Below are 43,712 nucleotides of genomic sequence, written 5' to 3' on the forward strand. Positions count from 1 at the left end.
CAATCCGCTGGGGTCGGTGATCACCCCGAACCTGTTCCCGGGTGTCTCGATCAGTTCGGATCTGGGTAACGGCCCCGGTATTCAGGAGGTTGCGACGTTCTCGGTGGATGTCGAGGGTGCGGCGGGGTCGGTGGCGGTGTCCAATGCCCACGGCACCGTGACCGGTGCCGCCGGTGGTGTGCTGTTGCGGCCCTTCGCCCGGCTGATCTCCAAGTCCGGTGACAGCGTCACCACCTACGGCGAACCATGGGACATGAAGTAGCCCGAGCTACTTCGCGGACATGAAGTAGCCGAGCTACTTCGTCAAGTATCCCTGCACGAACACGCTGCCCGGCACCGCGTCGCCGGCGTCTTCCGGTACCGGTCGCCGGTAGTGCGCAAGCAACTCCGGTGAACGGATCGCGGCGACGTCCCACCCATGCCGCCCCAGCCATTCCACGACGTCCGTCCGTGGTTCGAGGTACCAGAGCTTCTCGGTCTCTGGCACGTCCCGGCCTGCTGCTGCGGTGGCCTGCAATAGCCGGTCCCGGCGACTTTTGAGATTCACCGGGTCGAAGAACTCCGGCGTGAAGGCCTCAACCGCGATCCGGCTGCCGGCCGCACTGAGCTCGCTGATCCGCGCGAACAGCAGGTCTTGGTCGGCCGCGGACAGATAGGGCAGCAGGCCTTCGGCCAGCCAAGCGGTGGGCCTCCCAGGATCGAAGCCCTTGTCTCGTAGGGCCTTCGGCCAGTCATGACGCAGATCAATCGGAATCGGGACATGGCGGGCCATCGGCTCCGCACCATGCCGCCGCAGGACATCGTCCTTGAATTCCAGCACCTTCGGCTGATCGAGTTCGTAGACCACGGTTCCGCTGATCCAGGACAGCCGCCAGGCCCGGGTGTCCAGACCCGCCGCGAGGATCACCACCTGGTCCACACCGTGCGCGCCGGCAGTGCCGAAGAACTCGTCGAAATACTTTGTGCGGGCGGCGATATAGGCCGCCATCACCTGCATGTAGCGAACCTCAGCCAAGGTCTCCGCCGCAAACGATGACTGCCAGCCCGCCGCAAGAGCTGCCTCCACGAAAAAACCGGCGTACGGGTCGGTGAAGAGCGGGGTGCGCTGACCGGACTCAGCGGCGCGGGCTCGGGCCACGCTCAGCGCGGTCGCTCCGACGCCCTCGGTGATATCCCAGCTGTCGTCGTCGGTTCTGCTCACGGTGCCGGCCGTTTCCTCAGTGGCCGTCGGCGAACTTGCGCAGCGACTCCACCTGCGCCGGATCCAGCGACGGCCGGACCGTCTCGCGGGCTTTGGCCACATCGTCCGCGGTGACGTCGGCAGCGTCGATCGAGCGGCGCATCGCGGTCAGCGCGGCCTCCCGCAGCAGCGCCACGCAATCGGCCGCGCTGTAGCCGTCCAGGCCGGCGGCGAGTTCGTCGAGCTTCACCTCGTTGCTCAGCGGCACCGACTTCGCGGCCGTCTTGAGGATCTCGAAGCGGGCATCGGCGTCCGGGGGCTCGACGAAGACCAGCCGCTCCAATCTGCCTGGCCGTAGCAGCGCAGGGTCTATCAGATCGGGGCGGTTGGTGGCGCCGAGCACGACGACGTCGCGCAGCGGCTCGATACCGTCAAGTTCGGTCAACAGGGCGGCTACCACCCGGTCCGTCACCCCGGAGTCAGTGCTCTGACCACGTCGTGGTGCCAGTGCGTCCACCTCGTCGAGGAAGACCATCGACGGCGCGGAATCCCTTGCCCGCCGGAATAATTCGCGCACCGCCTTCTCAGAGGCGCCTACCCACTTGTCCATCAGTTCGGCGCCCTTGACGGCGTGCACGCTGAGTCGGCCGGAACTGGCCAGTGCCCGAACTACGAAGGTCTTGCCGCACCCGGGTGGTCCGTAGAGCAGAACACCGCGCGGTGGGTCGACGCCGAGACGGGCGAAGGTATCCGGATGCTGAAGCGGCCACAGCACCGCCTCGGTGAGCGCCTGTTTGGTCGCCACCATGTCGCCTACGTCCTCGAGGGTGATCGATCCGACGGCTACCTCTTCGGTGCTGGATCGGGACAGCGGACGGATCACGGTCAGCGCGCCCTTGAAGTCCTCCTGGGTGAGCTCTGGGGCCTTGCCGTCATCGCTGGCGCGGGCCGCTGCCCGCAGGGCCGCCTCTCGAACCAGGGCGGCCAGGTCGGCGCGGACGAATCCCGGTGTGCGGTCTGCGATTTCACTGAGCTCAAGGTCCTTGGCGGGCACATCTCGCAGCAGTACCTCCAGCAGTGCCTTGCGGGTGGCGCCGTCGGGAAGGCTCAACCCGAGCTCGCGGTCGCAGATATCGGGCGCGCGCAGGCGGGTATCCACCACGTCGGGTGCCTGGGAGGTTGCGATCAGCGCGACGCCGGGGGTGGCGACCGCCTTGCGCAACTCGCCGAGGATCATCGTTGCCACCGGCTCGGCCGGGGTGGGCAGCAGGGCGTCGATATCGGTGACCAGCAGCACTCCGCCGCCGTTCATGACGTCGGCCACCGCGCGGGTCACCGCCTGCTGGCGTTCATTGGCCGCCAGCGCTCCGGTGTCCGGGCCGTCGAGGTCGACCAGCCGTCGTCCGGCGCAGACGGCCCGCACCAACCGGGCCTTACCGACACCGGCCGGCCCGGTGATCAGTACCCCGAGATTGGGTTTGGCGCCCAGCTTCTCCAGAAGCTGCGGCTCGTCGAGGGCGAGCTTGAGCCATTCGGTCAGGCGCCCGGCCTGGACGTGCTGTCCTTTGAGATCCTCGATGCTGACGGGGGGTTCCTCGGGCCACTGGGTCGGCGGGCTGACCGCAGCGGTCGATCCTGTCGTCACCGCGGTGCCCGCACCGATTCCCGCGCCCCAGGTAACCGACGAGTTGGGCTGCACCGACACCGGACCCACCGGGTCGGTGCCGGTGACGGTCAGTAGTTCCGACGTCCAGGTGATCCCCACCGAGGCGGCCAGCGCCGAACTGGCCTCCGATGTCGAGGTTCCCGGACCCAGATCGCGCGGCAGCAGCGACACGGTGTCGCCCACGGTGAGCACTTTGCCCAGCAGCGCCTGCCGCAATGTCGTCGAGGTCACCGACTGGGTGGCCAGTGCCGACCCGCTCAACGTCACCGATCGGGCGCCGTAGACCGTCACCGGCGACACCAGTACGGTCGCGTCCTCCCGCAGTCCCGCATTGGACAGCGTGACGTCGTCCAGCAAGGCGGTCCCCGTCGGTGTTCCCGGCGGCGCCACCCCGGCGACGGCAGCGGTGGTTCGGGAACCCATGAGCGACACCGCATCCCATTCGCGGATGCCTAGTGCGGCGATGGCTTCCGGATGTAACCGGACCACACCGCGGCGCGAGTCGAGCGCGGCGGTGTTGAGCCGTGCGGTCAGCGTAAGGCTCGAGGCCGGCCCCGGAGGGTCGGTCATCAGGTCGGTCATGCATCAGCCTCCTGGTTTGCGCAGGCCCAGCCTGGCCGTCGATCGTCGCGGGTGCTGGGCACGGCGGATCTCCCGGCGCGCGGCCCGCCGTTGGCGCGGTTTGTTGTCCCACATCTCCGGACGGGCCGCGACCCAGCGTTGGCTGTAGACCGTGAACGGGATGATCAGCACGTAACCCGCGACGATCAGTAGGAACAGGATGTACGGGAAGAGCAGCAGTCCGGCCGCGGCCGCGGCGACCAGAATCAGCAGCAGTGGCGCCGCGTTGGCCGGTACCGAGATCCCCTTCAGCGCAAGGGTGGGAACACGACTCACCAGCAGTGCGGCGTTGGCCGCCAGCCAGACACAGACGAACCACGGTGAGGTCCACCAGCCGTGGCCGAACTGCAGCATGGCCGCCAGTGGGGCGAGTGCGCCAACCGCGCCGCACGGCGCAGGCATACCGGTGAAGTACTGCCGGGTGTAGGCCGGTTGGGTGTCGTCGTCGAGCAGTGCATTGAACCGGGCCAGTCGCAGCACGATGCACACCGCGTAGAGCAGCACGAAGATCCAGCCGATCGGCGAGGTCGGCAACAGGGTCACATAGACGACCAGGGCCGGCGCCACGCCGAAGTTGACCGCATCGGCCAGCGAGTCGATCTCGGCGCCCATCCGGGACTGGGCGTCCAGTGCCCGGGCGATACCGCCGTCAATACCGTCGAGCACTGCGGCTGCACCGATCAGGGCCAGCGCGATATGGGGGCGGCTGTCCAACGCGAACTTGATCGACGTGAGGCCGGCACAGATCGCCAGCACCGTCGTCGCGCTGGGCAGGATGCGCAGCCCGCGGCGGGACCGAAGGCGGGGGCCCGTCATGACAGGCGTGCCATAACGGTCTCTCCGGCCAGTGTCCGCTGACCCAATTCGATGAGGATCTCCGAACCCGCCGGCAGGTAGGTGTCCAACCTGGAGCCGAACCGGATCAAGCCGTAGGTGTCGCCGATGTTCACCGTGTCGCCCGCCCGTGCATCGCAGACGATGCGCCGCGCGAGAAGACCTGCGATCTGTACCACCACAACGTTGCGCCCTTCCGGTGTGCGGATCAGCACACTGTTGCGCTCATTGTCCTCACTGGCTGCCGCCAGGTCGGCGGAATGGAAACTGCCCGGCCGATGCTCGACGGCGAGCACCTCGCCTCCGACCGGCGTGCGCTGCACGTGGGCGTCGAGCAGGGACAGGAAGATGCTGATGCGCGGCACCGGATCGGGGCCCAGACCCAACTCCGCAGGCGGCGCCGCAGATTCAATCAGACACACCAGTCCGTCGGCGGGTGCGACCACCACACCCGCCCTGGTGGGTGGGGTGCGCGGCGGATGCCGGAAGAACCCGGCATTGGCGGCCGCGGCCACCAGTCCGGCCCGGCGCAGCCAGCGATGCCGGCGGCCCGCGGCGGCCACCGCGAGGGCGGCCGTGATGAAGGGGAACCCGGCGCGGTGTACCGGTGGAACGGAGGATCGCACCAGTGCCGCCAACCGCTGCGGGCCGGACTGCGCGGGAAGATCGGGGCGTCTGGCCATCCCGACGATTCTACGGTTTCCCCGAGGACCCGATCAGGACAAGTCCCACACTGTGACCTCTTGACCCGTCGACATAGCGGTGACGTCCTCGGGAATCTCCAGCAGGCAGTTCGCCGATGCCAGCCAGCGCAGGTGGTGGGAGGCCGGCGGGCCGTAGCTGGTGACGGTACCCGAGGTGGGGTCGAGCACACCCCGGCGGAATTGCCGCTTGCCCCGTGGCGATGTCAGATCCTCGGCGAGTTCTGCGGTGCGTCGGGGTCGATGCGGATCGGGCAGTCCCATCGCCGCGCGCAGCGCGGGTCGGATGAAGACCTCGAAGGACACCAGTGCGCTGACCGGGTTTCCGGGAAGCGTGATGATCGGGATGGGACTGACCGTGCCGGCCCCGCCGGCCATGCTGACCGTGCCGGCGCCCTGTGGCATACCGGGTTGCATCGCGACCTTCGCGAACTCGACGGCTCCGTCACCGAAGGCGTCCTTGACCACCTCGTAGGCGCCGGCGCTGACGCCACCGGAGGTGATGATGAGGTCTGCCCGGTTGACGTAGGTCCCGATCGCCGCCCTGAACTGGTGCACGTCGTCGCTGGTGGTGACCGTCGCCACCACGTCGGCGCCGGCCGCGCGAGCTGCAGCGGCCAGCATGATCGCGTTGGACTCGTAGATCTGTCCGGGTGCCAGAGCCGTGCCGGCTGCGATCAGTTCCGAACCCGTGGACACCACCAGCACCCGCTGCCGAGGCACCACGGTCAGCCGGGCGAGTCCGAGGGCGGCCGCAAGGCCCAGAGCCGCCGGGGTCACGACCTGACCGGCGAGCAGGACGGTGTCCCCGGTTGCCACGTCCTCGCCGGCTTTGCGGATGTGCTGCCCGGACCGCGGCGCCATCCGGATCTCGACGACCTCGCCTGGCTTGCCGGCATCGGTCTGCTCCACCGGCACGATCGAGTCCGCTCCGGACGGAACCGGCGCGCCGGTCATGATCCGGTGCGAGGTTTCAGGAGCCAGGATCAGGGGATCGGTGCGTCCAGCCGGAATGTCCTCTGCGACAAACAATTTCACGGGGTGATCGGCGTTCGCGGCAGCGACGTCCCGGGCCCGCACCGCGTAGCCGTCCATCCCCGAGTTGTCGAAAACCGGCAGCGACAGCGGGGCGGTCACGTCGGCGGCCAGGGCCAGGCCCAGGGATTCACTGAGCCCCACGGGCACGGCGGCCGCCGCGTGGATCAGGTCGGCGACGACGCGCTGATGCTCTTCGACCGTGCGCATCACACCGGATATGTGACGCCGGTGAGCTCCTCCGACACCGTCCACAGCCGGTCCTGGATCGCGGCGTCACGCGACTGTGCGCTTGACGCCGCGAGTTCGGGATAGCCGCGCATTTCGCGGAACCCGTCCGGACCCCAGTACTGACCACCCTGGACCGACGGGTCGGTGGCCGCCCGCAGCGTTGCGAGCGCGCCCACCTCGGAGGTGTTCAGGAGCCTGCCGAACAGCCAGGCCACCCCGGGCAGCTGGTAGCCCGGAATGTGGCGGCTGAGCTCGGTGGCCGCGACACCGGGGTGCGCGGCGACCGCGATCGTCTTGGCCTTGGCCACCGCCAGCCTGCGCTGCAGGCCGTAGGTGAACATCAGGTTCGCCAGTTTGGACTGGCCGTAGGAAGCCACCCGGTCGTAGCTGCGCTTCTCCCATTGCAGATCGTCGAAGTCGATCATGGCCTTGATCTTGTGGGCGATGCTCGCGACCACCACCACCCGCGAACCATCAACCGGCAGAAGGTTTTTCAGCAGCAGACCGGTCAATGCGAAGTGGCCTAGATGGTTGGTGCCGAACTGCAATTCGAACCCGTCGGCCGTATTGGATTTCGGCGGGTACATCACACCGGCATTGTTGATCAGCAGATCGATCCGCGGGTAGGCACCGGCCATCTCGGCAGCTGCCTCCTTGACCGATGTCAGTGATCCCAGGTCCAGTTTCTGCACCGTCACCTGTGCCCCCGGGGTGAGTTCGCGGATGCGGGCCGCAGCGGCCTCACCCTTGGCGGTGTCGCGCACCGCCATCACCACCTTCGCGCCGCGGGCCGCAAGCGCCCGGGCGTTGTCGAAGCCGAGGCCGGTGTTGGAACCGGTGACTATCGCCAGTCGGCCGCTTTGATCCGGAACGTCTCTCTCAGTCCATGCCATGCCTAGAAGATACGTCGGCCCTACTGTGTCAACACATGGCGGTCGGTGGAGTCCTGTTCGACATCGACGGTGTGCTGGTGACGTCCTGGCGACCCATCCCGGGAGCGGCCGAGGCGCTGCGCGTTCTGGCCGACCACAGGATCGCGTGCTCGTATCTGACCAACACCACCACCCTGACCCGCAGGCAGATCGCCGCGGCGCTGGCCGACGCCGGGATCGACGTTCGTCCGGATGAGGTCGTCACGGCCGCGGTGCTGACCGCCGACCATGTGCGCAGCCACTACCCCGGTGCGCGGTGCTACCTGATCAACAGCGGCGACGTGACCGACGATATGCCCGGCCTGGACATCGTCGAGGAGACCGGTCCGGACAACGGTGAGGCCCCCGATGTGGTGCTGCTCGGCGGCGCCGGTCCGGAGTTCACCCATCTGACACTGAGCCGGGTGTACGAGTGGATGGCTCAGGGGGTGCCGGTGGTGGCCATGCATCGCAGTACCGCGTGGCGGGCCGTCGAGGGCCTGCGCATCGACACCGGCATGTATCTGATCGGTATGGAGGAGACCTGCGGCCGAAAGGCCGTCGCTGTGGGTAAGCCCGCGCCGGCCGGTTTTCTGGCCGCCGCCGCACGCCTGGGTGTGGATCCCGACGAGATGTACATGGTCGGCGACGACCTCAACAACGACGTGCTGGCCGCTCAGGTGGTCGGGATGAACGGGGTGCTGGTGCGCACCGGGAAGTTCCGGCAGGAGACCCTGGACCGCTGGGCCGAAGACGAATTCGCGATGCAGCCCGGTCATGTCATCGATTCGGTTGCCGAACTGCCGGGACTGCTCGGGCTCTGATGCGGTGTCAGGGCCGCCAGGTTCGCAGGTTGTCGATCCGCTCCTGCAACTGCCCGCCGTTGGCGGCGGCCACCGCCGGTCCGCCACAGACCCGGCGCAACTCGTTGTGGATCCAGCCGTGAGGCTTGCCGGTGCTGTGGTGCATCGCCTAGACCAGGGTGTTGAGCTCGCGGCGTAGCTCGCGCATCTGACCGTGGGTGGTGCGCAGCGGGGCCGCATCACCGGCCGCTGAACGCAGCGCGATTTGTTCGTCCTGGCGGCGGCGCAGCAGATCACGCATCTGGTCGGGGTGCAGCAGACCGGGTATGCCGAGGTAGTCCTCTTCCTCTGCGCTGCCCGCCGGGGTGGCGGTCCCGAACGAGGCACCGTCAAAGATCACCTGGTCCAACTCCGCGTCGGACCCCAGCGATTCGAATCCGTTGTCGCCGTCGGTCGGTTCGGTGCTGCGGCGCTCTTCGGCCATGTCGTCGCCAAGTGATTCCCGGTGCGGCCTGCCCAGCACGTGATTGCGCTGCGCCTCGAGCTCGGCGGCCAGTTGGAGCAATTGCGGCACCGACGGCAGGAAGATGCTCGCCATCTCGCCGGCCTGTCGGGAGCGGACGAACCTGCCGACCGCTTGGGCGAAGAACAGCGGCGTGGACGCGCTGGTCGCGTAGACACCGACCGCCAGCCGCGGCACGTCCACCCCTTCCGAGACCATCCGCACCGCGACCAACCAGCGGCTGGTACCCGCCGAGAATTCACTGATGCGGTCCGACGATCCCGGGTCGTCGGAGAGCACCAGGGTCGGCTTCTCGCCGGTGACCGCGGTCAGCAGTCTGGCGTAGGCGCGGGCGGCTTTCTGGTCGGAGGCGATCACCATGCCGCCTGCGTCCGGGACGCCTCCTTCTCGCAGCTGGCTCAGCCGGCGGTCGGCGGCCCGCACCACCGCGGGCATCCACTCTCCGTTCGGGTCCAGGGCGGTACGCCAGGCCCGGGCGGTGTGCTCGGCCGTCAGCGGCTCACCGAGCCGCGCGGCGAACTCCTCGCCGGCGCTGTCGCGCCATCGGGCCTCCCCGGAATAGGCCAGGAACACCACCGGGCGCACCACGCCGTCGGCCAAGGCATCGGAATACCCGTAGGTGTGGTCGGCGACCGACCGCTGCAGGCCCCCGGATCCGGGGGACGTGTCGGGTTCGTAGCTGACGAACGGGATGGCGCAATCGTCGCTGCGGAACGGCGTCCCGGTCAGCGCCAGCCGGCGGGTCGCGTCGCCGAAGGCCTCCTTGATCCCGTCGCCCCAGCTCTTCGCGTCGCCGCCGTGGTGGATCTCGTCGAAGATGACCAGCGTGCGCCGGTTCTCGGTGCGCACCCGGTGCCGCATCGGGTGGCTGGCCACCTGGGCATAGGTCACCACCACCCCGTGGAAGTCGTCGGACGTCTGCGCGCGGGAGTTGGAGAACCGAGGATCCAGCGCGATCCCGGCCGTGTCGGCGGCGGCCGCCCACTGAATTTTGAGGTGTTCGGTGGGCACCACGACGGTGACTTTCTCGACGGTCCCGTCGGCCAGCAACTCGCCGGCGATCTTCAATGCGAATGCCGTCTTGCCTGCTCCAGGGGTGGCCACCAGGAGAAAATCGCGCGGCCGGGCGCTCAGATAGCGGACCAACGCCCGCCGCTGCCAGCCCCGCAAAGCCCGGGTGCTGGGCGCCTCGACTGCCCGCACCCTGGGACTCCCTCCTGATCGGATTGGACTCTAGCCCGAGCGGTTCTGACCCGGCCGCCTCGACACTCGCGGCGGCGCGTGTCGTCGGACGGCAGGACTGTTCAGCGCTTTCGCGGAGGGTGAACGGCGCCGAGGGCGTCTTGCACTCGGCATGGGAGAGTGCTAAAACTGAGGTTGGCACTCGCGATCGGTGAGTGCTAGGTCGGGACCGGTGAGACCGGAGGCCGCGCTCGCGCGGAGCACTCTCCAGTCGTCCGTCGCGGGCACTGCGCCCGGCCGAAGACGTGCAACCCCCAACCGGAGGAATCACTTCGCAATGTCCAAGATTATTGCGTACGACGAAGAGGCACGCCGCGGCCTCGAGCGGGGCCTGAACGCCCTTGCCGACGCGGTCAAGGTCACCCTCGGCCCCAAGGGCCGCAATGTTGTCCTCGAGAAGAAGTGGGGCGCACCCACGATCACCAATGACGGTGTTTCCATCGCCAAGGAGATCGAGCTCGAGGACCCGTACGAGAAGATCGGCGCTGAGCTGGTCAAGGAAGTCGCCAAGAAGACTGACGACGTCGCAGGCGACGGCACCACCACGGCCACCGTGCTGGCTCAGGCTCTGGTTCGCGAAGGTCTGCGCAACGTCGCGGCCGGCGCCAACCCGCTGGGCCTCAAGCGCGGTATCGAGAAGGCCGTTGAGAAGATCACCGAGACCCTGCTCAAGTCTGCCAAGGAGGTCGAGACCAAGGAGCAGATCGCTGCCACCGCGGGTATCTCCGCCGGCGACCAGACGATCGGCGACCTGATCGCCGAGGCCATGGACAAGGTCGGCAACGAGGGTGTCATCACTGTCGAGGAGTCCAACACCTTCGGACTGCAGCTCGAGCTCACCGAGGGCATGCGCTTCGACAAGGGTTACATCTCGGGTTACTTCGTCACCGACCCGGAGCGCCAGGAAGCCGTCCTGGAGGATCCCTACATCCTGCTGGTGTCGTCGAAGATCTCGACCGTGAAGGATCTGCTTCCGTTGCTGGAGAAGGTCATCCAGTCCGGCAAGCCGCTGCTGATCATCGCCGAGGACGTCGAGGGCGAGGCCCTGTCGACCCTGGTGGTCAACAAGATCCGCGGCACCTTCAAGTCCGTCGCCGTCAAAGCCCCGGGCTTCGGTGACCGCCGCAAGGCGATGCTGCAGGACATGGCCATCCTCACCGGTGGTCAGGTTGTCAGCGAAGAGGTCGGCCTCTCCCTGGAGACCGCCGACACCTCTCTGCTCGGCCAGGCCCGCAGGGTCGTCGTGACCAAGGATGAGACCACCATCGTCGAGGGCGCCGGAGATTCCGAGGCCATCGCCGGTCGGGTGGCCCAGATCCGTGCCGAGATCGAGAACAGCGATTCCGATTACGACCGCGAGAAGCTGCAGGAGCGCCTGGCCAAGCTGGCCGGCGGTGTTGCGGTGATCAAGGCCGGAGCTGCCACCGAGGTGGAGCTCAAGGAGCGCAAGCATCGCATCGAGGATGCGGTGCGTAACGCCAAGGCCGCCGTCGAGGAGGGCATCGTCGCCGGTGGCGGCGTGGCCCTGCTGCAGTCGGCTCCGGCGCTCGATGAGCTCACGCTCACCGGCGACGAGGCCACCGGTGCCAACATCGTGCGCGTCGCGCTCGAGGCTCCGCTGAAGCAGATCGCCTTCAACGCCGGCCTGGAGCCGGGCGTTGTCGCCGAGAAGGTTCGCAACTCCCCGGGTGGCACCGGCCTCAACGCCGCCACCAATGAGTACGAGGACCTGCTCAAGGCCGGCGTCGCCGACCCGGTCAAGGTCACCCGCTCGGCGCTGCAGAACGCGGCGTCCATCGCGGCGCTGTTCCTGACGACCGAGGCCGTTGTCGCCGACAAGCCGGAGAAGGCGTCCGCTCCCGCGGGCGACCCGACCGGCGGCATGGGCGGTATGGACTTCTAGTTTCACGACGATGCGGGCCACGTGTGGCACGCGGAGGAGTGGAACTGTCAAACACAGTCCCCTGCAAAAGAGCCCGGCCCCCTTTGGGGGTCGGGCTCTTTTGTGTCTGCGCCCCGCCGCTCGCGGGTGGTTCGCGTTAGGGGACTAGGGCTTTTTGAGGGGTACGCAGTCGTGCGGGCGCCCCGTCGGCCCAGCCGGCATATCCGCGGCGCGCCGGTGCAGCACGGCCCGCCCGGGCGTGACCTTCAACGAGCCGTCGATCAGACCGGTGCCGTCCACGATCAGCGAGTAGCCGCCGGGCGCAGCCGGTGGCCAGACGAGCGTGACGTTCGGCTGGCCTTCGATATTGCGCGACGTGGTCGTCCCAGCGACACCGACATCGAACACCCCGTCGGCGAGTACCGGCTGGACCGCGATGGTGTGTGCCCGACGGTCATCGCTGACGGTGATCAGATAGGCGAAGCTGAAATCCTTGAGGGCGCCGGCCAGTTCGTCGAGATCGACCTTGACGCTCACAGCGCCACCGGTTCCGGTTGCCGGCCGCGGATCAGCCGTCCGGGTCTGGCCGCAGTGGGCACACCGTTCTCGGCGATGACCTCCCCGGAGACGATCGTTGCGACATACCCGTCGGCGGTCTGGTCCAGCCGGCGGCCGTCGCCCGGTAGGTCGTGAACGATCACCGGCCGGTGCAGCACCAGTCCGGCGTGATCGATCACATTCAGATCGGCCTTGTAGCCCAGCGCGATCCGTCCTCGATCGGCCAGACCGGCGAGGGTGGCCGGCAACGAGCTCATCTGGCGCACCGCCTCAGCAACGCTGAGCCGCCCCGTTGCCCGGTCCCGCGCCCAGTGCGCGAGTACGAAGGTGGGATAGCTTGCATCGCAGATCATTCCGTAGTGCGCACCACCATCGCCGAGGCCCAGCACCACATCATCGCGGCGGATCAGTTCGCCGACGGTGTCCAGCGAATTGTTCTCGAAGTTGGCCAGCGCCACCAGCATCATCGCGTGGCCGTCATCATCGAGTAACCGGTCATAGGCCTCCTCGATGGGACTCACGCCCCGGGCGCGGGCCCGGGCCAGGATGCTGTCGTCGGGGGACGGCTCGTAGTTGGCCGGCTCGGTGAATGGGAAGATCCACTCCCATGCCTGCGCGAAGTACATGAACGGATGTCCCTCGCCGGGCGTATCGGCCAGGATCTTCTCCCGCACTTCGGGTTTGCGCATCTCGGCCACCCGCTCGGCCAGCGGAAGATCGGCGATCCCCTGGTAGCTCGGGTACAGCACGAACGGATTCGCAGTCAACTCCAAGCCGATCACGAGGCCGATCGGCCGGGCGAACACCTGCGCGGTGATCTGGCCTCCGGCGGCGTTGAACTTCTCGATCAGGTTCACAGCTCCGGGCCAGATCGGATCGCCGGAGTTGCCGGTCGTCAGGGTGAATGTGACCGGCAGGCCCGCATCGGTGGCCACTTCGAACACCTGCTGTAGCACCCGCTCGTAACCTCCGGCCGGGAGATCCGGGATGAATTGCAGCAGCCCACCCCCGGCGTCGGCCACACCGCCGGCGATCGCCGAGATCTCCTCGTAGGCAGCGTCATACGACGGGATCAGGTCACCGCTTCCGGTCTTGTGGAAGGCGAATCGCGACGATGACACACCGAGAGCGCCGACCTCGATCGCCTCGGCGGCCAGCTTGCGCATCAGCGCCAGATCCTCCGGTGTCGCCGGCTCCCGGTCCGCGCCGCGCCGGCCCATCACGTACACCCGCAGCGGCGAATGCGGCAGGTAGGCAGCGACGTCGATATCGCGGCGCCGCGACTCCAGCGCGTCGAGATACTCCGGAAAGGTCTCCCAGTCCCAGGGCAGCCCGTCGGTCATCACGACACCCGGAATATCCTCCACTCCGGCCATCACGTCGACCAGCACCTCGTGGTCCTCGGCGCGGCACGGGGCGAAGCCGACGCCGCAGTTGCCCATCAGTGCGGTGGTGACGCCGTGCGCCGAGGACGGTGTCAGCCGTTCCGACCAGATCGCCTGCCCGTCGTAGTGGGTGTGCAGATCGACGAACCCGGGCGTGACGAGCAGTCCTGTGGCGTCGATCTCTCGTGCGCCGGCGCCGTCGATGGATCCCAGCGCAACGATCACGCCATCGGAGACGGCGACGTCACCTCGGTACGGATCACCACCCAGACCGTCGACGATGGTGCCGTTGCGGATCACGAGGTCGAACGAGTCACGACTGCCCATGAGTGTCAGATTACGTGGCGCCGGACCTACCGCGTAGCGTCAAAATCATGGCCGATGCCGCGCGGGAGATACTGCGTGACTCGTTCACCAGGCTCATCGAGCACGTGGACGGGATCACCGAGGGTTTGACCGACGATGTGTCGTCCTACCGACCGACTGCGGGCGCCAACAGCATCGCCTGGTTGGTCTGGCACAGCGCCCGCATCCAGGATGCGCAGGTTGCCCATATCGCCGGGATCGATCAGGTGTGGTTCAGCGTCGGCTGGGTGGACCGATTCGCCCTCGATCTGCCCCGGGACGCGCATGGCTACGGCCACACCGCCGAGGAGGTCGGAAAGGTCCACGCACCCGCCGAACTCCTGGCCGGCTACTACCACGCCGTCCACAAGATGACGCTGGAGTACATCGCGGGTGTCACCGACGCTGAACTCGCCCGCATCGTCGACGAGAACTGGGAGCCGCCCGTGACAGCGAGCGTGCGACTTGTCAGCATCGTCGACGACTGCGCACAACACCTGGGGCAGGCGGCCTATATCAAGGGGATCGCACCCTGAAAGGTCGGACTCTGATGCGCTCGGCGGCGACGGTGTTGATGTGGGTGATCACCACAGTGCTGCTGGCTGTGGCATTACCGGCGGCGTGGGTGCAGTTGCATATCGTCGACCGCGCCGGTTACAGCGGCCTTGCGCGTCAGGCCGCCGCAAACCCGGAGCTACAATCGGCGATGGCGGGCGAGCTCACGGCGCAGGTGGGCCGGCTGAGTGCTTCCGCCGACTCAACGGTGGTCAGCCCGATCTCCCGGGCCTACACCGCCAGCTCCAGCTTTCCAGTCCAGTTCGGCCAGGCCAACGCGTTTGCGCATCGCTGGCTGTTCACCGATACCGTCGGTTCTGACCTCGACGCACAGGGGCGTTGGGTGATCGACTTCGCCCCGATGCTTTCGGACGCAGCGTTCACTCAGACACTGAGTGATTACTCCATCACTGTGCCGTCTGCTGTACCGATCCCGGTGACCGATGCAGCGCCGGCAGCGCTGCGACCGGGTGCGCTGCGCGATGTCGGCATGTGGTGGCCGTGGGCCACCATAGGAATCGGGGTGCTCGCCGCGTGCAGCGCGGTGCTGATGCTCTACGCCGCGCCCGGGCGCGGCAAGGCATTGGCCGCGCTGGGGGTTTCGGCCCTATTGGTGGGTGGTACTGGTTGGGGTGCAATCGAATTCGGGCAGCGCTACCTGAACCGCGCTCTTAATGGAACCTCCGGCACACTCCGAACTGTCGCTGATGTCTTGGTAGCAACCGCGCAGGCCAGCATGCACCAATGGCTGACCGTGACGCTGATCGTCGGCGGCGGACTGGTGGTTGTCGGGGTGATCGTCTCGCTGCTGAGTGGTCTGAGCCGACCGGTCAACGATCGCTGAGTACCCGATGCAGGAATGAGAACGCCAGCGCGGACTTGAACGCAGTTTGAGCGTTGTCGGCGGCACCGGCATGGCCGCACTCGATGTTCTCGTAGTACCAGATCTTGTGGCCGGCCTGCTCCAGTGCCGCGGTCATCTTGCGGGCGTGCCCGGGATGCACGCGGTCATCGCGGGTGGACGTCGTCATCAGCACCGGGGGGTAGGCCTTGTCGGCGCTGATGTTCTGATACGGCGAATACTCCGAGATGAACGCCCACTCCTGGGGGTCATCGGGGTCGCCGTACTCGGCCACCCAGGAGGCGCCGGCCAGCAGCAGATGAAACCGCCGCATGTCCAGTAGCGGAACTTGACAGACCAGCCCGCCGAACAATTCCGGGTACTTGGTCAACATGATTCCCATCAACAGCCCGCCGTTGCTGCCGCCCTGGGCGCCCAACTGCGCCGCCGTGGTGATGTCCCGGGCGACGAGGTCGCGGGCGACCGCGGCGAAGTCCTCGGCCACCTTGTGCCGACCGCCGCGCACCGCCTGGGTGTGCCAGCCCGGCCCGTACTCACCGCCGCCGCGGATATTGGCCAGTACATAGGTACCGCCGCGGGCCAGCCAGAGCCGGCCCAGCACGCCGCCGTAGCCGGGAGTCTGGGCCACTTCGAACCCGCCGTAGCCGCCGAGCAGCGTCGGCCCAGGCCCCGCATCGCGGCGACCCACCACGAAATACGGGACTCGAGTGCCGTCGTCGGAGTGGACGAAGTGCTGCTCGACGTCCAGTCCGGCCGCATCAAAGAACGACGGGGCCGACTTGATCGGCGTCAGCGGCCCGCCCGCGGTTCCGTGCAGCAATGTGGAGGGTGTCAGGAACCCGCTGGAGTCCAGGAAGATCTCGTCGCCGGTGTCGTCGGTTGCGACGATCACCGTGTTCCGGAGGGCAGGAGCGTATTGACCCGGGTTCTCAGCGGAGCCGGCCGCGCGGCCGGCCACCGGCTCACGGGTCCAGCTGCCGGGGGTGACGATCTCCACGCGGCTGGCGACATCGGCCAGCGTGATCATCACCAGACGGTCCCGCGTCCAGGCGTACTGGTGCAGGCAGGTCCGTGCGTCCGGGGCGAACACCACGCTCAATTCGGCCGTGCCGTCAAGGAACTGTTCGTAGTTCGCGGCCAGTAGCGAGCCTGCCGGATAGACCTCGTTGGCACCGGAAACCGTCGAGCGGTGCCAGTCGGTGCGCAATTCGATCAGCAGCCAGTCGCGGTGCACCGAGATGCTGGCGTCGGTCGGGGCGTCGACGTGCACCAGTTCGCCGGCCCGCAACTGGAAGACCTGATCGTTGTAGAAATCCACTGCCCGGTAGATCAGGGTGCGTTCGTAACCGGGGGTGCGGTCCACCCCGGCGGTCACGGCCACGTCGGTTACTGAACCGGCGAACAGCATGGTGGCCTGCTCCAGTGGCTCACCGCGCCGCCAACGCTTGACGATCCGGGGGTAGCCCGACTCGGTGAGCGAGTCCGGACCGAAGTCGGTGCCCACCAGGACGGTGTCGTGGTCCTCCCAACTGACCCGCGACTTCGCCTCGGCAAGCTCGAATCCATTTTTGACGAAAGACCTTGTCCGCATATCGAATTCGCGCACCACGGTGGCATCCGAGCCACCCGGGGAAAGCGCGATCAGAGCCAGCGTGTGGTCGGGTTCGATCACGTCGGCGCCGCCCCACACCCAGCTCTCCCCGTCAGCCCTGGCCAACTCGTCGACGTCGATCACGACGTCCCAGTCCGGGGTGTCGGTCCGGTAGCTCTCCAGCGTGGTGCGACGCCACAGCCCCCGGGGGTTGGTCGCGTCCCGCCAGAAGTTGTAGAGGTATTCGCCGCGGCGGCGGACATAGGGGATCCGGGTATCGGTGTCGAGCACCTCGAGCGCCTCGGTCCGCATCCGTTCGAAGTGCTCGTCACTGAACTCGGCGGTGGTGGCGTCATTGCGCTTTCGGACCCAGTCCAGAGCGTTGTCGTCATCGATGTTCTCAAGCCACAGATACGGGTCTTCGACCATGCCCGCCATTGTCGTCCTAGAGGTAGTGTGAGCTGCGTCTCAATCGTTGCACGCCAGGAGTCGCACATGACCGTTTACGCACGCCCCGGGACCTCGGGCTCCTTGATGGCCTTCCAGAGCCGCTATGACAATTTCATCGGTGGGCAGTGGGTGCCGCCGGTGGAGGGTCAGTATTTCGAGGCGTTGTCGCCGGTGAATGGGCTGCCGTTCTGTGAGGTGGCGCGTTCGACGGCTGCTGATGTCGAGTTGGCTCTCGACGCCGCCCATGCTGCGGCTCCGGCCTGGGGGAAGACCTCGGTTGCGGAGCGGTCGGTGATCTTGAACAAGATCGCTGATCGGATCGCGGAGAATCTGGAGCAGATCGCGCTCGCCGAGTCCTGGGATAACGGCAAGCCGATCCGCGAGACCCTGAATGCCGATATTCCGCTGGCCGTGGATCATTTTCGGTATTTCGCGGGTGCGATCCGCGCTCAGGAGGGGTCGCTGTCGGAGATCGATGACGACACCGTGGCGTATCACTTCCATGAACCCCTGGGTGTGGTGGGACAGATCATTCCGTGGAACTTCCCGATCCTGATGGCGGTCTGGAAGCTCGCGCCCGCGTTGGCCGCCGGCAACGCGGTGGTGCTCAAGCCGGCTGAGCAGACCCCGGCCTCGATCATGTATCTGGTCTCATTGATCGCCGATCTGTTGCCCGATGGTGTGGTCAACGTGGTCAACGGTTTCGGGGTCGAGGCGGGCAAGCCGTTGGCGTCGAGCAATCGGATCGCCAAGATCGCGTTCACCGGGGAGACCACCACCGGCAGGCTGATCATGCAGTACGCCTCCCAGAATCTGATTCCGGTGACCTTGGAGTTGGGTGGTAAGAGCCCGAACATCTTCTTCTCCGATGTGCTGGCGGCCAACGACGACTTCCAGGACAAGGCACTGGAGGGCTTCACGATGTTCGCCCTCAATCAGGGCGAGGTCTGCACGTGTCCGTCGCGGTCGTTGGTGCAGTCCGATATCTACGACGAGTTCCTGGCGATGGCGGCGATCCGCACCAAGGCGGTTCGTCAGGGCGATCCGTTGGATACCGAGACGATGGTCGGAGCGCAGGCCTCCAACGATCAGTTCGAGAAGATCCTGTCCTATATCGAGATCGGCAAGAGTGAGGGCGCCACGGTGATCACCGGTGGTGAGCGCGCCGATCTGGGTGGGGACCTCTCCGGCGGGTATTACGTGCAGCCGACAATCTTCGCCGGCGACAACAGCATGCGGATCTTCCAGGAGGAGATCTTCGGGCCCGTGGTCTCGGTGACATCGTTCACCGACTACGACGACGCCATCCGGATCGCAAACGACACCCTCTACGGTCTCGGTGCGGGTGTGTGGAGCCGCAACGGCAATGTGGCGTACCGGGCCGGGCGCGATATCAAGGCCGGCCGGGTGTGGACCAACTGCTATCACATGTATCCGGCGCATGCGGCCTTCGGCGGGTACAAGCAATCCGGTATCGGCCGGGAGAATCACAAAATGATGCTCGACCACTACCAGCAGACCAAGAACCTGTTGGTGTCCTACAGCAACAAGGCCCAGGGGTTTTTCTGATGAGCGCTTGCGCGAAGAGCAATGGTTTCTGATGAGCGCTTGCGCGAAGAGCAATGGTTTCTGATGAGCGCTTGCGCGAAGAAGGTCAGGTCCTGATAGCGCCGCCACGGGTCATGATCACCGAGGCTGCCGCCGAACTGCTGCACCGTCTGCAGGATCGGAACGGCCCGGTGATGTTCCACCAGTCCGGCGGCTGCTGTGACGGCTCTTCACCGATGTGCTATCCGGATGGTGAGTTCATCGTCGGGGACCGCGACGTCCTGCTCGGTGTGCTCGACGGCGCCCCGGTGTGGATCTCCGGCCCGCAGTTCGAGGTCTGGAAGCACACCCAGGTGACCATTGACGTGGTGCCGGGCCGGGGCGGCGGCTTCAGCCTCGAAGCTCCCGAGGGGGTCCGTTTCCTGATCCGCGGCCGGGCCTTCACCGCCGCGGAATTGGACGCGCTGAACGCCGCGCCACCGCCGACCGGGGCTGAAATAGCAGCTCGGCGCGCCGAAGTGGGTCCGCCTAAGTAGCGCAGCCACCGGATATCGTCACAATCGTGATTCCCCTTCCCCGGGGCTGGCTGCTTACTAGCGCGTTGCTCCTCGGCGTCGTCGCCGGCCAGATCGCGGCCATCGTCGCCAAACTCGCCGTCGACGCGACCGTCCGTCCGGACGTCGTCGTCGCCTCGGTGATCGGTGTGCCGAGTGTGCTGGGGCTGCTGCTCATAGCGTGCTCAGGCCGTCGTTGGGTCACCACGGCGGGTGCATTCATCCTCGCGATGGCCCCGGGCTGGCTGTCGGTGCTGCTACTCGTCCAGGTGGTGTCGGAGTGACTGATACGCATGCCCCGGCGACCGGACCGTTGACGCCGATGTTCGACACCGGCGTGCAACCCACCGCCTCGCCGGGCACCGAACCGCACGCGGCGCCGATCTTCGACACCGGCCCGCATCCGGAGCCGTTGCGAGCCCTGGGTTCGGAATCTGCTGCTGAACCTGAACTCGAGCCGCATCCCTCGGCGCCACAGGCCTTCAGCGAGCTCGGCACCGACGACACCGACGCGTTTCTACGTGCGTTCGCCGGGCACGCGGTACCCGTCGCGGTGCCGGCGCAACCGGTCGAGGTGCCCGGGTCCTACCAGTTCGTCGGGCGCTGGAGATTCGCTCTGATCCTCGCCGGGGTGTGGGTGGTCTCGACGGCCGCGGGCCTGGGCTTCTACTACTGGTGGTACACCGCACCGAACAAGACCCTGCCGGTGCTGGGCATCCTGCTGTACCTGGGCGCGTGCATGGTGGCCGCCATCCTGGTCTCGTTGGTGCCCGACCGGCCCCAGGTGAGTGCCCTGGCAATGGCCCTGATGGCGGCCCCGCTGGCCTCGACGGCGGCTGCCGCCGTTCTGCATGGCGCGTATTACTTCGAATGGATCGCCCGCCCAGTAATAGGGTAGGCGGCGTGACTCACTTTGATGTCGTCGTCCTCGGCGCCGGCCCCGGCGGTTACGTCGCTGCCATCCGCTGCGCACAACTGGGCCTGAATACCGCCATCGTCGAACCGCAGTACTGGGGTGGTGTCTGTCTCAACGTCGGTTGCATCCCGTCCAAGGCGCTGCTGCGTAACGCCGAGCTGGCGCACATCGTCACCCAGGAGGCGGCGACGTTCGGCATCAGTGGGCAGGCGACCTTCGACTACGGGGTCGCCTTCGACCGCAGTCGCACGGTCGCCGACGGCCGGGTCGCCGGCATTCACTACCTGATGAAGAAGAACAAGATCACCGAGATCAGCGGCTACGGCCGGTTCACCGACGCCAGCACGATCGTGGTGGATCTCAACGACGGCGGCACTGAGACCGTTACGTTCACCAACGCCATCATCGCCACCGGCAGCAGCACCCGGTTGATCCCAGGCACCGCGTTGTCGACGAACGTGGTGACCTACGAGGAGCAGATTTTGACCCGGGACCTACCGGGGTCGATCATCATCGCCGGCGCGGGTGCGATCGGTATGGAATTCGCCTACGTCATGAAGAACTACGGCACCGACGTCACCATCGTCGAGTTCCTGCCGCGCGCACTGCCCAACGAGGATGCCGAGGTCTCCAAAGAGATCGAGAAGCAGTACAAGAAGCTGGGCGTGAAGATCCTCACCGGCACCAAGGTGGAGTCGATCACCGATGACGGCTCCCAAGTCACCGTGGTCATCAGCAAGGACGGCAAGACAGAGGAACTCAGGGCCGACAAGGTCATGCAGGCCATCGGCTTCGCTCCGAACGTCACCGGTTTCGGGCTGGAGGCCGCCGGTGTTGCACTGACCGACCGTGGCGCGATCGCCATCGATGACTACATGCGCACCAACGTGGCGCACATCTACGCCATCGGTGATGTCACCGCGAAACTGCAGCTTGCCCACGTCGCCGAGGCGATGGGCGTGGTGGCGGCCGAAACCATCGGCGGCGCAGAGACTTTGACTCTGGGCGATTACCGGATGATGCCTCGTGCCACCTTCTGCCAGCCGCAGGTGGCCAGTTTCGGACTAACCGAGGAGCAGGCCAAAGCGGAGGGTTACGACGTCAAGGTGGCCAAGTTCCCGTTCAGTGCCAACGGCAAGGCGCACGGATTGGCGGACCCCACTGGCTTCGTCAAGGTGATCGCCGACGCCAAGTACGGCGAGCTGCTCGGTGCGCATTTGATCGGACCCGACGTATCCGAGCTACTGCCTGAGCTGACACTGGCGCAGAAGTGGGATCTGACGGTCAACGAGTTGGCCCGCAACGTGCACACCCACCCGACGCTGTCGGAGGCCCTGCAGGAGTGCTTCCACGGCCTCACCGGCCATATGATCAACTTCTAAATGCCGGTAATCGTTGCCGGGGTGGGCGGGGTGATCCTCGGCCACATCATCTGGTTGATCGGCATCTCGATGGCCCGGGCATCCTCGTCGGGGAGCGTGTGGGTGCTGCTCTTCTCGGCGCTGTTTCTACTCGGTGGCTCATTGGCGATCTACCAGTCGTGGCAGAGCTACCAGAGTAAGCAGTGGACGTGGGCTGCGTTCCTGGCCGGGTTGGCGGTATCGCCGGTGCTGTTCACCATCGTCGCGCTCGGGGTGACCTACCTGTAGCCCTGTTAGTAGGGGTGGTTCCACGGCATGCTGCCCAGCAGCATCCCAACCGGTATGCGCCGCACCAGCGCGGTACCTTGGCCGTCGAGCAGCGCGATGGGTTCGTCCGCCAGGAAACGCTCCGCGTTAGCGACGTAATACTGATAGATGGCGGCACTGAAATCCACCTCGCCCAGGGCGGAGTCGACGTGGCAGAGAAGCCCCTGTATGCGCGAGTGGCCGCGGACAGCGCGCGGTCCATCTCTGAGTCGGTGGCGGTCGGGTATTACTGAATCACTTCACCGGTCGCCGGGTCGATCACCGCGTACAGACTCATGACTGCCCCGCGTAGGCCCTCGCCACGCGAGTGACGAATTGGTAGACGCCCTCCTCCTCGGGTGCAAGTGGGCCCGGTTGGGCGTGCGGTGAGCTGAGTCCGCGCTGGACGGACTCACAGGCCGTCCAGTCCTGCCGATTGGTGAGATCCCAGAAGTCCACCGCGTAGGACGGGTCGAAGCCGGGCTGTTCGACGGCATCCTTCGGAAATGCCCAGGCACATTCGACATGAGTGCGGTCCACCGCCAGTGGTGTCATCCGGTGCGTCATCACGTAGTCGGGGTGCAGGCTGACCAGCAGGTTGGGAAAGCCGACCAGATACATCACGGTGCGCAGTTCCTGCTCGGACAATCCCTTGATCGCCACGCCGCCGCTACGTCCGGAGAGCGACATCGTCTCGGCCTCGTCGATCAGGAACATGGAGCCGCCCATCCAATTGCCGGACAGCTCGACGTTGTCACCGCTGGTCGGCGGACTGATCCTCGACAACTCGGGATGAATCGTCGAACAGTGGTAGCACTCCTGGTAGTTCTCGGCGATGACCTTCCAGTTGGTGGCGAGTTCGTAGGAGTGCCGCGCGACGATGGTCAGATCCTCAGGCCGGTAGGGGCTGATGATGTCCTCGGTCGCTGCGACATGCTCGACGAAGTCGGTGTCCTGGCCGCTGGGATCGACGAAAAGCCAACCGTGCCAGTCAACGAGCCGAAGCTCGGTCAGTCCGAACTCTGCGGGGTCGAGGTCATCGAAGCCGGGCGCTTTGCGTAGTTCCCCGTTGAGTTTGAACGACCACGAGTGATACGGGCAGATAACCCCGCGCCGCTTGGTGCTGGCGCCGCAGGGGAGCAACTCATGCCCGCGATGGCGGCAGACGTTGGCGAATGCACGCACCGCACCGTCATCGCCCCGGACCAGCAGGACGCCGTTGGCGCCGGAGTCGACTGCGCGTTGGGCGCCGACGCCGTCGAGATCACTCGCATGACCGACGCAGTGCCAGCCGGCGAAGATGTTGCGCTGCTCCCACTCGAAGACTTTCGGGTCAACGTAGGCCTCGCGCGGCAGCATGCGTGACATGCCGAACGGCGCCAGCGAAGCGGCGAGTCCATCGGCGGGGACCGGAGCGGGTTCGAACTGTTTGAACACCCAGTCAAGGGTAGTCCGCTCTGTGGTCGCGGTCCAGCCTCGAGCCGATCAGGCCTCGCCTGCGAACCCGGCGATACCGCGGTCTGCGGTGCTGTCGCCACGGGTCAACCGGCGATAGACCAGATAGCCCACGGTGACGGCCAGAAGAGCGGCGAGGAGCAGCAGGGTGGCCAGCGCATTGAGTGCCGGGGTAGGTGCGGCGCGAGCGGTGTTGTAGATCTTCACCGAGACCGGTTCGGTTGAGGAATTGCCGGACAGGTATCGCACCAGGACGAAGTCGTCGATCACATCGGCGAACACCAGCACGGTGCTCGCGAATATCGCCGGTAGCAGCATCGGCAACGTGACCCTGCGCAGCGCCGCCAGGGGAGAGGCACCCAGATCCATTGCGGCCTCTTCGTATTGGTTGCCGATCGTGGCCAGGCGTGCTCGGACCAGCACTGCCGGGTAGGCGATCTGGAATGTCACCAGGCCGAGCACCTGCGCCCCGGTGCCCAAGCCGATCGGTAGCGACAACGATGTCACGACGAACAGCAGTGCCACGGCCAGCAGCACCTCAGGCAGGACGAACGAAACCAGCATGAGGATGTTCGCCCCGGCGGGTAGCCGGCCTCGCCAGCGATCGATCCCGATGGCGAACATCACCCCGAGCGGAACCGTGATCAGCGTGGTGATCAGGCCCAGTTTCAAGGTCTGCAGCAGAGCGGTGTGCAGTGCTGCGTCGTGCCAGACCGACTTGGCCGGATCGCCGAAGTACCAGCGGGTCGAGAATCCCTGCCAGACCGTGCGTGATCGTCCGTCGTTGAAGGAGAAGACCACGGCGATCAGCACCGGGATCAGCGACCACGCCAGATATCCCAGAGTGACCGCAACGAGGATTCGGGGTGGCCGCCAGGGGTCGTTCCACCACGCGACCGGACCCCTCACGACGACACGTCTCCGCGAGAGGTGACCCGCACGTAATAGAACATCGGCAGGACGGCGACCACCAGGACCAGCATCACCAGTGCTCCGGCCTGACCGGTCTGCCCGGGGGACTGCACGCTGTCATTGATCAGGTTGCCCACCATCGCAGTCTTCGGCGATGCGGACAGCATGTCGGAGGTGAAATAGTCACCGAGCATCGGCAGCGAGGTCAGCAGGACCGCGGCCACGATGGTGGGCCGGCACATCGGAAGAGTGACGCGCCAGAACGACGCGAACCGGCTGGCGCCGAGGTCGCGAGCCGCCTCCAGGGTCGCCTGCGGGAGGCGGTCCAAACCGGCATACAACGGCAGGATCATGTACGCCACGTACCCGTAGACCAGCCCGAGTACGACAACCACCGGTTGGCCGGTCAGCCAGTGAGTCCGGACGTCGAACACCCCGCCCAGGCTGAACAACCGGTTGACCAGTCCGTCGTCCTGCAACAGGTTGACCCAGGCCAGCATCCGCATCATGTAGCTGATCCAGAACGGTGCGATCAAGGCTGCCAGTAGCAGTCCTTTCCATCTCCCAGACAACCGGGCGGTGTAGTAGGCAACCGGGAAGGCCAGTAACAGGCACAACAGCCCGGCCAGCACGACATAAACTGCGGTCCGAAGCAACGCCGGGCCGAAGATGCCGTCAGTACCGGCGATATGACTCAGCACATAGTTGAACTGAGATGAGTTCCACTGCAGTGGATTCCACACCGGAACCGCGGTGCGGAAGATCGGATCGGTCCTGCCGAAGACGATGGCCAGCACCACATAGAGCGGGGCAAGGAAGAACAACAGCAGCCATACGATGCCGGGCAGAGCCAGCAGTGGACCGAGCGCGCCACCCCGCGCCCGCTTCGACCGCGGCTTCGCTTGCGCCGCAACCTCGCTCAGCGTCACCGCGGTCAGGATCCCCCAGCCTTGAACGCCCGCCAGACGTTGTGCCACGCCGCGTCGTTCGCAGGATCGAGTTCGAGCATCCGATAGCCGACGTCGAAGTACTCCGGTCGCACGATTGCCGACTTGATGTTTTCGGCGACGAACCCGTCGGTGACCAGGGAATCCGGGTTCATCGAGACCTGGGGCGGCTGGTAACCGATCTGCTTGAAGTTCTGCTTTGCGGACTCGGTCTCCAGCATGTGGTTGATGAACATGTGCGACAGGACCGGGTTCTTACCCCCACGCAAAATCACCATCAGGTCGTTGTCCACCAAACCTTTTCCGTCGGCGGGGAACCAGTACCGCAGGACATCGGCCGTAACGCCCTCGGGCAGGTAGTTCTGCGCGTTGATGATGTCGCCGGACCACATCTGCGTCAGGCCGATCTGACCGGTGGGCACATCGGTGTACATCGTGATCGTGACCTTCGGCGAGGTCGCCGCGACCAGGGCGGTCAGCTGCTCACCGACTATCTTGAGATCCGCGGCAGATGAGGTATTCACGTCGGTGATGCCGGACTTGAGCAATACCATCGACATCGCGGTGTGCCAGTCGTCGATCACAGCCGTCTTGTTCTTGTAGGCCGGATCCCACAGCGACTCATAGGGATTGCTCAGCGCACCGATGTCAGCGGGTACGGCGGTGTTATTCCAGCCGATGCCCGTGGTGTAGACGGTGTAGGGCGTGGTGTAGCGCCACTCCTGGTCGTACCAGGGGTTGGTGAACACCGGCCAGACGGTCTTGATGTTGGGGATGTAGCTGTGGTTCAGGGGTCGCAACAGCGATCCATTCACCAGCTTTCCGATCTGGTCATAGCTCGGGAAGAAGATGTCGTAATCGACACTGCCGGCACGGATCTTGGTGATGGCCTCGTCGGTGTCGTTGAACGTCGAGACCTGAACAGTGGTGCCGTACTTCTCCTGGAACGACTTGATGACGTCCGGGGAGACATAGTCGGCATAGCTGTACAGCTGCAGCGTCGCGGCCTTCTCCGGGGCAAGACCGTCGGCGATCGGCGCATTGTCCTTCGCGATGTCCCAGGTGGCGGGTTTGTCCGGTGACGCGATCTTGATGCTCGGCGCCGACGATGTCTGATCGGCCTTGGCGCAGGCATTAAGAAACGCCATCAGCGCCGGCGTTCCGCCCGCCAGGAGTGCGGCGCGCTGCAGAAACTGCCGGCGACTCGGACCGGGTCGGTGGGGAGTTGGCATGTGGGCCTCCGGAGTCGCGAGGGTGATCGGTATCAGGACTCTCGCACACTTGGGTCGGCGACGCCCTGGGTTGCGGTCATCTTCCTTGGCTTCTTGTCGGCGGCGGGACTCTGATCTAGACTGAACGCTCAGTCAGGAATTGTCCGGGCCACCTCTTCCCAGGTGGGCGGGACAATCGAGCGGAGGTTTCCCGTGGCATCGCCGGCTATCGACAGACCGGTCCGGGGCGACGTCGACGCCCTAATCGCCCATGAGGAGCAGGTGTTCCTGCTTCGGCAACCGCGCAGCACCGAACTCATCGCGCTGGCGGGCGGGCATCTGGCCGGCAGTGCCACATCGAACTGGCAGATCGCTCAACCACAGGCCGTGTGGATGAGCCATGGCGCTGGCTCCAAGGTCTACGACGTCGATGGCACCGAGTACGTCGACATGCACGGTGGGTACGGCGCGTCGATCGCCGGCCATGCGCATCCTGCGATTGTCGCCGCGGTCAGCGAGCGGGTCAGGCGTGGAACACATTTCGCCCAGCCCACCGAAGACGCCATCTGGAACGCGGGCGAGCTGGCCCGCCGCTTCGGGCTGCCGATGTGGCGCTTCGCCAACTCCGGTACCGAAGCCACCATGGATGCGGTGCACCTCGCTCGGTCGGTAACCGGACGTGACCTCGTCATCAAGGTCGAGGGCTGCTATCACGGCCATCACGACTCGGTGCAGGTGTCTGTTCTCCCGGAAGCCGACGAAGTCGGACCGCGCGACCATCCGACCCGGGTCCCGGGTAACAGCGGAATTCCTGCCGCGATCCGGGATCTGGTTGTCGTCGTGCCGTTCAACGATCCGGAAGCGGTTGCCCGGGCGCTGGCCGAGCACCGCGGTCAGATCGCGGGAATGATCATCGAGCCGGTGATGATGAACGCCGGCATCATCCCTCCCGATGACGGATACCTGGCCGCTATCCGGGAGTTGCTGCACGCCGCCGGAGCGCTGCTGATCTTCGACGAGGTCAAGACGGGCTTCACCACCGGCCCCGCCGGAGTTACAGGGTTGTCCGGCGTGACACCGGACATCGTCTGTCTGGCCAAGGCGCTGGGCGGCGGCATCTCCGTCGCGGCCATCGGAGGCACCACTGCGGTGATGTCGGCGATCGCCGACGGTCGCTACGAACAGGTGGGCACCTTCAACGGCAACCCGCTCGCGATGGCCGCTACCAGGGCCAATCTCTCCGAAGTGCTCACTCCGGATGGCTATGCGCAGATGGATCGCCTCGCGGCCCGGCTGCGGTCCAATCTTGAAGCCACCATCGCCGAGTATGGCTACGGCTGGCATGTTGTCAGCGTCGGAGCCAAGGGTTGCGTGACCTTTCGCGCCGAGCCGGTCCGGGAGTTCCGCGACTTCTTGGAGATCGATACCGACATCGGGCATCTGCACTGGCTGATGCAACACAATGGCGGCGTTTTCATGCCGCCATGGGGCAAGATCGAACAATGGTTGTTGTCCGTCCAGCACACCGATGCCGATGTGGATCGCTTTGCGGCGAACTTCTCGCGACTGGCATCAGCGGTAGCCGCCTGACGACCGCGCGGCGCAGCCGATGAGTGGCGGGGCGATCCGGCTCGACAAGCTGACCAAGGCGTACGACGGGGTTCCCGCCGTCTCCGGTATCGACCTCGATATCCCGGCGGGACAGTTCTACTCGCTGCTCGGCGCGTCAGGCTGCGGCAAGACCACAACGTTGAGGATGATCGCCGGGTTCGAGAGACCGGACTCCGGCCGTATCGAACTCGACGGGCGTGACGTGGTTTCCGACCCACCGCACAAGCGGCCGGTAAACACGGTGTTCCAGTCCTACGCACTATTCCCGTTCATGAGCGTGTGGGACAACGTCGCGTTCGGACTGCGCTATCACAAGGCCGCCAAGTCTGAGATCAAAGAACGGGTCGGCGCGGCCCTGGACCTGGTCCAGATGAACAACTTCTCCAAGCGGAAGCCGACGCAGTTGTCCGGCGGTCAGCAGCAGCGGGTGGCTCTGGCGCGTGCACTGGTGCTGCGGCCGCGGGTTCTGCTGCTCGACGAGCCGCTCGGCGCGCTTGATGCGAAGCTGCGTAAACGGCTCCAGCTGGAACTGCGAGCAGTGCAGCGCGAGGTTGGGATCACCTTCGTCTACGTGACTCACGACCAGGAAGAAGCGCTCACCATGAGCGATCAGATCGCGGTGCTGGCCGACGGGCGCGTGGAACAGGTGGGGCCGCCTCAGGAGATCTACGCCGCGCCGGCCACCACCTATGTTGCGGCATTCCTGGGCGCGGCGAACATCTTCGATGCCGACGTGCTCGAGAGCGGCGGCGGCCGGGCGGTGTGCGCGGCGATGTCCACCCGGCTCACCGCGGTTGTCGACGGCAGTTGCGCAGTGGGTTCGGCGGCGATCGTGATCCGGCCCGAACGGATCGCGGTGCAGCAGCCAGACCAGCCGGTGCCTGCGGGCTGCAACGTCATCGGCGGTACCGTGGCCGAAGTGGTGTATCTCGGGGCTTCGACCCAGGTCCACGTCGACGTCGGCGAGTCCGCCGCACTGGTGGTCGACGTTCCCAATCATTCCGGTCCGCAGTCCGTGGGTTATCAGCCCGGGATGGCCGTGAGTTGTGTCTGTGCGCCCGAAGCGGTTCGGGTGCTGGACCGCAGTCCCGCGTCAGCGTCCCCGGCACCGGCCGCAGAAACCGACTGAGGATTTACCGACCGGATCCGCGCCTGCCATCCGGTCCGGACAGCGACCTGGGTCGGGTGCGGCGCCGTTCGGCGGGAAGGTTCAGTTCGCGTTCGGCGAATCGCATCGCGATGTCATAGGCGACCTTGGAGTTCACTTCCGGATCATCGAGTGCGACCTGAATCGACAAACCATCAAGCAGTGCCGAGAACTCGAGTGCGAACATCGAGGAATCGACCTTGCCGGAGATGTCATCCGATTCGATCGCATCGACGATCATCCGGCGCCACCGAGCGTCACGTTCCACGCGGCCGACCTTGACCTCCTCATGCCGGAAGGCCTGAACCCATAGGTCGAACCACAGGCCCCATGCGCCGGGTATCTCATCGTCGCGAGATGGAATGCAGGTCCACTCGATCAGCAGTGAAATCCGCTCGCGCACGGATGTGACGTCGGCGAGCATCTGCTCAGCCGCCTCATAGAAGGACTCCTCGGAGTAGCGCAGGGCGTCCACGAGGAGACGGTCCCGGGTTCCGAAGTAATAGATCACCAACGCCGAACTGACACCCGCGCGTTTGGCGACATCGGAAATCCTGGTTTCGGAGAAGCCGCGTTCGCAGATGAGCTCGGTCGCCGCGCGTAACATCTGGATGCGCCGAGCCTCGTTGTTCTCGGTCGCGGGCGCGGGTTCGGCCATGTGATCGTGCTCCCCGGTGGACGCTTGCTCTTGATGGCGAGTCTAACACTTGGTTAGATTGAACAGTCAGTCAAGATATCTGAGCTCAACGGAAGCGGGGCACTCATGTCCAACACCTACGACGCGATCGTCATCGGTGGCGGTCACAACGGGTTGGTGTCGGCGGCCTATCTCGCCCGCTCGGGAGCACGGACGCTGGTGCTGGAATCGCGGGCGTCGCTCGGCGGTGCGGCGACCACCGAATCGCCGTGGGAAGACGCTCCGCATCTTCGTGTCACCCGGTTGTCTTACGTCATGAGCCTCATGCCGCCCACCATCGTGCGCGATCTGAGTCTGGACCGACACGGGTACAAGGTGCACCCGATGGGTCCGTACTACCAGGCCTTCCCGGAGGGCGGATCGCTGACGCTCTATGAGGACCCGGCCCGCACACATGAGGAGATCGCCAAGTGGTCGAAGAAGGATGCCGATAACTACCCCAGGTGGAACGCCTGGCTCGAAGGGCTCGGCGAATTTCTCGGGCCGCTTTTGACGCAGGTCCCGCCGAAGGTCGGCTCGCGTCGCCCGTCGGATTTGGTCGAGTTGGCCAAGCTGGCGTGGAGCAAGCGTGACATCACGGTTCGCAGTACCGCTGATGTCACCCGGCTGCTGACCATGAGCGTCGCCGACCTTCTCGATGACTGGTTCGAGTCCCCTCAGCTCAAGGGCTCACTCGCAGTCAACGGCGTTATCGGAACCTGGGCCGGCCCCTATGAGCCCGGAACCGCCTACGTCATGGCACACCACTCGATCGGTGACGTCGGCGACGGTCAGATGGGCAGCTGGGGCTATCCCGAGGGCGGCATGGGCGCGGTGTCAGAGGCCATCGCCCGCGCGGCCCGCAGCTTCGGCGTCGAGATCCGCACCAAGACGCGGGTGTCGAAAGTGTTGGTACGCAATGGCCGGGTTCAGGGCGTCGCGCTCGAGAACGGCGACGAGATCGTCGCCCCGATGGTGGTGACCACGCTGCATCCCCGTACCGCTTTCCTGGACCAGATCCCGCGTCAGGAACTGCCCGAGGACTTCGTCAACGATATCGAGCATTGGAAGACCCGCAGCGGTGTGGTGAAGATCAACCTGGCACTGGGCGAGCTACCGAGCTTCACCGCCAATCCCAGCCGCGGACATGCGGAGCACCTCACAGGTTCGGTCGAGATGGCGCCGTCGATGGAGTTCATCGAGGCCGCGTTCCAGGACGCCAGGCTCGGCCGTCCCTCGTTAGCTCCGTTCAGCGACAGCGTCATCCCCACCACCTTGGACAAGACGCTCAATCCCGATGGCACTCATATCATGTCGCTGTTCTCCCAATGGGTGCCCGCCGATTGGGCCGAGGCGCCGCATACCGAGGAACTCGAGGCATACGCAGACCGGCTGATCGACCTATACGACCAGTTGGCGCCGGGCTTCAAGGGTTCGATCACACATCGCGATATTGTCGGTCCGCACGAGATGGAAGTGGAGTACGGCCTGATCGGCGGCAACATCTTCCACGGCGAACTCTCATTGGAGCAGCTGTTCCATATGCGGCCGGCACCCGGATTCGCCGATTACCGCACCCCGATTGCCGGCCTCTACAACGGAAGTTCGGCCACCCACGCCGGGGGCGGGGTATGCGGAATTCCCGGTTGGCAGGCCGCCCGTGCCGCCCTCGCCGACAAGAAGCGTGGCAGACGAAAAGTTCTCTCCGCACTGGGCGGGCGCTCCTGACCGGGACGGCTCCCGCGGGCCGACTGCGGGGGGCAGCGGTGGATGCGATGCTCGGCGCACGATCGGTGGCGATAGTTGGGGCCAGTCCGCGACCGGACAGCTTCGGCGCACGGATGATCATCGAAGGGAAACGCAGTTCTGCGCGGATGCATCTGGTGAATCCCCGTTACGACCGGATCGACGGTGTGGTCTGCGCGCCATCGCTGGCCGCGCTCGACGACGAGGTGGATCTGGTGCTGCTGGGTGTACCCGACCCGGCACTGCTCGGTGAATTGCAGGCCGCGGCAGCCTCCGGAGTACGCGGGGCCGTGGTGTTCGGGTCCGCGCATGTGCCCGGGCTCCGCGAGGATCTCGCCGCAACCGCTGCGGCGGCAGGTATGGCGCTCTGCGGTGCGGGGTGCATGGGGTTCATCAACAACGTGACCGGGTTGCGGGCGCTGGGTTATCTGGAACCCCATCCCCTTGCCGCCGGCGGGGTCGCACTGATCACCCACTCGGGATCGGCGTTTTCGACCCTGCTGCGCGCGAACCGGGGCTTCGGCTTCCGGCTGGCGGTCTCCTCTGGCCAGGAACTTGTCACCGGCACCGCCGACTATGTCGACTATGCCCTCGACGACCCCCAGACCACGCTCATCGCACTGCTGCTCGAAACACCACGCGCGGTGGGCACACTGCGCGCTACCCTGCGCCGCGCCGCCGAACAGGAGGTGCCCGTGGTGATTTTGCCCGTCGGCCACTCCCCGCGGGGTCGCGAGATGGTGGCCGCGCACTCCGGCGCACTGGCCGGGGATGACATCGGGTGGCAGGCTTTCTGCGCACAGACCGGGGCGGTACGGGTGCGCGATATGGCCGAGCTATGCGACACCATCGAGCTGTTCGAGGCCGGCCGACGACGGCGACCAGGCTCGCACGGTATCGCCACCGTGCACGATTCCGGTGCCGAACGTGCGCTGTGCGCTGATCTGGCACACGATCTGGGGGTCGAGTTCGCCGCGCTGGGCGAAACCACGCTGGCCACACTTACCGATCGGCTTGACGAAGGACTGATCGCCACCAATCCACTGGACCTCTGGGGTACCGGCGCCGACACCCGGACCCTGTTCGGCAGCAGTCTCAAGGCGATTGTGGATGACCCGGTGGTCGCGGTGACCGCGTTGGCCGTCGATCTCGTCAGTGAATTCGACGGTGACACCGCCTACCCCGACGCCATTATCGACGTGGCGGCCAGTACCGATGCGCCGATCGCCGTGCTCGCCTCGGTGCCCTCTGCGATTGACTTGGCCACCGCAGAACGCCTGCGCGGCAACGGTATTGCGGTGCTCGACAATGCCCGCAGCGGTATCGCTGCACTCGGCCATCTGGCCACATGGCCACTTGACGCCAGTGCTCCCGCGGCGGCAATCGACATCGATCGCCGGCACCGCTGGTCGTCGCGTCTGAGTGCCCCTGATTGGAACGCGCACGAGGCGTTCGCGCTTCTGGCCGACTACGGCATCGCGGTCGCGGCCTCCGGCGTAGCTGACGATGTCGACAAGGTTCACTCGGTGGCACAACGGGTCGGCTATCCGGTGGCGCTGAAGACCCTCGGAGCCGACCACAAGAGCGACGTTGGCGGGGTGGTGCTCGGGATTGCCGATGCGGCGGCGTTGGGTGAGGCCTACCGGTCGATGGCCCACCGACTCGGCGCGGGCGTCAGCGTGCATGCCATGGCCCGGGCCGGCGTCGAGGTCTCCGTCGGTGTGGTGCGCGACGCCAACTTCGGTCCGCTGATCGTAGTGGCCGCCGGCGGAACGATGGTCGAGTTACTCGCCGACCGTGCCGTCGCCTGCCCTCCGGTCAGGTCAGTCGAAGCCGTGCGCATGCTGCGGTCGCTGCGTATCGCGAAGTTGCTGGCCGGTTGGCGTGGTTCACCACCTGTCGACACCCACGCGCTGGCTGCCGTCATCGTCGGATTCTCCCAACTGGCAACCGAACTCGGCGATGTCCTCGACGCGGTCGAGGCCAACCCGGTCATCGCCTCACCCACCGGAGCGATCGCCGTGGACGCCCTGGTGATCCCGCGGGATCAGAAGATCGAATAGACCTTGCGGACGGTCTCGTGGATATCCCAGGTTCCCGACCATCCGAGCGGGAAGACGGCGATATCGCCGACGCCGATCTCCCTGGGCTGACCACCGTCCGGTGTCACCGTCATCCGGCCGGCCACGAGGTAGATGACCTCATTGGTGTCCAGCACCCAGTGCGACGGGCCGGGGGCGCACTGCCAGATCCCGGCGGACGCGGTGCCCTGGGCCCAGAGCTCGACCCCGTGGGTCGCCATCGGCGATCCGGTGGCCTCCTCCAGTGGGCCCCAGTCCTCCAATTCGGCATGGACGGCGTCGGCGAGGACGGGGGTGGTGACAGCTTCACTCATCGGGTAATCCTTAGTTGTCGGCGCTGACGAAACTGGTGACGCCACCAGACCGTGACATAGACTGAATGCTCAGTCAATAGGAGTGGAGAGCGCGGCCGATGTACGGGTTGACAGCCGAGGACATAGAGATCCGGGATAGGGCCAAAGCATTCGTCGACAGCCTGATCCCCTACGAAGTCGAGGCCGAGATGGCGGGCGGCTACCTTCCCGAGGATCTTGCCGACCAGCATCATCGTCGCGCGATAGAACTGGGCCTGTATGCCACCAATATGCCTGCGTCGGTAGGCGGACCGGGATTCACTGCCCTGCAACAGGTTCTGGTGCAGGAGCAGACTGGCCGGGCCACCAACGCGCTGGCCTGGGTGATGCACACCCCGCCGCAGTGGTGGGCCGACGTCGCCACCGACTATCAGCGGCAGCGCTGGTTGCTTCCGGCTGTTCGGGGTGAGAAACACGAGGCTTACGCGATCACCGAGGAGTTCGCCGGCTCCGATGTCTCGGCACTGCAGACCACTGCCCGCCGAGACGGGGACGACTACCTCATCAACGGTGTGAAGTGGCATGTCACCTCCTACAACCTCGCCGATTACATGTTCGTCCAGGCCCGTCTCGACGGTGGCGATCACGACGGCGACCATGTCCTGCTGGTGGTCGACCTGCCCTGGCCCGGCGTTGAGGTGGTGCGAAGTCCGAAGTACACCCACAACATCGCTGACGAGCATCCGATCGTGTCGTTCACCGATGTGCGTGTGCCGGCAACGCATCTGGTCGGGGCTGAGGGCGAGGGAATGACCTTCACCCAGGACTGGTTCCGGTTCGAGCGGATCATGGTCTCCTCGCGCTGCGTGGGAGCCGCGCAACGCCTGGTCGATGAGATGACAGCATTCGCCCGCGAACGGATCGTGGACGGTAAGCCACTCGGCGAACACCAACTCGTCGCCGGCATGCTGGCCGACAGTGCCACCGAACTGTTCGCCGCACGCAGCCTGCTCTATGAGGTGGCCCGTGGAATCGATGCCGGACTTGATCGCAAGGCGCTGCACTCCCAGGCGTCGATGGCCAAGCTGTACTGCTCGGAGATGGCCGGGCGGGTTGCCGACCGTGCCGTGCAGGTCTTCGGCGGCCGCGGCTACATGCGTGAGAACGTTGCCGAGCGGATGTTCCGGGAGCTACGGGTCGAACGGATCTGGGAGGGTGCCAGCGAGATTCAGCGGATCATCATCGGTCGGCAACTCATGCTCCGCGGACCACAGGCGGTGCTCGATCCGCGCTGAGCGCCGCGAGGTGTGACTAGCGTCGCGCGGGCAGCGCCGCGTCGACGGCCGCAGCGGCCATGTGACCCGACTCGATGGCCCCGTCGACCCAGCCCGACCAGACCCCGGTGAAGTCTGCCCCTGCCAGGTGTACTGCGCCCCAACTGCTTTCGACCCGGCCATGGGTGGGTGGCTGGCCCGGGCGCAGGGCCAACCAGGTTCCCTTAGAGAACGGATCCTCGATCCAGTCGTGGCCGTAGACCTCCTCGACGGTGACGCCCAGACCGAGCCGGTCGAGTCCCGCCTGCAGTAGATCGGGCCGGTCGACGGCCAAGTCTGGAGCCAGACCGAAGGATGCCATGACGGTGCGTTCACCACCCGGTTCGGCGACAGTGCCCTTCACGGTGCACTCGACAACCCCCGGCCAGCCCATCGCGAACACATGCCGCGCGTCGGCCAACTTCGACCAGACCTTGACGCACCGACCGGTATGGCCATCGCGGACCAGCTGGGCGAGGGCCGGCGGAAGGCCTGGCGTGAAATCGATGTCACCCAGGGTGTTCAGCGGGGCGGCCAGGATCACCCTGCGGGCCGAGTAGCGCTTTCCGGTGGCGGTGGACACCTCCACGCGGTCGGCTAGCTCGGTCACCGAGGTGACCGGCTCGCCGAGGCGGATATGACCGGAAATCTCGGCGGCGACACGCTCGGCCAGACCCCCACTGCCGATATCGACGCGCGCCAGGGAGGCGAAGAAGGAGTAGTCCGGGTTGTGGTCGAAGCCCGCGATCTCGCGGAGGTAGACCAGGGCCGAGAACTCTTCGGGCAGGGCGCCGGTGAGGGTGTAGGACTGGGCCCGAAGCAGATCCGCGATGGCCGGTGGCGCATCGAGTTTGGCCAGGTACTCCGTGAACGGGATGTCGAGATCAGCGGTACTGGATTGGGTAAAGCCCTCGGCGAAGACCACCGGGGCGATATCGGCGCGCAATCGATTGAGGACTTCTTCCAACTCGTTCATGTCGATCAGACCATCAGGTTCGTCGCCGTCTGAGTGCCTGCCGTCGAGGAACCATCGGCTGGCGCCGCCTTTGTCGGCTTCGACGAACGTCGCGCCGTACCGGGCCACCTCTGCTGCCATGAAATGGTGTCGCGCCGGATCGAACCACTCCGCGCCGAGGTCGATCACCACGTCGGTCCCGGGGAAGGTTGAGGAGTAGGTGCGTCCGCCCGGCCGGTCCCGGGCCTCCAGGAGCGCCACACTTCGGCCCGCTTCGATGAGGTCGCGGGCGGCCACCAATCCGGCGAAGCCCGCACCGATCACGACGACGTCGAAGATTTCAGATTCGCCCATTGCCGAATTGTGTCACGCTGACTGAATGCTCAGACACAAGTTCGCTCAGTTGGAGAATGACGGTCAAGGCATCGCGCGGTGAGCGGTCTCGACAAGGATCTGCCCGCGCGCGCACGGGTGGTGATCGTGGGCGGCGGGGTGACCGGGTGCAGCATCGCCTACCACCTGGCGCATCTTGGTTGGACCGACATTGTGCTGGTCGAACAGCACGAACTCACCGCCGGCACGACCTGGCACGCCGCCGGCCTGATCACCTCTGCTGGAATGACCGACGAGACCGCGCTCTTCTTCAGCCGGTACTCGCGGGATCTCTATGAGCGCCTCGAGCGGGAGACCGGACACTCCACCGGGTTCAACCCGGTCGGCCACGTCAGCCTGGCCACCACCCCGCAACGTCTGGAGGCGCTTCGCCGGTCATCGGCATGGATGCACGGGTTCGGCGTTACCGAGCATGAGATCACGGCACGCGAACTGCAGGACATGTGGCCGCTGCTGGACACATCCGATGTGCTCGCCGGGTTCTACGTGCCTGATGAGGGTCGGGCCGATCCGGTCGGTGTCGCCACCTCGATGGCCAAGGGCGCCAAGGCGCTGGGTGCACGTGTCATCGAAGGCGTCACCGTCACCGGCGTCGAGACCAAACGAGGTCGGGTGACCGCGGTGCTGACCGAACAGGGCCGCATCGAGACAGAGATCGTCGTGAACGCCGCCGGCATGTGGGCGCGGCAACTGGGTGCGCGCAATGATGTCTGCATCCCGTTGCAGGCGGCCGAGCACTACTACCTCATCACCGATGCGGTCCCGGGCATGGACAAGGACCTCGCTGTGATCGAGGATCCGGAGCGTTACGGCTACTACCGGCCGGAGGGCGACGGCATGCTCGTCGGTCTGTTCGAACCGGTCGGCGCACCATGGTCGCTGGACGGTGTGCCCGACGGTTTCGCCTTCGGCACCATGCCGCCGGACTGGGAGCGCCTGGGCCCCTATCTGGGTTCCGCCCTCGAGCGCATTCCCTGCCTCTCGGAGGTCGGAGTCCGGTTGTTCTTCTGCGGCCCGGAATCCTTCACCCCGGATATCCGGCCGATGCTCGGACCCGCTCCGGAACTGGACGGCTACTTCGTAGCGGCCGGAATGAACTCGCTGGGCATCCTGATGGGCGGCGGCATCGGAAACGTCATGGCGCACTGGATCGTCGACGGCGTGCCACCGGTGGACGTCACCGGTTACGCCATCGACCGGGCCGCCACCCACGAGACGTCCCGGCGCTTCCGGGCCGAACGCACCGTCGAGCAACTCGGCGTGCTGTTTGGTGATGCGGTGTGGCCGGCATGGAAGCCGGGCTCGGCGCGCAATGTGCGCCGTTCGGTGATCCATGATCGTCTGGTGGCCGCGGGCGGGCACTTCAACGCCTCGGTGGGCTGGGAGTTCGCCGAGTGGTATGACACCGACGGAACGCATCCGGCGACCACCCTGGACTTCGCCAGGCAGGCCAGTTTCGACATCGTGGGCCGTGAGCACCGGGCGGTGCGCGAAGACGTTGGTGTCCTGGATATGAGCTTGATGGCGAAGTTCCTCGTACAGGGACCCGACGCGGCACGAGTTCTCGACCGGCTGTCGGTCAGCCTCATCGACCGTGAGATCGGGCGACTGGTCTACACGCAATGGCTCAACCCCGCCGGCGGAATCGCCACCGACCTGACGGTCACCCGTCTCGGTGAGGAGAAGTTCCTCGTCGTGACCTCCGATCTGATCCATCGTCGCGTCGAACCCATGATCCGCCGTGAGACGGGTGCCGGGGAGGTCGTCGTCGTCACCGAAATCACCTCTGGCACGACGCTGCTGTCGGTGCAGGGGCCGAAATCACGCGACCTGCTTTCCCGGCTCACCGACGCCGACCTGTCGAACTCGGCATTTCCGTATCTGTCGGCCAGGCACATCCACGTCGGCTACGCACCGGTGCTGGCCGCACGGGTCACATATCTCGGCGAGCTGGGCTGGGAGTTGCACATCCCAACTGAATACGCCGTCGGTGTTTACGACGAATTGAGCTCCGCCGGTGCGGATTTGGGGCTGAGGCCGGTCGGACTCGCTGCGATGTCGAGTCTGCGCCTGGAGAAGGGCTACCGCGACCTCGGCGTAGACATCGACAACACTGATAACCCGATCGAGGCCGGGTTGGGGTTCACCATCGCGTGGGATAAGCCGGGCGGATTCGTCGGCCGCGACGCCCTGCTGGAGTTCAAGGCCACGGGCACCCCGCGCAACCGCGTCGTCAGCCTGCTGGTGGAGGATGCCGGAGCCGACCTGTTCGGCAACGAGCCGGTGCTGGTCGACGGCAGATGGGTCGGCTACGTCCGGGCCGCTGCCTACGGATACACCCTCGGCGGGCCGGTGGGCTTGGCGCAGGTGTCCCATGATGGTGGGGTCACCGCGGACTGGCTGCGTGAGCAGTCGTTCACGGTTCGTACCCCGCACGGCGATCTTCCCGCCCGGCTGCAGATGCAGCCTTTCTACGATCCGGCGCGAGCCCGGATTCTCGACGAGTGACGATCAGTCCGGAAAGTCCATGGGAACGCGCAGGGTTGTCAGAATCGCGGCAATAGCGTCGTAATTGCCCGCCAGGGCGCAGAACTCGATGATCTGCTGTTTGCTCAGATGCTTCGACAGCGCAGCCCAGGTCGCGTCGGACATATCTCGATTGAGGACGAAATCATCCACGGCCGTCAGCATCGCGCGCTGCCGGTCGGTCAGCCCATCAGCGCTCGGCCCGGCGAAGATCCTCTGCTGCAGGACGTTGTCCACTCCGCGGGAGCGGCCCAGTCGGCGGTGCTGCTGCAGTTCGTACTCCGAATTACGCAGATGGCCCACGCGGAGAATCACCAGTTCCTTCTCCGGTTTGGACAACGTACCGCGACCCAGGAGATACCCGGCGTAGGGCAGGAAGACCAACAGAAGGTGCCGATGCTGACCCAGTGTGGTGAAAAGGTGGAATTCCGGCGCCCGAATGGATCGGGCACCGATCTTGGCGATAATCCAGTTCAGCAGACCGAGTTCCCGACGGTCTCCGGGCGGAATACGTTGCATCCCGGTCATTTACGATTCTTTCACCAGATAGGGCGACACCGTACTGCGGTGTTCGTCCAGATCCAGCGCACGGCCCAGTGCCGGGAATGCGCGCTGCGGGCAGTTGTCCCGTTCGCAGAACCGGCAGCCTGATCCGATCGGCGTCGCACTGGCGGCCGACAGGTCCAGGCCGGTGGAGTACACCAACCGACTTGCGTGGCGTACCTCGCAGCCCAGTCCGATGGCGAAGGTTTTGCCGGGCTGTCCATAGCGGGAGGCTCGGCGTTCGACGGTCCGCGCCACCCACATATAGCTGCGGCCATCCGGCATCTCCGCGATCTGGACCAGAATCTTGCCTGGATTGGCGAAGGTCTCATAGACGTTCCATAACGGGCAGGTTCCGCCGGCCGATGAAAAGTGAAAACCGGTGGCAGACTGCCTTTTCGACATATTGCCGGCCCGGTCCACCCGGACGAAGGAGAACGGAACCCCGCGCATTGATGGCCGCTGCAGGGTTGACAGCCGATGGCAGATGGTTTCGTAGCTGACCTGATAGAACGCCGAGAGTCGCTCGATGTCGTAGCCGAAATTCTCGCTTGCATCGTGGAATTGGCGATAGGGGAGCACCGCGGCGGCCGCGAAGTAGTTGGCCAGTCCGAGCCGCGCGAGCTTACGTGACTCCTCGCTGGTGAACTTTCCGCCGGTGACCATCTGGTCGATCAGGTCCCCGACTTCGAGATAGGCCAACTCAGTGGCCATTCTGAACACCCGCTGACCTGCCGACAGGTTCGTACTGATCTCCATGGTCCGGCTATCCGGGTGGTAGCGATGCAGCACCGTGTCGCCGAGATCGATCCGCCTGGTGATGTGCACGCCGTGCACCTCGGTCAGGCGTCTGGACAGCTCGCCGGCCAACTCGCCGCGGTGCATCCGCATCCGGGCGGTGAGATCCTCGGCGGCGGTATCGAGTTCATGCAGGTAATTCTGTCGCTGGTAGAAGTAGTCCCGCACCTCTTCATGCGGCATCGTGATCGAGCCGCTGCCACTGCCGTCGTTGAACCTGTCCTCGGTCGCCTCAGCCAGACGTGCGGTGGTGTTCCGGTAGCGCCGATGCAGGTTCACCATCGCCCTGGCGATCGCCGGGTGCCCGTTGACCATCTCGGCGAGTTCAGTCGGGTCGACCTCAGCGTCGAGATCGCGGTCGAACATCACCTCCCGCAGTTCTGCCACCAGTCGGGTGTCATCCTGGGAGGCGAAGAAGGTCGCGTCCACGCCGAACACCTCGGTGATGCGCAGCAGCACCGCTACGGTGAGCGGCCGCACGTCATGCTCGATCTGGTTGAGATAGCTCGGTGAGATCTCCAGCATCTGCGCCAGCGCGGCTTGGCTGAAACCACGCTCGCTTCGCAACTGGCGGACCCGCGATCCCACAAAGGTCTTGGGCATCCCGTCAGCGTACCGACGTGCGAAGAGCGTATTCGCAGGGTTGGCTATGATCGGCCCTCATGGGTATCGACAGCGGACTGGCCAAGGTTCTGATGCCGGTACCTGATCCGAACCCTGATGTGTTCGAACGCCAGTGGCCGTTGCGGCCGGCCGATGTCGACCGGCTCGGCCGGCTGCGCATGGACGCCGCACTTCGCCACATTCAGGACATCGGTCAGGATCAGCTGCGCGAGATGGGCCACAACGACACCCACCCGTTGTGGATCGTGCGCCGGGCCATGGTCGACATGATCGAGCCCATCGAGTTCCAGGACACACTGCGGTTGCGCCGGTGGTGTTCGGGAGCCTCTAATCGGTGGTGCGAGATGCGCGTGCGCATCGATGGCCGCCGGGGAGGGCTGATCGAGACCGAGGCTTTCTGGATAAACTTCAACCGCGAAACCCAGGGGCCCGCTCGCATCGCCGACGACTTCATGGAAGGTCTACTCAGGACCACTGACGTTGATCGGCTGCGGTGGAAGTCCTACCTGAAAGCAGGATCCCGCGAAACCGCCGACGAGATCCGCGAGTTTCCGATACGGGTCAGCGATATCGACTTTTTCGACCACGTCAACAACTCGGTCTATTGGAAAGTGGTCGAGGAGTTCCTGGCCCCGCACCCCGAACTTCTTGAGGCTCCGCTGCGCGTCACCATCGAGCATGACGCGGCCGTTGCCTACGGGGCGAAGCTGGAGATCCTCTATCACGTGTACCCGCCGGGTTCGACCGACAAGTTCGGCCCCGCACTGACTGACCGCACGGTGAGAACGCTCACATACCTGGTCGGCGACGCGACTAAGGCCGTCGCGGCGATCTTCCCGCTCTGATTTCCGCATGCCCCCGGCCCACCGCGGCTGAGCTGCCGCAATTAAGTTACCGGCTGGTAGCTGGCGAGTCGGATGCCAGCCCGATCTTCGCAATATTTGCAAGTTAACCGGGTTCCATTGCCGAGATTGGCAAGCTGCGATGGTTTGACCTGCGAATATTGACTGTGAAATCGTCCGGTTAGCACCCCAGCGAAGGTGTCTGTGCATTAGCAGACCTGGGCGACGAAAAAGGAGAAGTTCAATGTCGAACGTCGGTAAGCCGAAGAACGCCGCGGACATCCAGCGTGATTGGGACACCAACCCCCGTTGGAAGGGCATCACGCGGACCTACTCCGCCGCCGACGTCGTCGCTCTGCAGGGCTCCGTGGTCGAGGAGCAGACCCTGGCCCGCCGCGGCGCCGAGGTCCTCTGGCGCCAGCTCCACGATATGGACTTCGTCAACGCCCTCGGAGCACTGACCGGCAATATGGCCGTCCAGCAGGTGCGCGGTGGACTCAAGGCCATCTACCTGTCCGGCTGGCAGGTCGCCGGTGACGCCAACCTGTCCGGGCACACCTACCCCGACCAGAGCCTCTACCCGGCCAACTCGGTCCCGCAGGTCGTCCGCCGGATCAATAACGCGCTGCTGCGCGCCGACGAGATCGCCAAGGTTGAGGGGGACACCTCGATCGACAACTGGCTGGTGCCGATCGTGGCCGACGGCGAGGCCGGCTTCGGCGGCGCGCTGAACGTCTATGAGCTGCAGAAGGCGATGATCGCCGCCGGTGTCGCCGGTTCGCACTGGGAAGACCAGCTCGCCTCGGAGAAGAAGTGCGGCCACCTCGGTGGCAAGGTGCTCATCCCGACCCAGCAGCACATCCGGACCCTGACCTCGGCCCGCCTCGCCGCCGACGTCGCCGACGTCCCGACCGTGGTCATTGCCCGGACCGACGCCGAGGCCGCCACACTGATCACCTCCGACGTCGACGAGCGCGATCAGCCGTTCGTCACCGGTGAGCGCACCTCCGAGGGCTTCTTCCGGATCCGCAACGGCCTGGAGCCCTGCATCGCCCGCGCGAAGTCGTACGCCCCCTACTCCGACCTGATCTGGATGGAGACCGGCACCCCCGACCTGGAGCTGGCGAAGAAATTCGCCGAGGGCGTCAAGAGCGAGTTCCCCGACCAGATGCTGGCCTACAACTGCTCACCGTCGTTCAACTGGAAGCAGCACCTCGACGACGCCACCATCGCGAAGTTCCAGAAGGAACTCGGCGCCATGGGCTTAAAATTCCAGTTCATCACGCTGGCCGGCTTCCACGCCCTGAACTACTCGATGTTCGATCTGGCCTACGGTTACGCCCGCAACCAGATGAGCGCCTACGTCGAGCTGCAGGAGCGTGAGTTCGCCGCTGAAAAGCGCGGATACACCGCGACCAAGCATCAGCGCGAGGTGGGCGCCGGCTACTTCGACAAGATCGCCACCACAGTCGATCCGACCTCGTCGACCACCGCGCTCGCGGGCTCGACTGAAGAGGGCCAGTTCCACTAGGACGTCGAGGACCCCGCCCGGTTCGCCGGGCGGGGTCCTTCCCTATCC

General features: G+C 65.7%; 37 protein-coding genes and 2 pseudogenes. 19 read left to right on the plus strand and 20 right to left on the minus strand.

Annotation, left to right across the window (positions count from 1 at the left end; genetic code table 11):
* On the plus strand, positions 1–262 hold a 262-nt coding region (locus ACR2JI_RS05530; RefSeq protein ID WP_526388854.1), incomplete at its 5' end, for an MspA family porin.
* 33 nt (positions 263–295) lie between these two features.
* Here ACR2JI_RS05530 and ACR2JI_RS05535 read toward each other — a convergent pair.
* The 6 genes from ACR2JI_RS05535 to ACR2JI_RS05560 are packed head-to-tail and all read right to left on the minus strand — an operon-like array spanning position 296 to position 7,161.
* The gene (locus ACR2JI_RS05535) at positions 296–1,201 is read right to left on the minus strand and encodes an SAM-dependent methyltransferase (protein WP_526388856.1); all 906 of its coding nucleotides are present in this window, start codon (positions 1,199–1,201) and stop codon (positions 296–298) included.
* Positions 1,202–1,217: 16 nt separating this feature from the next.
* Positions 1,218–3,416: an AAA family ATPase gene (locus ACR2JI_RS05540; protein ID WP_526388923.1), complete on the minus strand. Its 2,199-nt coding sequence runs from the start codon at positions 3,414–3,416 to the stop codon at positions 1,218–1,220.
* A 15-nt stretch (positions 3,417–3,431) separates the two neighbouring features.
* On the minus strand, positions 3,432–4,283 hold the full coding sequence (locus ACR2JI_RS05545) for a CDP-alcohol phosphatidyltransferase family protein (RefSeq protein WP_526388858.1): 852 nt from the start codon (positions 4,281–4,283) through the stop codon (positions 3,432–3,434).
* Positions 4,280–4,984 (minus strand): phosphatidylserine decarboxylase, encoded by a 705-nt coding sequence (locus ACR2JI_RS05550; RefSeq protein ID WP_526388860.1) that lies wholly within the window; start codon positions 4,982–4,984, stop codon positions 4,280–4,282. Before ACR2JI_RS05550 ends, ACR2JI_RS05545 begins: the two co-directional genes overlap by 4 nt.
* A 33-nt stretch (positions 4,985–5,017) precedes the next feature.
* Positions 5,018–6,247, minus strand: a complete 1,230-nt coding sequence (gene moeA / locus ACR2JI_RS05555) for a molybdopterin molybdotransferase MoeA (RefSeq protein ID WP_526388925.1) — start codon at positions 6,245–6,247, stop codon at positions 5,018–5,020.
* Positions 6,247–7,161: an SDR family oxidoreductase gene (locus ACR2JI_RS05560; protein ID WP_526388862.1), complete on the minus strand. Its 915-nt coding sequence runs from the start codon at positions 7,159–7,161 to the stop codon at positions 6,247–6,249. The genes moeA and ACR2JI_RS05560 overlap by 1 nt, the downstream gene beginning before the upstream one ends.
* Positions 7,162–7,196: 35 nt before the next feature.
* Here ACR2JI_RS05560 and ACR2JI_RS05565 point away from each other — a divergent pair, with 35 nt between their 5' ends.
* Positions 7,197–8,003 (plus strand): HAD-IIA family hydrolase, encoded by an 807-nt coding sequence (locus ACR2JI_RS05565; protein WP_526388864.1) that lies wholly within the window; start codon positions 7,197–7,199, stop codon positions 8,001–8,003.
* A gap of 7 nt (positions 8,004–8,010) precedes the next feature.
* On the opposite strand, the pseudogene ACR2JI_RS05570 reads toward ACR2JI_RS05565, so the two are convergent.
* A pseudogene (locus ACR2JI_RS05570) lies at positions 8,011–9,708 on the minus strand (DEAD/DEAH box helicase).
* A 316-nt stretch (positions 9,709–10,024) separates the two neighbouring features.
* Here ACR2JI_RS05570 and groL point away from each other — a divergent pair.
* Positions 10,025–11,650, plus strand: coding sequence for a chaperonin GroEL (gene groL, locus ACR2JI_RS05575; RefSeq protein ID WP_526388866.1), 1,626 nt, complete (start codon positions 10,025–10,027; stop codon positions 11,648–11,650).
* 144 nt (positions 11,651–11,794) lie between these two features.
* Here the strand turns inward: groL and ACR2JI_RS05580 are convergent, their stop codons facing one another.
* On the minus strand, positions 11,795–12,166 hold the full coding sequence (locus ACR2JI_RS05580) for a pyridoxamine 5'-phosphate oxidase family protein (RefSeq protein ID WP_526388868.1): 372 nt from the start codon (positions 12,164–12,166) through the stop codon (positions 11,795–11,797).
* On the minus strand, positions 12,163–13,899 hold the full coding sequence (locus tag ACR2JI_RS05585; RefSeq protein WP_526388870.1) for an N-acyl-D-amino-acid deacylase family protein: 1,737 nt from the start codon (positions 13,897–13,899) through the stop codon (positions 12,163–12,165). Before ACR2JI_RS05585 ends, ACR2JI_RS05580 begins: the two co-directional genes overlap by 4 nt.
* Before the next feature lie 47 nt (positions 13,900–13,946).
* Here ACR2JI_RS05585 and ACR2JI_RS05590 point away from each other — a divergent pair, with 47 nt between their 5' ends.
* Positions 13,947–14,453, plus strand: coding sequence for a mycothiol transferase (locus tag ACR2JI_RS05590; RefSeq protein WP_526388872.1), 507 nt, complete (start codon positions 13,947–13,949; stop codon positions 14,451–14,453).
* 14 nt (positions 14,454–14,467) lie between these two features.
* The gene (locus tag ACR2JI_RS05595) at positions 14,468–15,316 is read left to right on the plus strand and encodes a hypothetical protein (RefSeq protein ID WP_526388874.1); all 849 of its coding nucleotides are present in this window, start codon (positions 14,468–14,470) and stop codon (positions 15,314–15,316) included.
* Here ACR2JI_RS05595 and ACR2JI_RS05600 read toward each other — a convergent pair.
* A complete protein-coding gene (locus ACR2JI_RS05600; protein WP_526388876.1) occupies positions 15,303–17,363 on the minus strand; it encodes a prolyl oligopeptidase family serine peptidase in 2,061 nt (686 codons plus the stop codon). The two genes, ACR2JI_RS05595 and ACR2JI_RS05600, sit on opposite strands and share 14 nt — an antisense overlap.
* Positions 17,364–17,420: 57 nt before the next feature.
* On the opposite strand from ACR2JI_RS05600, the gene adh reads away from it, so the two are divergent.
* Genes adh through ACR2JI_RS05630 form a run of 6 tightly spaced genes read left to right on the plus strand, consistent with a single transcriptional unit; the run spans position 17,421 to position 22,042 of the window.
* A complete protein-coding gene (adh, locus tag ACR2JI_RS05605) occupies positions 17,421–18,944 on the plus strand; it encodes an aldehyde dehydrogenase (RefSeq protein WP_526388878.1) in 1,524 nt (507 codons plus the stop codon).
* Positions 18,945–18,997: 53 nt separating this feature from the next.
* Positions 18,998–19,459: a DUF779 domain-containing protein gene (locus ACR2JI_RS05610; RefSeq protein ID WP_526388880.1), complete on the plus strand. Its 462-nt coding sequence runs from the start codon at positions 18,998–19,000 to the stop codon at positions 19,457–19,459.
* A gap of 26 nt (positions 19,460–19,485) precedes the next feature.
* Positions 19,486–19,761, plus strand: coding sequence for a putative holin (locus tag ACR2JI_RS05615; RefSeq protein WP_526388882.1), 276 nt, complete (start codon positions 19,486–19,488; stop codon positions 19,759–19,761).
* Positions 19,758–20,375, plus strand: a complete 618-nt coding sequence (locus ACR2JI_RS05620; protein WP_526388884.1) for a hypothetical protein — start codon at positions 19,758–19,760, stop codon at positions 20,373–20,375. Before ACR2JI_RS05615 ends, ACR2JI_RS05620 begins: the two co-directional genes overlap by 4 nt.
* 5 nt (positions 20,376–20,380) lie before the next feature.
* A complete protein-coding gene (gene lpdA, locus ACR2JI_RS05625) occupies positions 20,381–21,775 on the plus strand; it encodes a dihydrolipoyl dehydrogenase (protein ID WP_526388886.1) in 1,395 nt (464 codons plus the stop codon).
* Complete coding sequence (locus ACR2JI_RS05630; protein ID WP_526388888.1) at positions 21,776–22,042, plus strand: hypothetical protein; 267 nt, start codon at positions 21,776–21,778, stop codon at positions 22,040–22,042.
* 8 nt (positions 22,043–22,050) lie between these two features.
* On the opposite strand, the pseudogene ACR2JI_RS05635 reads toward ACR2JI_RS05630, so the two are convergent.
* The 5 genes and pseudogenes from ACR2JI_RS05635 to ACR2JI_RS05655 form a co-directional block, all read right to left on the minus strand.
* Positions 22,051–22,358 (minus strand): annotated as a pseudogene (locus ACR2JI_RS05635) (NAD-dependent succinate-semialdehyde dehydrogenase); the annotation flags it as partial.
* A complete protein-coding gene (locus tag ACR2JI_RS05640) occupies positions 22,355–23,497 on the minus strand; it encodes an aromatic ring-hydroxylating oxygenase subunit alpha (RefSeq protein WP_526388890.1) in 1,143 nt (380 codons plus the stop codon). The gene ACR2JI_RS05640 and the pseudogene ACR2JI_RS05635, both read right to left, overlap by 4 nt.
* A gap of 48 nt (positions 23,498–23,545) precedes the next feature.
* Positions 23,546–24,424: an ABC transporter permease gene (locus ACR2JI_RS05645; RefSeq protein WP_526388892.1), complete on the minus strand. Its 879-nt coding sequence runs from the start codon at positions 24,422–24,424 to the stop codon at positions 23,546–23,548.
* Complete coding sequence (locus ACR2JI_RS05650; protein ID WP_526388894.1) at positions 24,421–25,404, minus strand: ABC transporter permease; 984 nt, start codon at positions 25,402–25,404, stop codon at positions 24,421–24,423. The genes ACR2JI_RS05645 and ACR2JI_RS05650 overlap by 4 nt, the downstream gene beginning before the upstream one ends.
* Positions 25,362–26,606, minus strand: coding sequence for a polyamine ABC transporter substrate-binding protein (locus ACR2JI_RS05655; RefSeq protein ID WP_526388896.1), 1,245 nt, complete (start codon positions 26,604–26,606; stop codon positions 25,362–25,364). The genes ACR2JI_RS05650 and ACR2JI_RS05655 overlap by 43 nt, the downstream gene beginning before the upstream one ends.
* A gap of 192 nt (positions 26,607–26,798) precedes the next feature.
* On the opposite strand from ACR2JI_RS05655, the gene ACR2JI_RS05660 reads away from it, so the two are divergent.
* Positions 26,799–28,175, plus strand: coding sequence for an aspartate aminotransferase family protein (locus ACR2JI_RS05660; protein WP_526388899.1), 1,377 nt, complete (start codon positions 26,799–26,801; stop codon positions 28,173–28,175).
* 19 nt (positions 28,176–28,194) lie between these two features.
* Positions 28,195–29,325, plus strand: a complete 1,131-nt coding sequence (locus tag ACR2JI_RS05665) for an ABC transporter ATP-binding protein (RefSeq protein WP_526388901.1) — start codon at positions 28,195–28,197, stop codon at positions 29,323–29,325.
* A 4-nt stretch (positions 29,326–29,329) separates the two neighbouring features.
* Here the strand turns inward: ACR2JI_RS05665 and ACR2JI_RS05670 are convergent, their stop codons facing one another.
* Complete coding sequence (locus ACR2JI_RS05670) at positions 29,330–30,001, minus strand: TetR/AcrR family transcriptional regulator (RefSeq protein ID WP_526388903.1); 672 nt, start codon at positions 29,999–30,001, stop codon at positions 29,330–29,332.
* A 105-nt stretch (positions 30,002–30,106) separates the two neighbouring features.
* On the opposite strand from ACR2JI_RS05670, the gene ACR2JI_RS05675 reads away from it, so the two are divergent.
* Complete coding sequence (locus tag ACR2JI_RS05675; RefSeq protein ID WP_526388905.1) at positions 30,107–31,747, plus strand: phytoene desaturase family protein; 1,641 nt, start codon at positions 30,107–30,109, stop codon at positions 31,745–31,747.
* 47 nt (positions 31,748–31,794) lie between these two features.
* Positions 31,795–33,828: an acetate--CoA ligase family protein gene (locus tag ACR2JI_RS05680; protein WP_526388907.1), complete on the plus strand. Its 2,034-nt coding sequence runs from the start codon at positions 31,795–31,797 to the stop codon at positions 33,826–33,828.
* Here the strand turns inward: ACR2JI_RS05680 and ACR2JI_RS05685 are convergent.
* A complete protein-coding gene (locus ACR2JI_RS05685; protein ID WP_526388909.1) occupies positions 33,813–34,160 on the minus strand; it encodes a cupin domain-containing protein in 348 nt (115 codons plus the stop codon). The genes ACR2JI_RS05680 and ACR2JI_RS05685 overlap by 16 nt on opposite strands.
* Before the next feature lie 98 nt (positions 34,161–34,258).
* On the opposite strand from ACR2JI_RS05685, the gene ACR2JI_RS05690 reads away from it, so the two are divergent.
* Positions 34,259–35,434, plus strand: a complete 1,176-nt coding sequence (locus ACR2JI_RS05690) for an acyl-CoA dehydrogenase family protein (protein ID WP_526388911.1) — start codon at positions 34,259–34,261, stop codon at positions 35,432–35,434.
* Positions 35,435–35,450: 16 nt separating this feature from the next.
* Here ACR2JI_RS05690 and ACR2JI_RS05695 read toward each other — a convergent pair whose 3' ends face one another.
* Entirely contained in the window at positions 35,451–36,761 is a 1,311-nt protein-coding gene (locus tag ACR2JI_RS05695) for a flavin monoamine oxidase family protein (RefSeq protein WP_526388913.1), read from the minus strand.
* A 78-nt stretch (positions 36,762–36,839) separates the two neighbouring features.
* Here ACR2JI_RS05695 and ACR2JI_RS05700 point away from each other — a divergent pair, with 78 nt between their 5' ends.
* Positions 36,840–39,308, plus strand: coding sequence for an FAD-dependent oxidoreductase (locus ACR2JI_RS05700; RefSeq protein ID WP_526388915.1), 2,469 nt, complete (start codon positions 36,840–36,842; stop codon positions 39,306–39,308).
* Between the two features lie 3 nt (positions 39,309–39,311).
* Here ACR2JI_RS05700 and ACR2JI_RS05705 read toward each other — a convergent pair whose 3' ends face one another.
* The gene (locus ACR2JI_RS05705; RefSeq protein ID WP_526388927.1) at positions 39,312–39,845 is read right to left on the minus strand and encodes a carboxymuconolactone decarboxylase family protein; all 534 of its coding nucleotides are present in this window, start codon (positions 39,843–39,845) and stop codon (positions 39,312–39,314) included.
* A gap of 9 nt (positions 39,846–39,854) precedes the next feature.
* Positions 39,855–41,270 (minus strand): acetate metabolism transcriptional regulator RamB, encoded by a 1,416-nt coding sequence (ramB, locus tag ACR2JI_RS05710; RefSeq protein WP_526388917.1) that lies wholly within the window; start codon positions 41,268–41,270, stop codon positions 39,855–39,857.
* A 59-nt stretch (positions 41,271–41,329) separates the two neighbouring features.
* Here ramB and ACR2JI_RS05715 point away from each other — a divergent pair, with 59 nt between their 5' ends.
* Entirely contained in the window at positions 41,330–42,136 is an 807-nt protein-coding gene (locus ACR2JI_RS05715; protein ID WP_526388919.1) for an acyl-[acyl-carrier-protein] thioesterase, read from the plus strand.
* Between the two features lie 241 nt (positions 42,137–42,377).
* Positions 42,378–43,664, plus strand: a complete 1,287-nt coding sequence (aceA, locus tag ACR2JI_RS05720; protein ID WP_526388921.1) for an isocitrate lyase — start codon at positions 42,378–42,380, stop codon at positions 43,662–43,664.
* Positions 43,665–43,712: the final 48 nt, after the last annotated feature.

Source organism: Mycobacterium sp. (assembly GCF_051006775.1).
Classification (GTDB): Bacteria; Actinomycetota; Actinomycetes; order Mycobacteriales; family Mycobacteriaceae; genus Mycobacterium.

Coding starts and splice junctions, on each gene's coding strand:
- ACR2JI_RS05540 (WP_526388923.1), bottom strand. CDS start 3,416: ATGACCGACCCTCCGGGGCCGGCCTCGAGCCTTACGCTGACCGCACGG.
- ACR2JI_RS05545 (WP_526388858.1), bottom strand. CDS start 4,283: ATGACGGGCCCCCGCCTTCGGTCCCGCCGCGGGCTGCGCATCCTGCCC.
- ACR2JI_RS05550 (WP_526388860.1), bottom strand. CDS start 4,984: ATGGCCAGACGCCCCGATCTTCCCGCGCAGTCCGGCCCGCAGCGGTTG.
- moeA (WP_526388925.1), bottom strand. CDS start 6,247: ATGCGCACGGTCGAAGAGCATCAGCGCGTCGTCGCCGACCTGATCCAC.
- ACR2JI_RS05560 (WP_526388862.1), bottom strand. CDS start 7,161: ATGGCATGGACTGAGAGAGACGTTCCGGATCAAAGCGGCCGACTGGCG.
- ACR2JI_RS05565 (WP_526388864.1), top strand. CDS start 7,197: ATGGCGGTCGGTGGAGTCCTGTTCGACATCGACGGTGTGCTGGTGACG.
- groL (WP_526388866.1), top strand. CDS start 10,025: ATGTCCAAGATTATTGCGTACGACGAAGAGGCACGCCGCGGCCTCGAG.
- ACR2JI_RS05585 (WP_526388870.1), bottom strand. CDS start 13,899: ATGGGCAGTCGTGACTCGTTCGACCTCGTGATCCGCAACGGCACCATC.
- ACR2JI_RS05590 (WP_526388872.1), top strand. CDS start 13,947: ATGGCCGATGCCGCGCGGGAGATACTGCGTGACTCGTTCACCAGGCTC.
- ACR2JI_RS05595 (WP_526388874.1), top strand. CDS start 14,468: ATGCGCTCGGCGGCGACGGTGTTGATGTGGGTGATCACCACAGTGCTG.
- ACR2JI_RS05600 (WP_526388876.1), bottom strand. CDS start 17,363: ATGGCGGGCATGGTCGAAGACCCGTATCTGTGGCTTGAGAACATCGAT.
- adh (WP_526388878.1), top strand. CDS start 17,421: ATGACCGTTTACGCACGCCCCGGGACCTCGGGCTCCTTGATGGCCTTC.
- ACR2JI_RS05610 (WP_526388880.1), top strand. CDS start 18,998: ATGGTTTCTGATGAGCGCTTGCGCGAAGAAGGTCAGGTCCTGATAGCG.
- ACR2JI_RS05630 (WP_526388888.1), top strand. CDS start 21,776: ATGCCGGTAATCGTTGCCGGGGTGGGCGGGGTGATCCTCGGCCACATC.
- ACR2JI_RS05655 (WP_526388896.1), bottom strand. CDS start 26,606: ATGCCAACTCCCCACCGACCCGGTCCGAGTCGCCGGCAGTTTCTGCAG.
- ACR2JI_RS05665 (WP_526388901.1), top strand. CDS start 28,195: ATGAGTGGCGGGGCGATCCGGCTCGACAAGCTGACCAAGGCGTACGAC.
- ACR2JI_RS05670 (WP_526388903.1), bottom strand. CDS start 30,001: ATGGCCGAACCCGCGCCCGCGACCGAGAACAACGAGGCTCGGCGCATC.
- ACR2JI_RS05675 (WP_526388905.1), top strand. CDS start 30,107: ATGTCCAACACCTACGACGCGATCGTCATCGGTGGCGGTCACAACGGG.
- ACR2JI_RS05680 (WP_526388907.1), top strand. CDS start 31,795: ATGCTCGGCGCACGATCGGTGGCGATAGTTGGGGCCAGTCCGCGACCG.
- ACR2JI_RS05685 (WP_526388909.1), bottom strand. CDS start 34,160: ATGAGTGAAGCTGTCACCACCCCCGTCCTCGCCGACGCCGTCCATGCC.
- ACR2JI_RS05690 (WP_526388911.1), top strand. CDS start 34,259: ATGTACGGGTTGACAGCCGAGGACATAGAGATCCGGGATAGGGCCAAA.
- ACR2JI_RS05695 (WP_526388913.1), bottom strand. CDS start 36,761: ATGGGCGAATCTGAAATCTTCGACGTCGTCGTGATCGGTGCGGGCTTC.
- ACR2JI_RS05705 (WP_526388927.1), bottom strand. CDS start 39,845: ATGCAACGTATTCCGCCCGGAGACCGTCGGGAACTCGGTCTGCTGAAC.
- ramB (WP_526388917.1), bottom strand. CDS start 41,270: ATGCCCAAGACCTTTGTGGGATCGCGGGTCCGCCAGTTGCGAAGCGAG.
- ACR2JI_RS05715 (WP_526388919.1), top strand. CDS start 41,330: ATGGGTATCGACAGCGGACTGGCCAAGGTTCTGATGCCGGTACCTGAT.
- aceA (WP_526388921.1), top strand. CDS start 42,378: ATGTCGAACGTCGGTAAGCCGAAGAACGCCGCGGACATCCAGCGTGAT.